We start from the raw sequence: 57671 nt of genomic DNA, 5'->3' as shown, positions 1-57671 counted from the left end.
CAAATTATGGTGATGGGGGATGTAGCATCTTCTACGTTAGATCAATTAAAAGAATTTAAAGTAAAACAAATAAAAGAAACAGATCCAGCTATATTTGCGAAAGACGTTGATAAAGAATATGCAGACATAACAGGGAAGTATCCGGAAAGTGTTATTATCGGTTCGTCTGAAGAAGAAGGACGTTTATATACAACACCTGCAGTAAACTGGATTGCGCATATGCCAGAATCACTATTATATGTAACAAAAGATAAAGTACCAGAAGCAACCATTGAATCATTAAAAGCAAGAAAAGGGAAAGCGAATATATATATATTAGGTCCAGAAAAAATTATTTCAAAAGAAGTAGAAAAACAGTTAAGTAAGCATGGTAAAGTAACGCGTATTAGTGGAGAAAGTCCGACAGAAAACTCTATCGCCTTTGCTAAGTTTAAAGATGAAAAAACGGAATTTGGTTGGGGATTCAAAAAACCAGGGCATGGCGTATCATTTGTTTCAACAGAAACGCCTGATTTAGCAATTGCTGGTGCTCCGTTTTCACATATGGGGAAACATGCACCAGTCCTTTTATTAGATAATGGTAAAGTAACGAAACCGGTATATGATTTACTAGCAACGATAAAGCCAAAGTTTAAAGATGATCCAACGCTTGGGCCATATAACCACGGTTTTCTATTAGGAAATACAGAGAACATCTCGTTTGAAACACAAGGAATATTAGACGAGAAGTTAGAGATTATTCAAGAAGATGGTGGGGAACATGGTGGACATTAAGTAAAAGAGACGCTGCATAAGCAAGCGTCTTTTTGTATTTGGGAAAGTTTTTTATAGCAGAAAATCTGGCATTCATTATATAATAGCTCTCGTGCAGTCGGACCGATTTTCTTATGGAGAAAATCATGGATAAGAAAAGTAGAGGAGTGTTATTTTGTTACAAACACTAAAAGATGAATGGTTTTCGAATGTGAAAGGCGATGTATTGTCAGGGATTGTCGTTGCGTTAGCATTAATTCCTGAAGCGATTGCCTTCTCCGTTATTGCAGGTGTAGATCCGATGGTTGGATTATACGCTGCGTTTTGTATTGCTGTAACAATTTCGTTTGTAGGCGGAAGACCGGGAATGATTTCTGCGGCAACAGGTGCGATGGCATTGTTAATGGTGACACTTGTGAAAGATCATGGATTGTCGTATTTATTTGCCGCAACCATTTTAACAGGTGTTGTACAAATTATTTTTGGAGTACTGAAATTAAGTTCGCTAATGAAATTTGTTCCACGTTCCGTAATGAGTGGTTTTGTAAATGCACTTGGAATTTTAATTTTTACAGCGCAATTGCCACATTTTCAAGGTGTAAATTGGAAAATGTATGCACTTGTAGCATTAGGACTTGCAATTATTTATCTATTTCCACGTATTACGACGGCTGTGCCGTCTACACTTGTTTCTATTATTATTGTGACAAGTATTGCGTTACTCAGCGGATTTGAATTACGAACTGTTGGTGATATGGGGGATTTACCAAAAGAATTGCCGTTCTTTAGTATTCCGGATGTACCATTTACATTAGAAACACTAGCTATTATTTTACCGTATTCTGTTATGTTAGCTGTCATTGGTTTACTGGAATCACTATTAACAGCGTCTCTTTTAGATGATATGACAGATACATCAAGTAATAAGCATAAAGAGGCACGTGGACAAGGTATCGCTAACATTGTTACTGGTTTCTTTGGGGGAATGGCAGGATGTGCAATGATTGGACAATCCGTTATTAACATTAAATCAGGTGGGCGTGGTCGATTATCAACATTCGTTGCTGGTGGATTTTTAATTGTTCTACTGTTTGTTCTTGGTGACTATGTTGTCCATATTCCGATGGCGGCGTTAGTTGCGGTTATGATTATGGTTTCTATTGGAACATTTGATTGGAATTCTGTGTTTACCCTTCATAAAGTTCCAAAAGGTGATGCGTTCGTTATGATTGTAACGGTTGCAATTGTTCTTGTAACACATAATTTAGGACTCGGTGTGATTATCGGTACGGTAATAAGTGCCGTACTATTTGCAGCGAATATGGCAAAGATTCACGTGAAACATTTTTATATTGGTGAGAAAAAGAGATACGCTGTTCACGGACAACTCTTCTTTGCATCTACTACAGCATTCATAAATGCGTTTCAATTTAAAGAAGATGTAAAAGAAGTAGAAATTGACTTTACACACGCCCATGTATGGGATGATTCAGCAGTAGCGGCAGTGGATAAAGTTGCGATGAAGTATGAGCAAAATGGCGTGAAAGTAAATATAACGGGATTAAACGAGCGTAGTTCGCAGCTTGTTACAAAATTGGCTACTTATAATAAAAATAGAGAACAAGCTGTTAGTTAAATAGGAAGAACCTTTTCGGGAGACCGAAAGGGTTCTTTTTGTATTATAATACGAGTATGATGATGAAAGGGGCTTCAGCATATGTACAAGCAAATTATACTAGCATGTGATGGTTCAGAACACGCAATGCGCGCAGCAAAACATGCCGCACACATCGCTATGTTGAGTAAGGAAATAAACGTTGAAGTTGTATACGTAGTAGATAATAGAACGGCAAAATCAGATATTATACAGGGACAAACAAATATAGAAACAATTTCAGCTAGTAGAAAAGATAGATTAAAAGAAATTGAAGCTTTATTACAGCGAGAAAGAATTTCTTATAAAATCACTATCTTACATGGCGATCCAGGAAATACGCTTGTACAGTATGTAAATACAGGAGACATTGATCTCGTAATAGTAGGGAGTAGGGGATTAAATGCATTGCAAGAAATGGTACTTGGTAGTGTAAGTCATAAAATAGCAAAACGAGTGAAATGTCCAGTGATGATTGTGAAGTAACAGACAGCAGAAATGTTGTCTGTTTTTTATGGGGATAAATCTTACAAAATTGTAAGACTGCTGTTAGCAAAATCGATGTTATAAAATTCCTTCCATTGATATGATGAAAGCATCAAAGAGAGTGAATGGAGGATGGAAGAAATGAAAGCATTTCAAAGTTTATCGTATAGTCAGGGAGTGAGTCTTATTTGTTTAGGGGGATTTACTACTTCGGTGGTGTTGGCTATTGTTGAGAAAATGTTTCAACAAATGTTCTTATAAAAGTAGCATTGTAAATAGAAGGGGAATGATTGTTATAGTTGGCAAGACAATATCATTAGACATAAATAAAAAATAGCTCTTAGCGTGTATCTTAATGCTAAGAGCTATTTTGTTTTTTTACTTCAGTTGTTTTTTTACTGAGTAAAGTTTCACTTTATGCTTGCTGCGATTTTGATGATCCTGTGTTTAAAGTAAGAGCAAGGAAGAAAATCGCAAGCACACAAGATGCTAGTAATAGAATGAAACCACCGTTCCATCCGAAAGCATCTACAATAAAGCCCATTGCCGCACTAGCAAATGCAGCACCGCCCAGGTAACCGAAGAAACCTGTTAAACCAGCAGCTGTTCCAGCAGCTTTTTTTGGTACTAAGTCAAGAGCATGTAACCCAATTAGCATAACTGGTCCATAAATTAAAAATCCAATTGAAACAAGTGCGATACTATCGATGATTGGGTGACCAGCTGGATTTAACCAATAAACAAGAACAGCAATGAATACACCAACCATAAATAAAATACCAGCAGGTGCACGGCGTCCTTTAAAGAGCTTATCACTCATCCACCCACAAAGAAGTGTCCCCGGAATCCCAGCCCATTCATATAGAGCGTAAGCTGTACGAGAGCTATTATGAGTAAAGCTTTTTTCCTCTACTAAATAAGTAGGTGCCCAGTCGACAACACCATAGCGTACGAAATATACGAATACGTTAGCGATAGCAATGTACCATAAAAACTTATTGTTCAGTACATATTTGAATAAAATTTCCTTTGCCGAAAGCTCACGCTCACGATCTTCTACTTTTTCACTAGTTGGATATTCTCCTGTATGCTCCTCAATTGATGGTAATCCGCAAGATTGAGGTGTATCACGCATTGTAATTAATACATAAATCCCAACTAAAATTGAAAAAATACCAGGGACGTAAAATACACTTTTCCAATCATCAGCGAATAAATACATTCCCAATGTAACAAGGGCTGGCATAATTGCTCCGCCGACGTTATGAGCAGTATTCCAAATGGACATTTTTGTACCACGCTCGCTAATAGAGAACCAGTGAACCATCGTACGACCACATGGAGGCCATCCCATACCTTGTACCCATCCGTTTAAGAATTGCAGAACAAACATGAGTAAAATACTTGTTGTAATAAAAGAAACCGAACCGAAAATAATATTAATGATACCGGATAAAAATAGTCCTGTTGCTAAGAAGTAGCGGGGGTTACAACGGTCAGATACAATCCCCATTACAAACTTGCTTAAGCCATATGCAATGGATACGGCAGAAAGGATAATACCAAGTTCGCCTTTACTAAATCCTTGTTCAACAAGATATGGCATTGCCAGTGAAAAGTTTTTGCGAACAAAGTAGTAACCTGCATAACCAATGAAAATGCCTAAAAATACTTGCAAGCGTAGCTTGCGGTATTCGCTATCTATGCGATCAGCAGGCAAGCGATCTGTATGCGGCGCAGGTTTAAATAAATTAGTTAGAAACATCGCTTAAAATCCTCCTCTATTATTGAAAATGTTTTATGACATAGAAAATAAAAAAGACCATGAAATATAGAAAGGGTCTCCTTTCTATGCTCCATAGCCTTATACTCTCATTCTCCATGACTGTCAATATTAACTTCGTCACAAAGTATACAACTTTGTGACAAATTTGTAAACGTTTTTATGAAATAAAATGATTGACGGCATTTATTTAGTAGTTTAATATTTAAATACGTTAAATATTTTATTGTTTAAATAAGAGGTGGATAACATGCAAAATGATATGACTCACATTGATAAAATTCAGGCTCTAGCATTTTCGATAGGAAAGAAAATGCAAACGGAGTTACTAGAACAAATGCAAGCATCAGGACTGACGCCACCGCAATTTTATATTTTAAAAATTTTAGATCATTACGGTGCAGCAAGAGCTACAGAGTTGGCGAAGAAAATGTACGTGAAACCAAGTGCGATTACAGTGATGATTGATCGTTTAATTGATCAAGAATTGGTGTTACGTTATCACGATAAAAATGATCGCCGTGTTGTTATCATTGAGCTAACGAAGAAGGGGAAAGATGTATTAGAAGAAGCAATGACTGCTCGAAACGAACATATTGCGAAATACTTCTCACAATTAGCATTACAAGAAAGAGAAGATTTACTACGCTTATTTGAAAAATTGGAGACAATTATTTGTGGAGCATCTGAGAAAAAAGAAACAAACTAAAGGAATTGAGGAGATTACATGGAGCAACAAGAAAATCAAAATCAAAATCGAAAGTTGTTGTTAATTGGTCTAGTTATTGCAATGTTATTTGCTGCGTTAGATGGAACAATTGTTGGTACAGCAATGCCGCGTATCGTTGGTGAACTAGGCGGATTAAGTTTAATGACATGGTTAACAACAGCATATATGTTAACGTCAACGACAGTTGTACCGATTGCAGGGAAGTTAGCCGATTTATTAGGACGTCGTAACGTATATATAACAGGGTTAATTATTTTTATGGTCGGTTCAGCCCTTTGCGGCATGGCGAACGGTATGACGGAGCTAATTATTTTCCGTGGTATTCAAGGTCTTGGCGGCGGTATTATGATGCCAATGGCGATGATTATTATTGGGGATATGTTTACAGGAAAAGAACGTGCGAAATGGCAAGGGATCTTCGGAGCATTATACGGTCTTGCATCTGTAATTGGACCGCAAGTAGGTGGTTGGATTGTTGATGCTGTCAACTGGAGATGGGTATTCTATATTAATTTACCAGTTGGTGTTTTAGCAACAATTTTCATTGCAATGGGGTTAAAATCACATAAACAAACAGGTCCGATTAAAATTGACATTGCTGGTATTTTCACAATGATTCTTGGTGTTGTAAGTTTATTACTTGCATTAACATTCGGCGGGAAAGACTATGCGTGGGATTCTTGGCAAATTATTGGGCTATTTGCACTTGCAATCATTGGTATCGTAAGCTTTGTAATTGTTGAACTAAAGGCAGAAGAGCCAATTTTACCGATGCATTTCTTTAAGAACCGTACATTTACACTACTAAATGCAATTGGTTTCTTTATGAGCATTGGAATGTTTGGGGCAATTATGTTTGTGCCATTCTTTATGCAAGGAATTGTTGGAGTAAGTGCGGCTGAATCTGGAACAATCATGACACCAATGATGATTACGATGATTGTGATGAGTATTATCGGGGGTCAGCTCGTATTAAAAGTTGGAGTGAAACCACAAATTATTACAGGAATGCTCATCATGGCCGGCGGATTTTGGCTGTTAACGACAATGGATATGCATACAAGTAAGCTTGTTGCAACTTCTTATATGAGCATTATCGGTTTAGGAATGGGTCTTGTAATGCCGACATTAACATTAGCATTGCAGGAAAGTTTCCCGAAAAAAGATCTTGGGGTTGTTACATCTTCTAGTCAATTCTTCCGTCAAATCGGGGGAACATTTGGGATTACAATTTTAGGTTCTATTATGAATAATACTTCAGGTACAACTTTAACAAATAAATTAGTGCCTGTCTTAAATACATTCCCAGCAGAAGCAGGGCAGATGGTAACCAAGTTTAAAGATATGATTCATACAGATCCACAAGGATTATATTCTATGTTATTTAGTCCGGAAGCATTAAAACAAATGCCAGAAGCATTTGCTAATAGTATCGTGCCTATTTTAAAAACATCTTTAGTAGATTCACTTCATAGTGTATTTCTAACAGGTTTAGTCTTTATCGTAGTTGGTGCTGTATTTACGATTTTCTTGCAGAAAATCAAGCTTTCTAATCGCAAAAAAGGTGCAGAAGAGTCTGCTGCGGTAGAAGAAAAAGAAACGAATGTATCTTACTTATAATGAGAAAAAAGCATCGCCTTAGGGTGATGCTTTTTTAGTTAGAAGTGATTGACGTATTTTTAGAAATGAGTTATATTATTTCGTGTAAACGGTTACATGTGATAAGGAGGGAAGAGAATGAGTACGATAAAAGATGTTGCAAAATTAGCGGGAGTATCTGTTGCGACCGTTTCCAGAGTGTTAAATAAGAACGGATATGTTCACGAAGATACGTTAAAAAAAGTAGAACGAGCAATTGAAATGCTGGATTATAAACCGAGCACAGTAGCACGTTCTCTGTATAATAAAAAGTCTCGTTTAATTGGTTTAGTCGTTCCGAACATTGTGAATCCATTCTTTCCAGAAGTTGCACGTGCCGTAGAGGATGTAGCGCATAAACAAGGTTACACAGTCGTACTTTGTAATTCCGATGAGAGTTTAGAAAAAGAGAAACAATATATTGATGTATTGAAACAAAATAACGTAGATGGATTTATTGTAGCGACAAATCCACAAAATAGTATGAATTACATAAATCTATCTGTACCAGTTGTGGCAATCGATCGCATGTTCAATGAACGGATTCCAACCGTATATGCAGATAACTATGCGGGGATTCAAGAAGCGACCAAGTTGCTATTAGAAAAAGGGTGTAAACACATCGCGCATATTCGTGGTCCCCGTGACGTAAGCACAGCAAATGAGCGTTTTGAAGGATTTGTGGATATGATTACACAATATAGGCTTTCTTATATGATTGCAGAAAGTACATTTGATCCAGCAGATAGTGAACGTGTGGCAACGGAGCTGTTAGAAGAGTACCCGCATATTGACGGTATTGTAGCTGGAAATGATTTAATTGCAATTGGTGCAGTAAAAGCAGCATTGCAAAAGGGAATCTCAATTCCAGACGATTTGCAAATTATAGGATTTGATGGTATTTCATTAACGGAAATGATGTACCCATCCATTACAACGGTTGCACAGCCTATTTATGAGATGGGGCGCATTGCAACTGAATTATTGTTAGAACAAATGGAAGGAAAACCATTAGAAACCGAACATTATCGTTTACCGATTAAAATTATAGAACGAAATACAACGAAGTAAGGAGATGAGATATATGCCAAACATTGCAGTAGTCGGCAGTATTTCAATGGATTTAGTCGCAGTTTCAAAAAAGCGACCGAAAGCAGGAGAGACGGTAATTGGTGAAGCGTTTCATACAGTGCCAGGAGGAAAAGGTGCCAACCAGGCAGTTGCTGCAGTTCGATTAGGTGCGAATGTAGCAATGATTGGAGCAGTAGGAGATGACGCTTATGGTAAAATTGTTAGAAATAACTTAGAGAATGAACATATTTTTATCGATTATGTGGTACCGGTTACAGGTGAAACGACAGGAATCGCTCATATCGTTTTGGCGGAAGAAGATAACAGTATTGTTGTTGTACAAGGTGCAAATCGGCTTGTGAATGAGCAAATTGTAGATTGTGCAAAAGATCTTCTCGTAAAAGCGGATATGGTTGTACTGCAGTTGGAAATACCACTGGAAACAGTGGAATATGTTCTTAATATTTGCGAAGAGCATAAAATTCCAGTGATGTTAAATCCAGCACCGGCACAATTTTTATCAGCAGATATTTTGGAAAAGGCAACATATATTACACCAAATGAGCATGAGTGCCGCATCGTATTAGATGATTTTACGTCACCAATTGAAGAGTTACTTGCGAAATACCCAAATAAGTTATTGATGACAGAAGGTAGTAAAGGCGTTCGTTTCCATAATGGTACAGAAGTTGTTCATGTTCCAAGCATTTCTGTAGAAGTAGTAGATACGACAGGAGCTGGCGATACTTTTAACGGTGCATTAGCGGTTGCACTTGCGGAAGGTGAGCTACTGGAAAAAGCAATTCGATTTGCAAATATTGCTGGTGGTCTTTCTGTAACAAAGCTAGGAGCACAAGGCGGTATGCCAACACGGGAGAGACTCCGAGAAGTGCAGGTGATTGTCGGATGAAAAAGCATGGAGTATTAAATAGTGAAATCGCTGCTGTGCTTGCTTCACTTGGGCATACAGATACAATTGTGATTGCGGATTGTGGCTTACCAATTCCTGACGGTGTGAAACGGATTGATTTAGCTGTTGAACTTGGAAAACCATCTTTTCTAGATGTATTACAAGTTGTAGCAGATGATATGGCAGTTGAAAAACTAACATTAGCAGAAGAAATTACTACGTATAATGCAGAGGTAAACCAAGAAGTTGAAGAACGCTTGAAAGAGGCTGCTTTTGAATATGTATCTCATGAACAGTTTAAAAAACGTACAAAACAGGCGAAGGCAATTATTCGTACAGGAGAAGCAACACCATATGCGAACGTTATTTTACACGCAGGCGTGATTTTTTAATAAAGGGATGTGATAAGAATGCGAATTGAGATGAAAAACATTTCAAAAGCGTTCAATGGCAATCCTGTTTTGAAAAATGCACAGTTTAGCATTGAAACAGGAGAAGTCCATGCACTGATGGGGGAAAATGGAGCAGGTAAATCAACGCTCATGAAAATTTTAACAGGTGTATATAAAAGAGATGGTGGTCAGGTCACGATTGATGGACAAGAACGAACTTTTAAAAACGCGAAAGAAGCAGAAGAGTACGGAATTGCTTTTATTCATCAAGAACTAAACATATTGCCGAATTTAACAGTAGCTGAAAATATGTTTCTTGGAAAAGAGCTTATGTACGGAAAAACAGGTATTCTGCGTACGCGTCAAATGAATGCTATTGCGCAAGAGCAATTAGCAAGTCTTGGGCTACATGTAAAAGGGGCTATGCTCGCTGGGGAATTATCTGTTGGGCAACAGCAAATTATTGAAATTGGTAAGGCATTAATGACAAATGCAAGCGTTATTATTATGGACGAGCCTACCGCGGCTTTAACAGATCGTGAAATTGAAACACTCTTTACGGTTATTAATAAATTACGCACAGAAGGTGTATCGTTTGTTTATATTTCACATCGCATGGAAGAAATTTTTTCAATCTGTGACGCTATTACTATTTTACGTGATGGAGAATATGTGGGAACACGGTTAATTCCTGAAACGTCATTTGATGAAGTGGTAAGCATGATGGTTGGCCGTAGTATTGGTGAACGTTATCCAGAGCGAAATGCTAAGATTGGCGAAGTTATTTTTGAAATGCGTAACGGCACGAAAACAGGAAAGTTTGAAAATATTTCGTTTCAAGTGAGAAAAGGAGAAATTCTCGGTGTCGCTGGATTAATGGGAGCTGGTCGCACAGATATTATGAAAGCGATTTTTGGCTATGAACCATTAGATTCAGGGCAAATATTAATCAATGGACGAGAGGTGAAAATTGACAGTCCAATTGATGCGATAAGGCAACGAATTGCTTTTATTACTGAAGATAGAAAATCCGAAGGGCTTGTATTAGACTTTTCTATTCGTGAAAATTTAGCATTACCTAATTTAGAAAGTCTTTCAAAAGGTAGTGTGATGGATAAAGGAACGGAAGAGCAGTTTACAAGGGATATGATGAAGCTTCTGAATGTAAAGGCGGCAAATGGGGAACAGCCTGTCAAATCACTTTCTGGTGGCAATCAACAAAAGGTCGTTATTGCAAAGTGGCTAGGAATACAGCCGCAGTTGTTAATTCTAGATGAACCAACGCGCGGCGTCGATGTTGGAGCGAAAAAAGAAATTTACTCAATTATGAATAAGATTACTCATCAAGGCGATGCCGTTATTATGGTTTCATCCGAACTACCTGAAGTATTAGGAATGAGCGATCGTGTTCTTGTTATTCATGAAGGAAAAGTAGGCGGCATTTTAGAGAAAGATAAAGCAACACAAGAGTCCATTATGGCATTAGCTACAGAGGGAGAATAAGTTATGGCTAAAAAGGGGAATGTTCTGCAACAACTCGGTTCTTTAATTGGATTAGCACTTATTATCGTAGTTATTACGGCATTAAATCCAGCATTTATTGAAATTCCAAACTTATTTAATATTTTAAGGCAAGTATCGATAAATGCACTCATCGCATTTGGAATGACCTTCGTTATTTTAACAGGGGGTATTGACTTATCGGTAGGTTCTATTTTAGCATTATCAAGTGCACTTGTTGCTGGAATGATGGCAAGTGGCATGGATCCGTTCCTGGCAATGGCAGTTGGACTATTGGCTGGTCTTGTAATGGGGATTGTAAACGGTATCATCATTGCGAAAGGAAAAGTGGCACCATTTATTGCGACTTTAGCAACAATGACCATTTTTCGTGGGCTCACACTTGTTTACATGGACGGACGTCCGATCACTGGCCTTGGCGATCATTTAATGTTCCAAATGTTTGGTCGTGGCTATTTCCTTGGTATTCCGGTGCCAGCTGTAACGATGATGATTGCTTTCGCAGTTCTGTACTTCATTTTAAAGAAAACGACATTTGGTCGCCGTACTTTTGCAATTGGTGGGAATGAAGAAGCAGCGGCATTATCAGGGATTAATGTAACGAGAATAAAAGTAATGATTTACGGTCTTTCCGGAATTTTGGCAGCGCTTGCGGGTATTGTCTTAACATCACGATTAGATTCTGCACAGCCAACTGCTGGTACTTCTTATGAATTAGACGCAATTGCTGCAGTTGTATTAGGAGGAACAAGTCTTTCGGGCGGAAGGGGTTGGATTGTCGGCACCTTCATTGGTGTACTGATTATCGGCGTATTAAATAACGGTCTAAATTTATTAGGCGTATCTTCCTTTTTCCAACAAGTTGTCAAAGGACTTGTTATCTTACTTGCTGTATTAATTGATCGTCGAAAAGAAGCGTAATGGAGGGACAATTTATGAAAAAATGGTTACTTGTACTCGTTGCACTTATCATGGTAATCACTGCTGGTTGTTCAATGGAACCGCCAGAATGGGCAAAGGATTCTAGCGATAAAGGTCGAAATAAAACTATTAAAGTTGGATTTTCTGTTTCCACTTTAAATAATCCATTTTTCGTTACGTTGAAAAAAGGTGCAGAAAAGAAAGCGAAAGATAGTGGCATTGAATTGATTGCTGTTGATGCGCAAAATGATGCAGCGAAGCAAACGAATGATGTCGAAGATTTAATTCAAAAAGGCGTTGATGTCGTTGTGATTAATCCAACTGATTCAGATGCGGTTGCTTCAGCTGTAAGTGCAGCGAATGCGGCAAACATCCCTGTTATTACAGTGGACCGCGTTGCAAACTCAGGAAAAGTTGTTTCACACATTGCATCAAATAATGTAGAAGGTGGCCAAATGGCTGGTGACTACATTCGTGAACTTGTTGGTGAAGGAGCAAATGTCGCTGAGTTAGAAGGGATTCCTGGATCTTCTGCTGCTCGTGAGCGTGGGAAAGGATTCCATAACGTAGCTGATAAAGGATTAAAAGTTGTTGCAAAACAAGCTGCCGATTTTGATCGTGCCAAAGGATTATCAGTTATGGAAAACATATTACAAGCAAATAATGATATTAAAGCAGTATTTGCTCATAATGATGAAATGGCATTAGGTGCGCTCGAGGCATTAAAATCTGCTGGGAAAACAGATGTCGTGGTTGTTGGATTTGATGCAACTGACGATGCTGTGAAGGCAGTTAATGATGGGCGTATGGCAGCAACTGTTGCGCAAAAACCAGGGTTAATCGGAGAGAAGGCGATGGAAACAGCAAAACAAGTGAGCCAAGGTAAAAAAGTGGAAAAATTCATTCCGATTGAATTAGAGCTTATTAAGAAAAAATAAAATATAAACTTACATTTAGGAAGGAAGAAATACAAATGAAATTTTTTATTGATACAGCAAACATTGATGAAATTAAAGAGGCAAATGATTTAGGCGTATTAGCAGGTGTAACAACAAATCCATCACTTGTAGCAAAAGAAGGCGTAGATTTCCATGAACGTATTCGTGAAATTTGTGGTGTTGTAGAAGGACCTGTAAGTGCAGAAGTAATTAGCTTAGAAGCAGATAAAATGATTGAAGAAGGAAAAGAATTAGCAAAAATTGCTCCAAACGTTGTTGTTAAAGTACCAATGACAAAAGAAGGCTTAAAAGCAGTAAAAGCATTCTCTGATCTAGGAATTCGTACAAACGTTACGTTAGTGTTCTCAGCAGTACAAGCATTGCTTGCAGCGCGCGCTGGTGCAACATACGTATCTCCATTCTTAGGACGCTTAGATGATATTGGTCATAACGGTATGGACTTAATTCGCCAAATTGCTGATATCTTTGTAATTCACGACATTAAAACAGAAATTATCGCAGCATCTGTGCGTCATAGCGTTCACGTAACTGATGCAGCATTAAACGGTGCACATATCGCAACAATTCCAGCGAATGTAATCGGAGCATTAGTAAAACACCCATTAACAGATCAAGGAATTGAGAAGTTCTTAGCTGATTGGGAGAAAACAAAAGGGAAATAAATATGAAAAAAATCACAACTCATTTGTTTGAGTTGTGATTTTTTGTTATATAGAAAAGCTTATGGAGGGATAAAGCGATTAAAGATGATTCATCTTTTCTCTCACTTTTTTTCGAAGTTTAAAACTTAAGCGATTACTATGTTCTTCATTTTCTACTAAAAGCTTATATGCTTCTAATATTGCTGCTATGCGAATGAAAATGTAGATACCAACAGCAATTAATGCCACACAAATCGGATAATAGGGAACTAAAACTCCTGAAGTTATATTTTTTCTCTCTAACAAAAATGGTATTCCACCTGCTGCTATTGAACAAATTCCAACCACTATTACTGGAGCATATCTCTTTTTAATATTTGTATATTTTGCTGCTAACTCTTTAAGAAAGTTTTGATCAAACATTAAAGCCTCTTTTTTAAGGATTTTATATTTATTATCTTCTATAGATATGGCTGTCACAATCGTTCCGATACCGAGGACAGCAATTATAATGATAAGAAATGTATAGATTGCTGGATCCTGTTTAAAAAGCAAATATGGTACGGTAGATAAAATAAGTAGGCTAAACCCTAAAGCAATATATTTAGAAATTTTTTGTTCATACAACAAATACCCCTCTGCCATTTCTCTACTTACATAATATCCTGGTTCATTTTCACTGCTTTGCTTGGCTGTATCTTTTAGTAAATAATCAACAGATACTTCGAAAATATTTCCAATCATTAAAAGTTTTTCAGTTTCAGGAAACCCTTGACCATTTTCCCACTTACTAATCGCTTGCCTTGAGGTGTTTAATTTTTCAGCTAAAGCCTCTTGAGAAAGGCCTTTTTCTTTTCTTAACTTAAAAAGTTTTTCACCAAAAGCCATATGTATAACCCCCTTTGTTTTGATAACTAAATTGTATATAAACATTGCTGTCTGTTCTATCCTATGAGAAATGCACTTTGTCAACTTACGGTTGCAATTATGTTATTATGATGCATTTTTTATATGATTTAACTGTATAACCAATATTTAGAATTTTCAAGCGTTGAAATCGCCGAATGTTATGTTATAACGATTTCAAAAACAAAGGCTTATCAAATACTGTAGGGAAAAGAAATATTTCCAAGGAAATTGTCGAGATATATACAAGAGCTATCCAATCTCTATTGGAAATGATGAAAGGGACATTGCGTATAGATATAAGGTCGGCTATATTTAAAATTAAACATACAGAAAACATTGACTTAAAAAGAGGAGATTGTTTCAAAAGGAGTGGGAGCAACGTGTATGAAAGGGAACCTGCAGGGTTTTGGAAGAGATTTTTAGCTTGTATTGTTGATGGGTTATTGATTGTTCCTATGTATATTATGTTTTTAAGTTTAGATGTATCCAAGTCTCATACGGAAATGATCGTAAATATTTTAAACTTTTTATATTTCCTGATTGTACCTGCAATATGGCTAGGGTTTACAATAGGGAAGAGAGTAATAGAAATCCAAATTATTCGTATAGATGGGGAAAAGATTACATTATGGACTACATGTAAGCGTTATTTGATAGCTATAATTGTATATACACTTACATTAGGAATTGGCTTTATTGTAAGTGCATTTATGGTAGGTTTGCGTGAGGATAAAAGAGCAATTCATGACCTTATTGCTGGGACACAAGTGATAGAAGTATTGGATGAATAGAAGATAAAGGCGACAAAAATTATTATATAAATGAGGATACTAGAATAACTCATTTGAAAAGGTAATTAACTATTATAGTTAGTTACCTTTTTATATTTTTTAGAGAGTATGGAAGAGATTTTTGATTTGAATATGAAAAAAGTTTAAGTTGTATTCCACAAATATATGAAGGGAATAGAGTGGTAGAAAGTATTTTGTGCAGAAAAATAAAAATCTTTATATAATCAAAATAAATATATATCAATGTAATGATTTTATATATGTATCAATTGAGAGATGGTGTTTCAGTTAAAAGAAATGCTAGATCTTATACTATCACACTAACAGATATCCGAGATGGACATGTTACAGCTTATGTTCTTGATACGAAATGTTTTCGATAATAAAAAGACAATGATGGGATTTAACCCATCATTGTCTTTTTCGCTTTTCCTCTTACATAAATCATAGAAGCAAATGTGAGTAAGAATGCGGTTCCAATTACAAAGCTTACGCTCGGTGATGCACCGATTGCCCCCACTGTACAAGATCCTGCGACAACGCCTAATGAGAAGAATGCATAAAATAATCCGAATGCCTTCCCGCGTTTATCTTCAGTTGTATTTTCAACGAGTAAAGCATTAATAGATGGGAAGAGGATGGCGAATCCAATTCCATAAATCATCATCACAACAAAGAGCATACCTTTTGTTGTAAAGATGCCAAGTAATGATAAGGCAAATGCCATGACTGCAATACCAATTAGCATCATTTTTGAACGGTCAAAGCGGTCAAAAATACGATTTGTCGGTAGCAAGAAGAAGAGAATAGCGGTAATCCCAAATACACTTAGCATCATGCCTGTTGTTGATGCTTTAAGCGCTAATGCTTCTACTTTTACGGGTAACATATATGTGACGATTCCTTGTGAAAACATCAATGTAAAAGCGCCAATATATGCTTGTAATAATGGTTCGGATTTTAGTAATCCTATTATATCTTCTTTGTTCATCATTTGAGTTCGTGAAGTATCTTTTCTAGTTACATTGTTTGGTAACAAGAAAAGGGAAACGATTGTACCGAGTACCATTAAAATCGAAATCGTAATAAAGACCCATTCAACGCCTGCAGTTGCTTTCATAATTCCACTGAAGGCAGGGCCGACGATAGCGGCTGTTCCGACAGCAGCACCGGATAGTGCCATTGCTTTCCCTTGTTTTGTAGATTTCGTTTGCTTAGATAGGAAAGTAAAAGCTGCAGGGATTAAGAAGCCATCACTAAATCCGTGTAAAAAGCGAACGATAAGTAATTGTTCACTGCTTTGAACAACCGTATACAATAGTACTATGAAACTCGTAATTCCCATACTTATATAGAGCACTTTCTTTGCTCCGAATTTATCAACGGATGCACCTGCGATAATATTGCCAATCATATTGGCAAACGAGTACATCCCGACAACAAGACCGATAATAAGAGGAGTTCCTCCGAGGCTTTGTGCGTAAGTACTCATAATAGGTAATTGTGAAAATGTATCTAAAAACGCTACGATAACAATAAAATAAATGAAATATTTCAAGTGATGTTCACCTCTCCTCTGCTATTATGGCACAATGCGAAATTCACCTGCAATGAAATTGAATTAACAGATGTGGGAAAAAAGTACAAAGTGACAAAAAAGTGAACTTTTTCTGTTAAAATTTAGTGAAATCAATATTAGTATTTTGAAATATATGGATAATAGTACTATAATAGATTTGTAAACTTCACCAGGTTAAGTATATACATAGAGAGGGATGCATAAAATGAAAGCATTACTTTGGCATAATCAACGTGATGTAAGAGTAGAAGAAGTTCCAGAACCAACTGTACGACCAGGAGCAGTAAAAATCAAGGTTAAATGGTGTGGTATTTGCGGAACAGATTTACATGAATATTTAGCAGGACCTATTTTTATTCCAACAGAAGAACACCTACTAACACATGTGAAAGCACCTGTCATTTTAGGTCATGAGTTTAGTGGTGAAGTTGTTGAAATCGGTGAAGGCGTTACAACTCATAAAGTAGGGGAACGCGTTGTTGTAGAACCTATTTATTCTTGTGGTAAATGTGAAGCTTGTAAACATGGTCATTATAACGTTTGCGAACAACTTGTTTTCCATGGCCTTGGTGGCGATGGCGGTGGCTTCTCTGAATATACTGTAGTACCGGCAGATATGGTTCACCATATCCCAGATGAAATGACTTATGAACAAGGCGCACTTGTAGAACCAGCAGCAGTTGCAGTTCATGCAGTACGTCAAAGTAAATTAAAAGAAGGTGAAGCGGTAGCTGTATTTGGCTGTGGCCCAATTGGACTACTTGTTATTCAAGCTGCTAAAGCAGCAGGTGCAACACCTGTTATTGCAGTTGAACTTTCTAAAGAACGTCAAGAATTAGCAAAATTAGCAGGCGCTGATTACGTATTAAATCCAGCAGAGCAAGATGTGCTAGCAGAGATCCGTAACTTAACAAACGGTTCAGGCGTAAATGTTAGCTTCGAAGTAACAGGCGTTGAAGTTGTACTTCGCCAAGCAATTGAAAGTACAAGCTTTGAAGGACAAACTGTAATCGTGAGCGTATGGGAAAAAGACGCAAAAATCACTCCAAACAACTTAGTATTAAAAGAAAAAGAATTGGTTGGTATTCTTGGATATCGTCACATCTTCCCATCTGTTATTAAATTAATTAGCTCTGGTCAAATTCAAGCAGAGAAATTAATTACGAAAAAAATTACAGTGGATCAAGTTGTCGAAGAAGGATTTGAAGCGCTTGTAAAAGATAAAAATCAAGTGAAAATTCTTGTTTCACCTAAATAACATATAATATAGAAGAAAGTAGTCTTTTTCTAGAAATAGAAGGAGGCTACTTTTTTTATGTATAGAAAGGTGATAGACTTTCCTGTGAAGAATTAGCTTGAGTATGAAGGGAGAGTCGTATGCTTTCATTTTTACTTACTTTGAAACGAATGTTAAAAGCTTGTTTAAGGGCTTGGAAAGATAAAGAATTTCAAGTGTTATTTGTGTTAACCATTATAACGTTAATATCAGGGACTATTTTTTACAGTACGGTAGAGGGATTGCGTACAATTGATGCATTGTATTTTAGCGTTGTAACGTTAACGACAGTTGGTTATGGTGATTTTAGCCCACAAACAGACTTTGGAAAGATTTTTACGATCTTCTATATTTTCATTGGAATTGGTTTAGTGTTTGGGTTTATTCATAAACTAGCAGTAAATGTTCAATTACCAAATATATTATCAGGTCGAAAAAAAGAGTAGAAGCAATCAGGTATATATCCTGATTGCTTTATTTTTTACAATATTTTAGCTGTTTCTTTGCAGAGGATTAATATTTGTCCACTACAATGAAATTTACAGGATAATGATATGAACATTTGCATCATTTATTTTCTCAATAAAAATTAATAGAAAGGTGAGATATTCTAATCATAGGTTAACCATATGATGTGAATTACACATTCAAAGTAAATGAATAATAAACGGAGGTTTTCATATGAAAAAGAAAGTATTAGCCCTAGCAGCAGCTATTACATTAGTAGCGCCATTGCAAAGTGTAGCATTTGCTCATGAAAATGAGAGCGGAAATAAGGTAAGGGTAATTCAATATTGGTCTGCTGAAGATAAGCATGCAGAAGGTGTAAATTCCCATTTATGGATTGTCAATCGCGCAATTGATATTATGTCCCGTAATACAACGATTGTACAACAAGATCAAGTGGTACTATTAAAGGAATGGCGTACAGAGTTAGAGAATGGTATTTATGCTGCTGATTATGAAAACCCTTACTATGATAATAGTACATTTGCTTCTCATTTCTATGATCCTGATATAGGGAAGACGTATATTCCTTTCGCTAAGCAAGCAAAAGAAACTGGGGCTAAATATTTTAAACTTGCTGGTGAATCGTATCAAAAACAAGATATGAAACAAGCATTCTTCTATTTAGGTTTATCGCTTCATTACTTAGGGGATGTCAATCAACCGATGCATGCAGCAAACTTTACGAATCTTTCTTATCCACAAGGTTTCCACTCCAAATATGAAAATTTTGTAGATACAATTAAAGATAATTATAAAGTGGCTGATGGAAATGGATATTGGAATTGGAAAGGAACAAATCCTGAAGATTGGATTCATGGAGCAGCTGTAGCTGCTAAGCAAGATTATGCAGGCATTGTAAATGATACTACAAAAGATTGGTTCGTGTGGGCAGCTGTATCGCAAGAATATGCTGATAAATGGCGTGCAGAAGTTACACCAACAACAGGAAAGCGTTTAGTAGAAGCGCAGCGTGTCACAGCGGGATATATCCAACTTTGGTTTGATACATATAGAAATCGCTAGAATGATTGATGACTTCTTAGCAAAAATGTTTTCTATTCATGAAAAAAGCTGACAATTATTTGTCAGCTTTTTTGAGTGTAATTGCATTTCTGGTATGGCTTATATGCTCATAAAATAATAATTTATCTCGACTAAATACATGTAATAATACATGTAGAATGAAGAGACCATTAATTGAGAACATAAACAGTAATATAATGAACATAATTAATGGATTAGTCTGATTCAATATGGAACTACTAGAGAGAATATAGTTCATTCCACCTAAAACAAAATAGAACAGACCGTAACGAATAAATAATTCTTTAATGGTAATTCGCTTATTTTTACCTTTTATGTGAATACGAAGCAACGCTTTCCCAGTTGTTTTTCCGTTCGTCAAATACGGAATGACGATGAAGTAAATGAAGACGGCGCATATGGTGAAAATAAGTTCATATAGATTCGTATAAGACTGGATACTAGAAATAAAAATAGAATTCCCTTTATTTTTTATAACTGGTACAACAATGGATAAGAAAATCCAATCAATTTGCAGTGCGATTAGGCGGCGAATAAATCCAACTGGTTTCGTAGCTAAGTCGATATGTGCATCTAATTCATTTGATTTAGGAAGGAAGTACGTGAATATTGGTGCAATGAAATAACCAACTGCTCCTCCTAGTGTATTTAAAAATAGATCGTCAATATCGAATAAACGATACGCACAATTATATATACCGTACAATCCAGTTACTTGTGTCACTTCAAAAAATAGTGAGAGACAAAGTGAAAAGAAGATTGTTCGTAAAAAACCAAGGCGGAAATAGTAACGTAAATATATGCCGAATGGAATCGTTAACAGTGCATTGAATGCAACTTGTAAAAAGGCAGATTCTTTTAATAAGTAGAAATAGGTAGCAGGCTTTGCTAATATGGCTGCTGTATGGTTGCTAATTTCTTGGATGAAATAAAACGGTACAAGCTGAACGTGTTGTGTATTAGCTGGCTGCAGGCTGCATGTATCGTAAGTTTGCGGCAGCGGTAAGATAACAAGAAAATAAGCGTTTAGCAAGTAAAGCAGCAAAGAATATAAAATAAATGAACGCCATTTATTTAAATAGCCATATTTTCTGTAATTAAATATTAAAAATGGAATCAATAGAATCATTGCTAAAATGGGGAATAGAATAAATGCCGTTTTAATTGGAAATAAATAAGTTGTCAAAATGTGGCTCCTTTCAAAAAAAATCGGAATCTATTATACCTTTAATAAAATGTAAAATCAAATTTTATTTTTTAGATGCCGAATTGTTTCAATAGGAAAGAGGGATGAAGAAGAGCCTTACTGCAATTTTGCAGAAGGCTTTTTTAGTGCGGATATTTAACATGCGTAGCATTGGATTTTGATGAGAGAATATAGCTTTGGAATTGTTCCTTCCATGGCATAGGTGTAGTTTCTTGTTTTTGAGAAATCCACTCATGATAATCTGATTGTGTTTTCCATAATATACGAATCATATATTCGTTGCCATGTTCAGTGCGCTTCATACGAGAGAATTCTAGATTAATAAACCCGTATGTACCAGAGTTTGGATAGTATTCTTGTAAAGAACGAATAATTTTTTCTTCATAACCGAATTTAATATGAATGAGTTTAGTAACAATAAACATGATTGCACCCCTTTTGTATTAGTAATGAGAAATTAGAGTGAATATCCTGTTTCAGTCATAACATGTGCAATCCCTCCTGTTATTCTTACGAGGCTAGGGTATGTTGTAATATCGATTCATCCCGTTCGTAATTAATTGTATAAGGTGTGATGCAATTAATATTATACTATTCTGAAAATTTAAAGTAAATAAAAGGAAGACGACAAATTTTTTATAAAAAGAGCTGTCCTACTGCTAGGACAGCTCTTGCATTCTTATAGAAAAATGATAGTGAGTACGCCTACAATGACACAATAGAAAGAGAAACGAAGAGCTGTTTCTTGTTTCTTCCTTGTTATAGTTCTCTAAAAAACAACTTGTCCATTATAACAAAGAATACTTTCAAATTGACGAGAAATTGAAAAAGACAAAAATTTGCCATCAAATGTAAGGGGAAATGAGAGGTTAGTCACTTGAAATTATTTTAATATATAAGTCACGGTGATGAAGGACAAAAAGTAATCTGCAATAGTTTTTTGTTGTGCAATAGAAAAAGCGGCTTCTATGGCTGGATGCTTTCTCCCGTCTAAAAGGAAAGGGATTATGTCAGTTTTTAATTTTGATTAATATAAGCTGTAGCAGGTTGTCGTACGCTGTCAAAAGACTAATTTTGTATTAGTAAGGTTCCAACAGGATTTGACAATGTTTTTAATGTCGTGTAATCTGTTGTTTCTAATATGCGAATCTATTTTTTTGTAAGATTTGTATGAAAAACAGTTGTTAAAAGTTAAGAGTTTATTACATTTTATGGTTTATTTTTATTTTTTTGTCATTAAAAATAAAGTGTATTTAATGAGTTTGTAAACAAACTGTAAAATAAATCATGTATAACTGTATGAGAAGGGAGTCGGATTATGAACTATTTTAAGCGAATCAGTAGTCTAGTATTAGCAGGAATTATTGGTCTTTCTAGTACAGTCGCTGTAAAAGCTGAGTCAAACGACGAGAAACTGAACAACATGCAACAGCAATTGCAGCAGAATGACAATGATATTCAGCAAAAAGAACAAGAAAAGCAAGCTGTTAATAAAGAAATACAAGGTATTGAAAGCGAACTACATAATTTAAATAATACAATTACAAAAAACAAAGAGGAACAAGCTGCTATTCAGAGTAAAATCGATGAAACACATAAGCAAATTGAACAGAAAAAGGGAGAAATTATCGTTTTAGAAGATAAAGTACTTGCCCGTAAAGATATTATGAAAAAACGTATGGTTTCTGTTCAAAATAGCTCAAATACGAGTTTAGTAGTCGAAGTTGTAGTAGAATCAAAGAATTTTGCTGATTTCTTACAACGTATGAATGCAGTCTCTACAATCTTAGATGCAGATAAAGAGATTTTACGTCTTCAAGAGCAAGATCTTCGTCAAATTGAAGAAGATAAAAAAGCAATTGACGAAAAAGAGGCATCTTTAGAATCAGATAAACAAAAATTAGCAAAAGCACAAGCGAATTTACAAGAAAACTTGAAAAAACGTCAAGAAAACTTACAAGCTGTGCAAACAAAATATAATCAAATCGCAAGTCAAATTAATTTAGCTGAACAAGAAAAAACAAAAATTGAAGCGAACATGAAAGAAGTGCAAGAAACAATTGCTCGTGAGCAAGAAGCTGCAAGATTAGCAGCAGAAGCTCAAGCAAAAGCAGAAGCAGAAGCGAAAGCACAAGCAGAGGCTTTAGCGAAGGCGAAAGAAGAGGAAAAGGCAAGACAAGCAGAAGCGGCTAAGCAAACGACTTCAGCACCTGCATCTCAGCCAGAACCAGCACCTGCTAAAGGCGGTCGTGAAATCTATGTAGAAGCAACTGCTTATACAGCTGATCCGGCAGAGAATGGATATAAACCGGGTGAAATTGTGAAATCGAAAATGGGTCATAACTTAACTGCAAACCCAAATATGAAATTAATTGCTGTAGATGATGCGGTTATTCCGTTAGGATCTCGTGTATACGTTGAAGGATACGGAGAAGCGATTGCTGGAGATACAGGGGGAGCGATTAAAGGGCATAGAATTGATGTATTAATGCCAGATAAAGCTTCATCTAGTGCTTGGGGCCGTAAAAAGGTTAAAGTTACAATTTTAAGTTAAAATCAAATCCAACTTTACATTAGGTAAAGTTGGATTTTTTTGTGATTTTAATGTTAAGTTGAGTTTACATTTTGTAAAGTCTAGCATACAATAATGGTAAGAGGTGGTGAATTTGTCCATTTGTAATAGAGTAAAGGAGCTAAGAGCTCGTTTTAACTTCACCCAAAGTGTATTAGCTGAAAAAGTTGGTGTGACACGGCAAACGATTGCTGCAATTGAAAAGGGTGATTACGTTCCATCGTTGTTATTAGCACTGACGATTTGTGATGTATTTGATTTAAAGATGGAGGATGTGTTTGTTTTAAATAAGGAGGGAGAAAAAGTTGAATAGAATTATGCTGTCATATGTAGTGAATGTGTTATTTATCGGGTTGGCTAGTTGGGCGTTTGTTAAATTTTATTATGCTGTTATAGAGTTGGAAAATATTATTCAAAGTGAGAAAGTACCATTCGAGGTAACAATAAATATCATACCGTTTTTATTGCTATTGATTATGGCTGTTGTATCAACTATTTTTTATAAAGTGCAAAAGAAAAAATATAAGAAATTATCCTTTTGGATGTTTCCTCTTTTATTTCCACAAGATGATGAGCGTGAGGAAGTCATTACCGCAAAAGCATGTCGTACAACTTTTATGGCACTTTGGTTTGTGATACCGACTGGAGCTACACTACTTGTTATGCATCCGATTGTTAGTCCGTATGTTCCAGCATATCCACTATATGTTGTATTATTAATCTTTTTTATACAAATGACGATATTCCATATTTCGCTGTATCGAAATAAAATTGCTTAAAGGCGTGCCACGTGCGCGTTTTTTTATTCTATTTTTTACAAAGAATTAACCTATGTAAAGGGAAAGGTTTACAAATATTTTTTATGATAGAAATGGAATTTCATCATCGGCTGGCGCAGCGCCGGAAGGTATTCATAAAATAAACGGTCGAGATCTATTTGTGAGTGCAGATGAGGCTGATGGAGTGTTGAGTTTTTAGCATATTAGTAAATAAATTTCTTTTCCTTTTGGTCTCATACTTGTACATATAGCTATCTTACTTTATCATCTTATATAGAAGTAAGTTTTTGTAAAGGGAAGGAATTATGTATGAATAAGCGGAGAATATATAGTATACTATCAATTCTTTTATTTGTTGTAGGTGGTATTTTAATTGGTAAGCCATTTTATGGTGGGTATATGGCAGAGAAGAAGCAAAAAGAAAATGTACAAGCTGTTCAGAAGATGGAATATCAAAAACAGGATACACAATTTGTAGATGCATCTAAAATTAACCAACCTGATTTATCAGAGGTAGCAAATGCATCATTAGATAAAACACAAGTAATTGGTCGTATTGAGATTCCAAGTATTTCATTGAAACTACCAATTTTAAATGCTTCTACTGAGAAAAACTTATTATCAGGAGCAGCAACTGTAAAAGAGAAGCAAGAGATGGGAAAAGAAAATTATGCATTAGCAGGACATAATATGTCGAAAAAGGGTGTTTTGTTTAGTGATGTATCCTCGTTAAAAAAGGACGATAAAATTTACCTGTATGATAATGAAAATGAATATGAGTACACTGTGACGAATGTGACAGAAGTAACACCTGATAAATGGGAAGTTGTAGAAGATCACGGGAAAACAGAAGTTACACTTATTACATGTGTGTCTGTATCAGATAACTCCAAGCGTTTTGTTGTTACAGGGGATTTTGTTCAGACTAAGAAAATAAAAAGCTGAGGGAGCAATCCCTCAGCTTTTTTAGTCCATCCATTTTACTAGTTTTTTAGATAGTAATAATAAAACACATCCTAAAACAATAGCGACAGCACCTATAACTGTGAATACTTCTGCATATCCAAGTGAAGTTGTAAAACTAGCGAGCTGCCCACCTAAGATGTTGGCAATACCTGAACTAGCTAACCAAACGCCCATTAGTAATGAAGCAAGTTTTACTGGTGCTAGGGAACTAACCATTGATAGTCCAACAGGTGATAAGAACAATTCACCTAATGTATGGAAAAGATAAGTGAAAACAATAAATAATAGGTTTGCTTTCTCTGTAATGTTGTGTTCATCACTACCTGTTTTTAATGTAGCGATAACAAGAACTATATAACCGATTCCAAGTAAAATCATACCGAGTCCCATTTTCGTTGGGATTTTTAAGTCTCCACGTTTGGTTGTAGCAAGCTTAGCCCATAGTGCTGAAATAGCAGGGGCAAGTAAGATGATAAAGAGTGGATTGACTGATTGGAACCAAGATGTTGGGATTTCCCATCCGAATACAGAACGATCAACAAACTTGTTTGTATATAGTGTTAACGAGCTACCGGCTTGTTCAAAACCAGCCCAGAAGAAGACAACGAAGCAAGTTAAAATAACGATAACTGCTGTATGTTGTTTTTCTTTTTTTGTGAGTGGTGTATTACCAGCTGTTTCTTTACCTGATGCTGTTTGTAGATCTCTTGTTGGTTTTTTACCGATATCGCCAAGGAATCGGTTGGATAACGTTGTAAATAATATTTGACCGATAATCATACCGATTGAAGCGGCTAAGAATCCGTAACGGAAACCGTAATGAACAACACCATCTACTGTTGTTTTGAATAAATTTTCTGATAAAAACCCGCAAACGAGTGGAGCTAAAAATGAACCGACGTTAATACCCATATAGAAAATGGTAAATGCACTATCACGTTTTGGATCATTTTCTTCATAAAGTTCGCCAACAAGTGTAGAGATATTTGGTTTGAAGAAACCATTACCAATAATAATAAGCGCTAGCCCAATGTATAGTCCGATTTGATTTTGCAAAGCGAATAACGTAAGGTTACCGATTGCCATTGTAACGCCGCCTATTGTGATTGCTAAGCGTCTTCCAAGAAAACGGTCTGTTAAGTATCCACCAATCATTGGAGTAAAATAACAAGCTCCAGTATAAAATCCGTAAATTGAAAGTGCCCAAGCTGGACTAAACCCAAGGCCACCGCTTACTAAAGCTGTTGTTAAATATAGTGTTAATAATCCTCGTAATCCATAGTAACTAAATCGTTCCCACATTTCTGTGAAGAAGAGTAGATATAAACCTGGAGGATGTTTCTTGTTTCTTTGTTGTTTTTTCTCAAGTTGTATCGGTGATTCCATGTAAGTTTCCTCCTGACACAAACGAAAACAAAGTTAATAGTTTTGTATATTTAATATTTTACTTTATTAACTATTAAAAGTCAATAAAGGTCGATTTTTCATAAGAAATTGGAAACCTTCAAAGATATAGAATGGGGATTTCTTTTGTGATAGACTATGGACTATGTTTGTTTTAGTGGGGAAATAAAAAACATCTAAAACCTTTCTTTTTTAGATGGAAGAGAGGATCCGGCGATGGCTAGAAGCGGTCAGTGCCTTTTTAGCCCCATGCGATGGAAAACAAAAGTAGAAAACGAGTGGAGGTCTTCTTTTGTTTACATAGCCGCAATTTATATGTTGAAAAACAAAAATAGATGTATATAGGATGAGAAGGATTCTATCTTATTTAAAAGTAAAGAAGGAGAAAGAAATGAAATCATTACAGAAAAAAGAAATTTTGCTTATGAGCCTTATGCTATTCTCGATGTTTTTCGGGGCTGGGAATTTAATTTTTCCGCCTTTCCTTGGATATGAAGCAGGGGAACAGGTGTGGGTTGCATTGCTTGGCTTTATCATATCAGCAACAGGACTTCCGATATTAGGTGTAATTGCGATTGCGAAAGCAGGGAGTTTTCAAACTTTAGCAAATCGTGTACATTCTTCTTTTGCAATTATTTTTCCTTGTTTAATTTATTTGTTTATCGGTCCGGGGCTAGGGATACCACGCGCTGGGAGTTTAGCTTTTGAAATGGGACCAGGTCAGTTCTTTCCGGGAGCGGATAGTGTATTACTACTTATTTATACAGTCATCTTTTTTAGTATTGTATATTGGCTAAGTTTATCACCATCGAAATTGATGGGGCTGTTTGGAAAGCTATTAACACCTTTATTATTATGTATGATTGCTCTTATTTTTATAAAAAGTATGATTACACCAGTTGGAGAAGTTCAAGCACCAATAGGGAACTATAAACAATCTGCGGTATTTCAAGGGTTTTTAGATGGGTATTTAACGATGGACGCTTTAGCAGCATTAATCTTTGGAATTGTTGTGGCAAATGCTTTGCGCGCCAAAGGAGTACAAGATGAAAAAGGCTTAGCTAAGTATATGAGCATGGCAGGTATCGGCGCTGGTCTCTTATTATCTCTTATTTACGTTATTCTCGGATATATTGGATCGATAAGTGGCTCGCTTGGAAAGTTTGATAATGGTGCACAAGTGTTAGCTCACGTTATGACTGCATTATTTGGACAAAGTGGTACCGTATTATTAGGAATTATTTTTACTGTTGCTTGTTTATGTGTGTCAATTGGACTCGTTACATCATGTAGCCAATTTTTTGCGGAAGTATTTCCTAAAATTTCTTATAAAGTGTGGGCTTTTATTTTAAGTGCTACTAGTATGATCCTTGCGAACTTAGGGTTAACACAAATTTTACAAGTATCAGTTCCAATTCTTGGATTCATTTATCCAATTGCTTTAACACTAATTATTTTAGGACTATGCCATAAGTATATCGATAAGTATACGTATATATATCCAGTGACCATTGGACTAGTAGCGATTTTTAGTGGAATAGATATTTTAAATCGTAATGTGTTCCTTTCAAAATGGACACCTATGTTAAAAAATATTCCTTTATATACAGAAGGCGTTGGATGGGTTATTCCAGCGATTGTAGGCGGTTGTTTAGGAATGTTTGTAAGTGTTTGTATGAATAAAAAGGATTAGGAGGAGAAGGTGTTTTCTATACTAGAAAACGCCTTTTTTGTTTACTCTAATTCGCCTATAAACCACATTTCTTTATCGTTGTAATGAGGATCAGTGAAAATTTCTGTGTACCCTTTTACTTGTAATTCTTTAGGTATATGTAAACCGAACTCTTTTTCAATATTGCGTTCTTGTGATAAAGAAATCCACTGTGGCTCGTCTATAGGGCTACCTAAAAAAACTTCAAAAAATCGTTCTATGTCTTGTTTACTATATACTATTAAGATATTAGAAGTTTGTAAGCTAGGAAATGAGACACAAAAATAAATACGATACTCTTTTTCAGCTGTAGTTTTTAAATGGATGAAAAATTCTACTCGGTTAATGATTGTTTGTAAATAAAATTGTTTCACTGATTTTGATTTCATATGAGAAAGAGGAAACGGAAGATGAATAGACCAACAGCCTAGAGAAGATAGCTCAGTTGTGCTTGGTAAAGAACGTGTATGCGCGGTGGTATATTTTAAAAAATTTCGGCATACTCTCCTTAAACCACGAATTTTCCTTTTTGGACGACAATTCCAAACTGACTTTTTCATAGAAACACCTCATTTTACGAAAAAAGATTTCCATTTACTACTATAATAGCGAAAATAGGAGGTTATTAGGAGAAAATATCTTAAAAAATAGATAGTTAAAGAGTATGATATAAATAACTGGTAATTTATCCAATTGTTATGATGTATTTTCCTATTTCATCAGCATGATTAGAGGGGGGAGAAAATGAAAAAGGATTTGAGTAAAAGAATAGAAGCGCTAGAAACAACGATTGATACGTTGCAGGAGACGCTTTATGAGTTAAAAGCGCAGCAAAGAGTAATGGAAGAAGAAAAAGTTCACCAAGTCAGGGAACCGATTAAAGAGGAAATAGAAATTGGTATTCTGAAACCAAATATAAAAAAAGAAGAAGTTTTTGCTGATCAAGAAAGTGTGAAGGAACCAGAAATAAAGCAGGTAGATATATCTGCGTTTAAGCCAGAGCCATTTGATATTATAAAATTTTGTCAAACATGGCTGCCAAGAATTTTCGTTGCAATTATGTTGCTTGGAGTCATTTGGCTATTTAAGGCAGGAGTAGATGCAGGATTACTTACGCCAGTCATTCGGATTGTATTTGGGGTAGCGTTATCAGTTGGATTGTATTATATAGGGGATATGCAAATCAAACAGGAACGTCAAGCGCTTGGTCTCGTGCTAGCTGGAGGTAGTGTGACAAGTATTGTTTTAACAACATTTGCTGCACATTATTTGTATAACTTTTTTCCGGCCAGCGTTGCATTCATCTTAAATATTATTTGGATTATACTCGGTATTTATCTCGCTAAGCGATATCAATCAGAGTATCTTGCTATATTTGTATCGGTAGGAGCATTTTTTGTACCATTTTTATTAAATAGTGCAGCTCCTAATTCCTACATTTTCTTTGGATATGAAACGTTATTAACAATGAGTTTATTATGGTATGCATATAAAAATCGTTATCAATATTTATATATGGTGTCTTACGCTGTTTCTGTACTTGTAACGTTTATCTTCTTTGTAGTTATGACAGTATTGTTAGGAAATCTACACGTACAATTAACAGTTGTTTATGGATTGATTCATCTTACACTATTTTGGCATATGTTCATTGATCGAACTTTTATTTATCAACCGAGAATGGCAGCATTTAGCGCCAATGCAATCTTCTTTATAATGTCAATTGCGAAGATTCCTGAATTTACAACATGGGGATTATTGATAAGTGCGATTGTACACGCTGTAATGTTTGGAACTGAATATAGGAAAAATAAAAAATCGTTATTTACGGATCTTTTATTCGGTTTTGCGATGGGATCGTTTAGTTTAGCGATTTTATATGAATTTAGCTTAGTGAATGGATCTATTGTATTGATGTTACAAGGATTTTTAGGCGTTATTACTTCTACAAAGATGAAACAAGAAGTGAAATTGTATATAAGTGCTACTATCTATGCAATTGGTATGCTTCAGACGCTTGTTAGTCCGTTTGAGGCATTTATGTCAGCTGCTTTTGTAGCTCATCTCATTTTAGTTGGAACATTCTATTATGGCATGATGAAAGTGAAACCTATGTTACAACATTTTGGAAAGTATATATATTCTATTACGATGTATGGATTTATGGTACTGGTATTTATTACGATTACTAGAATAGGAGAAGTGCTTTCAACAGATGGCAGCATTATAAGTGTATATGTGTCACTTTTATGGATGATATATGCTTTAGTATCAGTTTGGTTTGGTCGTAATAGAAGAATGGATGAAATATTATATGCTGGACTTGTTGTATTAGTTGTAACAGTTGGTAAGCTATTTTTCTTAGATTTACCAGAAGTATCGATGATGATTCGCGCAGTGTTATTCTTACTTGTTGGTGGGCTAGGAATTGTTATTTCAAGAATGTTCTTCTCGAAAGAAAAATAATATATAAATCCAGATTGAAAAATTGATATAAACCAACTCCTTTTAGACGGAAGAGAGGATCCGCTCATGGCTAGAAGCGGTCAGTGCCTATTTTAACCCTATGCAATGTGAAAACTGAAGGAAAAGATGAGTGGAAGCCTTCTTGTACTTTTATAACAGCTACTTATATGTTGAAAAGTGAAACTAGATATATAGAGTTAAAAAGAAATACGACCTTTTCATTTGAAAAGGTCGTATTTTTTAACCAACTTTTGAAGAAGATGTAGGTGTATCTGTTTTATGAAAGCCTTTCATATAATACACGATGACAAGTGCAATTAACCAAATCGGGCCAACAATTAATGCGATTCGTGTATCCTTTGAATAAGCCATAATTCCTAATACTAATGCAAGGAAACCAAGCGAGAAATAAGAGCTTAAAGGATGTAATGGCATCTTGTACGTTAGTTTTTGTACAGATTGTGCTGGTAATCCTTTGCGGAAACGGATTTGTGCGACTAATATAATACCCCATGTCCAAATCGCGCCGAACGTTGAAATGCTAGTAAGCCATGTAAATACTTTTGCAGGAACAAGGTAATTTAAAATAACACCAACGAGTAAGACGAAGGAAGTTGCTATAATTCCGTTACTTGGAATGCCATTTTTATTTAAACGGCCGAATTTTCCAGGTGCTTTTTTTTGCTCGGCTAATGTAAATAACATACGTCCCGTACTAAATAAACCACCGTTACAGGATGAAAGAGCAGCTGTTAAGACAACAAAGTTAATAATACCCGCTGCTTTTGCTATACCAATTTGTTGGAATGTTAATACGAACGGGCTTCCTTTATCGCCAAGTTCATTCCATGGATAAATTGCCATCATAACAAATAAAGCACCAACATAGAACAGTAAAATGCGCCAAAATACGTTATCAATTGCTTTCGCGAGTGTTTTCTTCGGGTTTTGTGCTTCACCAGCTGTAACGCCGATAAGTTCGACTCCTAAATAAGCAAATAGAACCATTTGTAAGGAAAGAAGTAACCCAGAAAAACCATTTGGGAACCAGCCGCCATGTGACCAAAGATTTGAAATTCCAGTCGCGATACCATCATTTCCAAATCCAAATAGAATAATGCCTGTCCCAATTACAATCATACAGATAATTGTGACAATTTTAATTAAAGCAAACCAAAATTCAAGTTCCCCGAATACTTTTACAGATAAAAAGTTGAATGCACTCATTAATACGAGAGCCATTAATGCCCAAATCCAGCGCGGGATATCTGGGAACCAAAACTCCATATAGATACCAGCGGCAGTAATTTCCGCCATGCAAGTAATAACCCATAAAAACCAATAGTTCCAACCGGTGATATAGCCTGCTAACGGCCCTAAATAATCATATGCATATTTACTAAAAGAGCCAGCAACTGGTTGTTCAATTGCCATCTCTCCAAGAGCACGCATAATGAAGAAGATAACGAGTCCAGCAATCAAGTAGGCTAATAGAATAGAAGGTCCAGCTAATTTTATAGCGGAAGCAGATCCTAAAAATAGTCCTACGCCAATAGCGGATCCGAGAGACATCAATGTGATGTGTCGTTGTTTTAGACCGCGGTTTAAAGTTCCTGATTTGTTTGTTTGCTGCATAAAAAGTCCTCCTTATAGGATGAAAAAATTGAATACGCTTACTTGAAGTGAAACTATTTTAAATTATAAAACATTTCTGTCTGTTATGCTACAAAAATAATTTTTGTGTTCTGTACTATATAAAACTATTTGGATTTTGTAATATATAATTGAGGATAACTTGTCTTTGTGTTTCTCTTTGTTTAAAACGTGGCCATGGGGCTAAAATGGGTCCTGACCGCTTCTATACATGGCGGATCCTCTTTCCTAGCTAAAAAGGGAAGTGTGAAAATGCATTTAGATTTTCTAACATATAAATCACGGCTATGTAAACAAAAGGAGACCTCCACTCGTTTTCTCCTTTTGTTTAAAACGTGGCATGGAGCTAAAATAGGACCTGACCGCTTCTATGCATGGCCGGACGCTCTTTCCCAGCTATAAGAAGGGTTTTTCAATTTGTCAGACCTAAACTTAAAATTCGAACTATTAGTGAATATATTGACTCTTCTTTTTATGGATTGGTAAGATTAAGTATTACATTTTCTCGCATAATAATAAGAAAAGAATGTGTGATAATAATTCATTGTGTAGGAAGGGTACCTAAGTATGTTTCAATTACAAAAGTATAACACTTCTGTGAAGCAAGAGATTTTAGCTGGCATCACAACATTTTTTACATTTGCGTACATTCTTGTCATCAATCCGAAAATATTAGCTGATGCAGGTATACCATTCGATCAAGCATTTACGGCAACCATTATTGCAACAGTTGTCGGAACATTATGTATGGCGTTTTTAGCAAACTATCCAATTGTTATTGCTCCAGCGATGGGGATGAATGCGTATTTTGCTTATTCTGTTGTATAACAGGCAGAAGGGATTACATATGTCATTGCATTTACGGCAGTATTTGTTACAGGTATTATTTTTCTTTTATTGTCTTTCACATCATTTCGTCAAAAGCTTATTGTGGCGATTCCAGACAGTTTAAAACAGGCTATTGCAGGTGGGATTGGATTATTTATTGCTTTTATTGGTCTTCGTCTATCTGGGATTATTGTTGATCATCCATCTAATTTAGTTACAATCGGGAATTTTCATTCACCAGCTGTTATATTAACTTTATTTGGATTAGCGTTGGCAGCTGTATTAATGGCTTTACGTGTGAGTGGATCATTATTTATTAGCATGATTGTAACCGGGATTGTTGCCTTTTTTACAGGACAACTGAAGTTTGAGAATGAAATTGTAGCGATTCCGCATTTGCCGGAAGGGATTATCGTTTCAAATCCAATCAATGCTTTTTCTGATGTAATTGAATATGGATTATATGGTGTTGTTTTTTCTTTTTTACTCGTTCTTTTATTTGATACAACGGGTGCGTTACTTGGTTTAATTAAACAAGCTGGTTTAAATACAGATAATGCCGAAAAACGTTTCGGTAAAGCATTTATTGCGGATGCAATCGGTGGTACAACGGGAGCTGTGTTTGGGACAAGCCCAACAGCAGCAACGATTGAATCATCAGCGGGAATTGCAGCAGGTGGTAAAACAGGGTTAACAGGTATTGTGGTCATTTGCTTAACAATTATTACTGCATTTTTCAGTCCGGTAATTGCTTCTTTATCGAGTGTAGCAGCAATTACTGCGCCATCATTAATTATTGTAGGGAGTTTAATGGCCCAAAGTATTCGTGATATTAACTGGAGTGAATTTGAAGATGCATTACCGGCATTTTTAATTTTCGTAGGGATTCCATTAACATCTAGTATTGCGAACGGAATTGCACTTGGATTTTTAATCTATCCAATTTTAAAAATTGTAAAGGGGAAAGGGAGGGAAGTTCATCCGCTTCTGTATTTCTTTGCAATTTTATTTGGGTGTCATTTATTCTTATAATCATATAGGAAAGGGTACTTCTCGTAGGAAGTACCCTTTTTTCGTGTATAATAAAGTGAAAGTTTAATTTGTAGGAACCTAATATAAGACATGAAAAAGAAGTTTAATTATTATGTAATTTATAAATTGATAAATGTAATATATATGTTACAATAAAATGGTGAGGGAGGGGCATGAATTGGCTGTAAGTAAAATAAAAGTCGCTCGTGTTCAGTTAGATTTAACACAACAACAATTAGCAGAAAAAGTAGGAGTTACAAGGCAAACGATTAGTTTAATTGAAAAGGGGAAGTATAACCCTTCTTTAGAGTTATGTTTAAATATTTGTTATGCACTAAATAAAACGTTAAACGATTTATTTTGGGAAGAGAGGGAGTGAAGGGTAGCCATGAGGATCGTGAAAGATGAACGGTTAATGGTTCAAGGATTAAAACATATTAGAATGGCATTTATGCTACAGAACTGTATAATATTAAGTATGATTTTTTATCGTTATGTTATAAAGGGAACTGGATATGAAGGGGTTTCTGACTTGCTAATGTTATTTATGGTTGGGATCATATCCGTCAATTTTTTAAATCTAAAGCAATCAGTTGAGGTATATGAAAGCGGAGAGCCGGAAAAACATAGATATTTTTTCAAATTGTTACTTATTCCGATTATACTTACGGGTGCTATCACGGGAATTCAAATGATTGTAACACCTGATGCTTCTATACTAGATGCAGGGATAATTGGTATTGTTGTATTTCTTTGTTCTTTAGTTCCTTTTTTATATGTCTATTATTATAGAAAATCAATAAGAGATGAAGATGATGAATTATAATATAGCCCTCTCCATATGGACAGGGCTATATTAGTTAAAGAAGAATGATTTATAACGCTTTATACATCAATTTATGAAGTCCGATCGGATGGATATCAAACATTTCGCCGTGTTCATAGAATTCTAATCGTTTGTAGTAATCGGTAACCGTAATTCGGGCATTGCACCACAGCAACTCTGCTTGGCGTTCCTTTAAGATTATTTCGGCATGATTAATTAATGAGCGACCAGCATGTTGCTTTCGAGAAGCGGGAACTGTAGCCATGCCTCGTAAACGATAGTGGTTATTACCTTGTAAGGAAGGCTCTGCTTCAGATGAGAAAGAAGCGATACTAATGAGTTCATCATGTAAGAAGGCACCGAGATGAAAGGAATTTGTTTCGTAATCAGATGAGTATTTGCAATCATCTAACTGTTGATTTGGTCGCAAGATACTTTGCCGTAGTTTATATGTTTCAGAGGCATCAATATGTTTGATTGTAATCATATTATTGTCCTTTCTTATGAGGATTTCTCAATAAGTTGCAGAAAAAAATAGGCCGGCGCAACACAAAGACCTAATATGCTAACAGTGCCAATGAGAAGGGAAAGAAAGAGACAAAAGTATTTCGTGCCATTGGATTTCTTCCATCCATAGCTGCAAATTTCAATGCTAATGCCAATAAGAATAATGGCAACGAGTACTTCTGCTAATAACAAAAGAGCTAAAGTTGAAATAGACATAGTGTGATTCATCCCCATAATGTATGATAGTAATATTTTACCATTAAAAAACGAGAATCTTAAGAAAAATTTTGCGAATGTTATGTACTAAAAAAATCCCCTCTCAATTTTGAAAGGGGACTTGCTGCTATTCTAATATGCTTTTCAGTGTATCGATGTGCTCTTTTGAGCCTGTTACAAGGAGCGTATCGCCATGTTGTAATTTTGTATCACCGTGTGGTACGAGTGCTTGATTACCACGGTAAATTTGAATGATGAGCACGTCACCTAGGAACGGCAGACGACGAAGCGGTAAACCGTTATATTTATTACTACGTAATTCGACTTCACGAACTGTTTCATTTGCTGTCGTAATTAAACGAACGAGACTCGGTCTATCGATGAGTGCGCGTAATAAAATTCGTGTAGAGTTGATGGTGGAGAATACGGCAATATGTTCTTGTGTTGCTTTTTCCTGTAGAAGTGGATCTTCTACACTTGCAATAACATGTTCAACGTCTAATTCTTTCGCATGTTCTGCTAATAATAAGTTTTGTTCATCATCGCTTGTTGCAACTACAACGCGATCTGCATCGAATGCTTTGTGTTCTTCTAATAGTGCTATCGTAATTGTATCTAGTTTTACAATCGGGAAGTCATGGGACTTTGCTTCCTCTGCATTTACTTTATTTTGACGCATCATGTATAGTGTCACATCATAATCTTCACGTTTTAAATCAAGTGATAGTGGAAGAGTGATTCGACTTGCGCCAATAATAGAAACTCTTGGTTTTGGTGTTTCCATTTTTGGAAACATCTTTTTAAAGAATATAGGTGCAAAAATACATGTAATAACTGCACTCAAAATAAGTGAAGCAGATAGACTCGGACTAATGATATTTAGCTTTTCACCAATTTGTGCTGCGGCAATAACTAATGAAAGTGTCGATGTTAATAAAATCGCACTTCCTAATACAATATTACGTGGGTACCATTTTCTTAGTACAAGTGATGGCAGTAGTTTTGAAATAAAGAGTCCCACAATTAAAATCGGAATCATTAGCATACTAGAAGGCTCTTTAAAAATAGACCATACTTCTAAATTAACACCAACCATAACGAAGAAAATTGGGATGAAGAAGCCATATCCGATGGAATCAAGCTTTTCGACCATATCTTCATTTGGTGATAATAAGGATACGAGCACACCTGCTAAAAAGGCCCCTAAAATATTTTCTGCACCAACAGATTCAGATAATCCGACTAAGATTAAAATGAGTGCAAATACGGCACGTGTGTCAATTTGGACACTACCAGCCTTTAAATTTTCTAGGTATGGAATATTTTTAAAGCGTCTTGCCACAAAGTAAATTACAATACCTGCGCCAAATAGAACGAGAAGAAGCCACATGCTTTGACCGCTTTCCGAGTTCAATCCGACGAATACAGCGAGTAGGATCATCGTAACTAAATCGGCAATAACAGCAACTAATAAAATGATTTGGCCAATCGCTGTTTTCCTTAAGTTATTTTCTTTTAATGTTGGAACAACAACACCTAAAGAAATTGTTGAAATAATTAATGTCATAAATAAGGCACTATCTACAAATTCAAGCCATACGAATATAAGTGATATAGCGTAGGATAAGATGAAAATGAATAAAAAGATAATGCTTGCTACTTGGAACGTGTTTGGTTCGTTCGTCGTATTCTTTTTCCCTTTTTGTTTAAAGATAGAAAAATCGATTTCTAAACCGCTTAAGAACATTAAGAAGATAAATCCTAGTGTTGATAAGACTTGAAGCCACATGTCTGGCTCGATGACATTAAATCCACTTTTTCCTACAAAAATTCCTGCGATAATTTCTGCAACTACGACAGGAAGTGCTTTTAATTTAAAGCGTTGTAACAAAAGGGGAATGAAAAACGCGATTGCGACAACAATCATAAGTGATAGGACTGAGGAATGATGTTCCACTGCGTTCTCTCCCTTCAAATAATATAGTACTTATTTTAGCCATATTATAGGAAGAAAAGCAATGCATGTGAACTCGATTTCATAAAGAAAGAGTTTTCTTAACATTTGTCATAATAAGTATGGTTTACATGATAATGTTGTAATTTCCGTAATATGGATAGAAGAGGAGGGGAATAAAGTGAAACTTTAATCAGTGGGGGTTTTCTTCATCTCCCACTGATTATTAGTTGAACCAATCGGGCTTTTACGGGCAGTTTATCTCCCACCTAACTTCTTTGCTCCCGCCGAATTTTGAGGTGGGGGTATTACTGCCCGTTAATGCGGGATAAATAAAAAGACTGCTGAGATAACCTCAGCAGTCCATTTTCTATTCATTACATAGAGAAGAAAATCCATACAGTAAGACCGATTGTTGCGATTGCAACGAAGAAACTGTATATCATTGTAAGAATTTGAATTGTACCTTCTCCTTCTCTTAAGTGCATGAACATAATTAATTGTAATAAAGCTTGCGCAAGTGCCATTACGATAATAGTTGTTAATATCGTTGAAAGTGGCAAGTCTGTGTAAAGCGCAACGTATAAAGCAAGAAACGTTAGTGCAAGCGATAAAATGAACCCGAAAACGTGTGACCATGGAAACCCGCTATGCGAATGTCCATTTGCTTGAGTATTGTTTTGTCCCATTATTACGCCACCATCCCGTTCAAGTAAACTAGTGTGTAAATGAAGATCCAAACAAGGTCAAGGAAATGCCAGTATAAGCTGATAATGAATACTTTACGAGCTGTAACTGGTGTTAAGCCTCTTTTTAAAATTTGGATGATTACACAAGTTGCCCAGATGATACCACCCGTTACGTGGGCACCGTGCGTTCCAAGAAGAACGAAGAATCCAGATAAGAACGCGCTTGTTTGAAGCGTAGCGCCTTCCCCAACATACAGGATGAACTCTTCAATTTCAAAGAATAGGAAGCCTGCACCTAAAAGTAATGTGAGAATGAACCATCCTAACATAGCTTTTTGGTTATGCTTACGCATTTCATGAATTACGATACCGCATGTAAAACTACTTGTTAAAAGTAGGAGTGTTTGAATTAAAAGTGTTTTAACTTCAAACAATTGCGCTGGTGTTGGGCCATCTGCCGTACGACCAGCAAGGACTAGATAAGAGGCGAAAAGTGTTGCGAACAGCATAATTTCAGCCCCTAGGAAAATCCAGAACCCTAGAATATTCAATCTGCTTTGTTCAGATTGATATTCTAAAGGTAAGCTTTTATCTAAAGCCGCCATTTCGTTTCACCTCTCATGCTACATGTTCTGTTTTTTTAATTTCATCAACGCTTACGTAGTAACCATCGTCATAATCAAATGAACGATAGATCATACAAGCTAGCATACCGATACCGCCAATAATTGCTAACCAGAACCAGCTAAATACTAACGCAAAACCAGCAAGACCGATAAAGCTAGACATAATAATTGGCACACCAGAGTTACTTGGCATGTGAATTGGTTTTAATTCATCTGCTTTTGGTGTAATTGTTTCTCCGCGTTGCTTCATGAACCAGAAAGCATCAGCTTCTTTAATTTCAGGAAGTTTAGCGAAGTTGTAATGTTGTACAGGAGATTGAGTTGCCCATTCAAGTGTACGGCCATTCCATGGATCTCCAGTAGTGTCACGCTCACCGTGACGTGCACTCCAAACTACGTTGTAGCAAAGGATTAGGAAGCCGATACCCATCATTACCGCACCGACAGATGCGATTTGGTTTAGCCAACCCCATCCTAAATCAGCGGAGTAAGTGTACATCCGACGAGTCATACCATCTAAGCCTAAGAAGTACATTGGGAAGAAACAGATGTTAAATCCACTCATAAAGATCCAGAATGTCCATTTACCTAGGCGTTCGTTTAACATATGACCAGTCATTTTTGGATACCAGAACGTAAATCCAGCAAGCATTGCGAATACTGTACCTGCGATTAATACGTAGTGGAAGTGGGCGATTAGGAAGTAGCTGTTATGGTATTGATAGTCAGCTGCTGCCATTCCAAGCATAACCCCTGTAACCCCACCGATTACGAAGTTTGGAATAAATGCCAATGACCAAAGCATTGGAACTGTAAAACGAATACGTCCTTTATACAGTGTAAACAACCAGTTAAAGATCTTAACCCCGGTTGGAATCGAAATCGCCATTGTCGAAATCGAGAAGAATGAGTTAACGGCTGGACCAGATCCCATTGTAAAGAAGTGGTGAAGCCATACAACGAAACTTAGTAAAGAAATTGCAATCATTGAGTACACCATTGCGCTGTATCCGAATAGACGTTTACGTGCGAATGTACTAATGATTTCAGAGAAAATACCGAATGCCGGTAAGATAACAATATATACTTCAGGGTGACCCCATACCCAGAACAGGTTGGCCCAAAGCATTGGCATACCGCCGCTCGCCATCGTAAAGAAGTGAGCATCAAATAGACGGTCAAATGTCATTAATGCAAGAGCAACTGTTAATACTGGGAAAGCGAAAATAATGATAATTGTTGTGATTAAAATTGACCAAGTAAACATTGGCATTTTCATTAATGTCATACCAGGTGTACGCATTTTTAAAATCGTAACAAGGAAGTTAATACCTGTCATTAGTGTACCAAGACCTGAAATCTGTAATGCAATTGCGTAGTAGTTATTTCCTACGCCAGGAGTAAATTCGGTACCAGCCATTGGGAAGTATGATGTCCACCCAGCGTCTGGAGAACCTCCGATAACGAAAGCGATGTTAAATAACATTGCTCCGATAAAGAATAACCAAAAACTTAATGCGTTTAAGAATGGATATGCAACGTCACGAGCACCAATTTGTAATGGTACAACAACGTTCATTAATCCCATAACGAATGGCATGGCCATGAAAAGAATCATAACTGTACCATGCGTTGTGAAAATTCCGTTATAGTGTGTAGCGTCTAAATATGTTGTGTCTGGGAAAGTTAATTGAGCACGGATCATTAGACCGTCCATCCCACCACGGAATAACATTAATACTGCCGATATAATATACATTATACCGATTTTTTTATGGTCAACAGTTGTTAACCATTCATCCCAAAGCCATTTCCATTTTTTATACTTTGTCAGTACGAAAATGATTGCTAATGTCACAAGAACAATAGATGCGTCAGCTCCGTAAATAATCGGATCGCCTGTGACAAAAAATTCATCAAGCTTCACTGTGTTCACTCCAATCTGTTGGAATAATATCTGTTACTTTTTGTTTTTGTAGTAGTTGTAATCACAGTATTCAAGTGATTTTGGATCTACATACTTTAAGTGGTGACTAGAGAATGTCATACGCCCTACTACACCAGGTTTAATGATTTCGTTATATTTTTCTTCTGTCAGTGGTTTAGCAGTTTCTTTTACTTCTTTTACCCACTTGTCATAATCTTCTTTTGTTTTTGCTTCAAGCTCAAATTCCATGTGAGTAAATCCTTCACCGGAGAAGTTTGAGCTACGACCAAGGTAAGAACCTGGCTTATCAGCTTGTAGGAATAAATCCATAATCATGCCGTCCATTGTGTATTTCATACCACCAAGTTCTGGAACCCAGAAGGCATTCATTGGACCAACAGATGTTAATTTAAATTGAATTGGTGTACCAGCTGGTACGTTTAAATAGTTAACGGTTTCAATATTTTCCTCTGGATAACTGAATAACCATTTCCAGTTAGCTGATGTAACATAAATTTCAACTGGTTTAATATGTTTAGACTCTTTTGGAACCTCTTCTGATGCATAAGTTGCTTTTACCGTTGGAATTGATAATGCAATAACGATAATAACTGGGAAGAGTGTCCAAATAATTTCTAATAATGTGTTACCGTGTTGATCAGGTGGCTCATAGTCCATGTTTTCTGGTTTTTCACGATAACGAATCAAGATGACTGTAAACAAAATGAATACAATTGCAATAATCAACAACATAAGTACGAATGACCAAACGATCAAATCATACTGTGCTTTTGCAACAGGCCCCTGTGGATTTAATACTGCAAGTTTTTTCTCACAGCCACCGAGGAACAAGAGTAGTGATAAAGGAAGAAGTGAAGCCAACTTCCAAAACGATTTCTTTAGTTGCACGATTGAAAATCTCCTTTCTCCTTGGATTGAAACTATGCCAATAAAACAATATAAACCTATTAATTTATAGAAGGCAATAGTTTTTGTTAGATTGTTAAAAAATAGACACAAATGCACACTTTTTAAGGTGAATATCATTTGTAACTTGATTACATTGTAAACCATTTTTCGGACGAAACTATGATTATGAGAATTTTAAGATAATTAAAGTTATACCAGCATATCCAAGAAATAGAAAAAAACTATCTTATCATAAGGTAAGATAGTTGAATATTTCATATATTTAGTTTATTTCCTGTGTAATACTTCGTTGCTGTTCAAATGTGACAACTTTTTTATATTTAACTTGATACAAGATATAGCAAATAATCATAAATGGAATCCCGCAGTAAAGTGCAATGCGTTGATCTGGAATGAAAGCTAAACTAACGAATGTAATAAAATTTAAAGAGAAAGCTAAAATTGGAACGATTGGATAAAGTGGTGTGCGATATTTTAAATCGTTTATATTTCCGCCATTTTTTATAAATTCTCTTCGGAAGAAAAATTGTGAAGCTGCAATTGACATCCAGACAACAACTGCTGCCATTGCGGCAATGGATGTTAATACTAAAAAGACGGTATCTGCTGCAAATACGCTTGTTAATAGCGAAAGGCTCGCAAAGATAAGGCTGAAAACTAATGCGTTCAGTGGCACACCTTTTTTCGTTAGTTTTGTAAATATAGGGCTTGCCATGCCTTGTTTTGACATTGCCCAAAGCATACGTGAATTCGCATATAGTCCTGAATTAGCTACAGATAATACAGCAGTAATAATAACAAAATTCATAATATCTGCTGCGTATGGAATTCCCACTGTGTCAAAGACGAGTACGAATGGACTTTCTACAAGATTGGCCTCTTGCCATGGAAGTAAGCCAACAACAACTGTAATTGCTAGTACGAAAAAGAATAAAGTTCGCCAAATTGTATTTTTAATTGCTTTTGGAATTGTTTTTTCAGGGTTTTCACTTTCACCTGAAGCGATACCAATTAATTCCGTTCCCTGGAAAGAGAAATTTACTGTAATCATTGTAAATAGAACAGCTAAAACACCGTTAGGGAATAGTCCGCCATTTTCTGTGAAATTATGTAGCATTGGTGCTGGTTTTTCATTGAAATCTAGGAATCCAAACATAACGGCGCCTCCAAGTACGATGAAGACGATGATTGTTGCAACCTTAACGCTAGCAAACCAAAATTCTGCTTCTGCATATGCTTTTGCTGATAAAGCGTTTACAACGAAAAGTAATGCTGCAAATATAACGCACCAAATCCATGAAGAAACATCCGGAAACCAGCGCTTCATTAAAATACTAACAGTCGTTAGTTCTACACCAACTGTAACGGCCCAGTTTAACCAATACATCCAGCCAACAACAAATCCAAAACCAGGTGAAATAAATCGGCTTGCATAACTTTGAAATGAGCCTGCTTCTGGCATTGCAACAGATAGTTCACCAAGACAAAGCATTGTTAAATACATAACGAAGCCACCAACTAAAAATGCAAGGATGGCTCCACCAGGTCCGGCGTTATGAACGATTTGTCCTGATCCCATGAATAATCCTGTACCGATAACACCTCCGAGTGCAATCATAAAAAGGTGTCTGCTTTTCATTGTCCGTTGTAAACTTGTTTGTTCTGTATTAGTTTGATTCATATTCCCTTCACCCCGTGTTCTTTTCCTTGTTTGTTTTGCTCGATGAATATCGAGCGTGCTTCATTTCACTAATCATTAGTGGGGGATGAAAAACATACTGATAGTAGTTTTCTGTATATCACTATAGAAATTGATTATGTATATTTCCTGGGTGTAAGAGTGGTGATAAAAACAACTATGATTAGTCTCTCATTTCATGTTTTGTGAATAAAAGAAGGTTCTTTCTAAAACACATAACGTTTTTGATTATAGCGGAATATTCTGAAAAAGTACATATATTTTTCTTTTAATTACAAATAATTAGAATTTTAAAACAGTTAAATTGAATAATAATTCATATAATCTTTCTGGCAAACTAGGCGGAAGAAAGGTACAATAAAAGATGAAAATAATGATGTAATGGAGTTTTGAACATGTCAAAGAGAGTCAAATATATATGTATTATAGGGATTATACTTGTTGCTATTATTTTTATAGGGAAAAATAAAATTCTTCAAAAAGTCCAAGAGTTACGAGTGGATTTTTTGTTTGATATGAAAGAAACAGCTATGATTGAAAGTGTTCCATTCATAAAACAACTTCCAGAACTGCAGCGAGGTTGTGAGGTTACGAGTCTAGCAATGTTATTGCAGTATAAAGGTGTACAAGTAGATAAGATGCAACTTGCAAGTGAAATAAATAAAGTTCCATTTAAAGAAAATAATCTTCGAGGAAACCCTTATGAAGGATTCGTTGGAAATATTTATACGAAGGCTGAGCCTGGATATGGTGTGTATCATGAGCCTATTTTTAAACTTGCCGAAAAGTATATGCCTGAAAAAACCATTGATTTAACAGGAAAAGATATTCAGGATATTTATAAAGTCATTAGTTCAGGTTCACCAGTATGGGTAATTGCGAATACAACGTTTCAACCGCTAGCTGAAGGTAGTTTTGAAACATGGAATACAAATAACGGTGATATAAAAATTACATATTACGAGCATAGCGTAGTAGTTGTTGGATATGATCAAAACTACGTATATATGAACGATCCGTTAGCTAACAATCCGAATAAAAAAGTATCACGTTCTGAATTTGAAAGAGCATGGGAGCAAATGGGAAAACAAGCAATTACTATTTTATAAAAATGAAAGCTATCTAATATTAGGTAGCTTTCATTTTTTTGAAGTAATAAAAACAGAATATTCTTTATTTTTAATCTAATTCAAGCTATAATAACATTTAACTTAGTGAAGAAAGGAAGAGGATTGATGGATGAAGTAAAAGATATTGTTCTTTCTAAAGAACAATTAATAGAATGGAGAAGGCATTTTCACAGGTACCCGGAGTTATCTTTTCAAGAAGAAAAAACATCGCAGTATATATATGACATACTTCAAACAATTCCTCATCTAGAACTCTCACGACCGACAAAGTATAGCATCATGGCAAGATTAATTGGTAAACACCCTGGGAAAGTGATTGCAATTCGTGCAGATATGGATGCGCTTCCCATCCAAGAAGAAAATCAGTTTGAATTTGTTTCTACATATCCGGGAGTGATGCATGCATGTGGGCATGATGGTCACATTGCGATGCTTCTTGGTGCTGTATATACACTGGTGGAGCAAAGAGAAAAAATTAAAGGAGAAATTCGTTTTCTATTTCAACATGCTGAAGAAAACTTTCCAGGTGGTGCACAGGAAATGGTTGCAGCAGGCGTGATGGAAAATGTGGACTATATTATTGGAGCGCACCTTTGGGCTTCTTTAGAAGTGGGGAAAGTTGGTGTCATTTATGGTCCAGCGATGGCAGCGCCTGATGTGTTTAGAATTACAATAGAAGGAAAGGGTGGACATGCTGGTATTCCGCATGAAACAGTTGATAGCATTGCCATTGGTACACAAATCGTATCACAGCTTCAACAAATCGTATCGCGTCTTACGAATCCGTTAGATTCTCTCGTTTTATCTGTAACGCAGTTTCATGCCGGAACAACACATAATGTAATTCCAGAGCAAGCGAAGATTGAAGGTACGGTAAGAAGTCTAAAGCATGAGTTACGAGAACAAACATCGCGGCGGATTGAAAATATCGTGAAGCATATTACAGAAGCGTACGGTGCTACATATCAATTTTCTTATGAATATGGTTATCGTCCTGTTGTGAATGATGAATGGGTTACGCAACTTTTAGAAAATACAGCACTAGAACTTTATGGAAGAGAGCGAGTACATAGGTTGCAACCTACGATGGCAGGGGAAGATTTTTCAGCCTTTTTACAAAAGGCACCGGGCACATTCTTCTTTATTGGTGCTGGGAATAAAGAAAAGGGGATTGTGTACCCGCATCATCATCCTCGTTTTACAATTGACGAAGGTGCATTGCCAATTGGGGTTGAAGTTTTTGTTTCATCTGTTTTGAATTTTATGAGAAAAGGAGAATGAGATGAAAAAAATACACGTACTAGCACTTATTCCAGTTCTTTGTTTAGTTGTTGGACCAGTGTTTACAAATTCAGTTACTCCTTATGTATTCGGGATGCCATTTTTATTGTTTTGGATTTTACTCTCTGTATTTATTACATCTTTTTGTATGGGATTTCTATATTGGTTAGACCCTGCTAATAAGGGGGAAGTGGAATGATAGCACTTATTATTATTACTTTGTTTTTATGCGTGTCTTTATTTTTAGGAATTCGGGCACAGCGCGGGAAAGATATGAATTTAGAACAGTGGTCTGTTGGAGGAAGGGGGTTCGGAACGATTTTCGTCTTTCTTCTTATGGCAGGAGAGATTTACACGACGTTTACATTTTTAGGAGGTAGTGGCTGGGCGTATAGCAAAGGTGCTCCTACCTTTTATATTTTAGGATATGGGGCACTAGCTTATGTTTTGTCTTATTTTTTATTACCGCCGGTTTGGAAATATGCAAAACAGCATAGACTTATTTCACAACCGGATTTCTTTACAAAAAAATATAATAGCCAGGCCCTTGGGATTATCGTATCGATTATCGGTGTTGTTTCTATTATTCCGTATCTTGTATTGCAGCTAAAGGGACTCGGAATTATTGTTTCTGAAGCTTCGTATGGAAAAGTATCACCAGTTTTTGCGGTGTGGATTGGCGCGATTACAATTACAATATATGTAATGATTTCTGGTATACATGGCTCTGCTTGGACAGCTGCATTAAAGGACATTATGATTTTATTTATCGTTATGTTTTTAGGAATATACTTACCATATCATTATTACGGAGGATTTCAGCCGATGTTTGAAGCGGTAGAAGCCGCAAAACCAGGATTTTTAGCTTTACCTGAGGAAGGGATGAGTATTTCTTGGTTTGTTTCTACTATTATATTAACAGCACTAGGTTTTTATATGTGGCCACATACATTTGCTTCAGCTTTTTCGGCCAAAAGTGAAAAAGTCTTTCGGAAAAATGCGGCGATTATGCCATTGTACTCTTTAGTATTACTCTTTGTATTTTTTGCTGGCTTCGCTGCTATTTTACAAGTGCCAGGATTACAAGGAGCGGATGCAGATCTATCGTTATTCCGCCTTGCTATTCAAACTTTTGATCCGTGGTTTATTGGTATTATCGGTAGCGCAGGATTATTAACTGCACTTGTACCAGGATCTATGCTTGTTATGGCAGCTTCGACGCTACTTGCGAAAAATATTTATCAGGTTCTAACGCCATCTGTATCAGATCAGCAGGTAGCAAGGGCTGCAAAGCTATTTGTTCCTGTTGTAACACTTGTTGCTGTGTTCTTTACATTTAAAGGCGGGGAAACAATCGGTGCACTTCTTCTTATGGGATATAGCATTGTTACACAGCTTTTCCCTGCACTAGTTTGTAGTTTGTTTCATCGTCAATTTGTAACAAAGCAAGGTGCAATTGCTGGAATGGGAGTTGGGTTATTAGTAGTTGCTTATATTACATTGTCTGGCTCGACTATATCTAGTATGTTTCCATCCTTTCCGCAATATATTAAGGATTTAAATGTAGGGATTGTCGCATTAATGGTAAATATTTTCGTTATGTTCGTAGTTAGCATTGTGACTAGAAATATTGAAGTGAAGCAAGACTCTACTGTACTAGAGAGATAAGAATCGTATGCAATGAAAAAAGCTACCTTACTTTAGAGAGGTAGCTTTTTTCATTACATATATTTTCCCGATGTGGAGAAATATAACGGTAACGTTTTGAGAGGAAAGTTAGGTGAGAGAGATGACGAATTTAGAGGCGAACTTATCTGCGATTACAAAATCTATTCGAGAAACACTGCAGTCACCTAATGATTTAACGGTACGAGAGTTTGCGCTTTCTGGTTCATCTACTCGATGTGCTGTTGTTTTTTTATGTGGGCTTACTGATAAAGACTTAATTTATCGATTTGTTATTCGTCCGCTGCAACAAGAAGAGATTCCGAATAAATCCCCAATCATACAAACCTTATTAGACAAATTTATTTCTATAGGAGAAGTAAATACAGTGAAGATGCTCCCGGATGTTATTAATTCTGTTCTATTGGGAGATACGGTTGTTTTAATTGATGGAATCCCTCATGCATTAGTAATTAATAGTCGAGCGTGGGAAATGCGAAGTTTAGAGCCACCGATTACAGAAAATATCATTCGGGGTCCTAAATTAGGGTTCACTGAGGATATTGCAACGAATAAAATGTTAATCAGACGTAATTTACGTGATCCGAAGCTTCGATTTCAATCTTACATTATGGGAAAACGATCTCAAAAAGAAGTTACGTTAATTTATATTGAAGACATCATTAATCCATATATTGTAGCCGAATTAAATCGACGATTGCAGTCAATCGAAACAGATACGATATTAGATTCTGGAAAGATTGAGCACCTGCTTGAGGATAATAACTTGTCTCCCTTTCCACAATTTTTAAATACAGAAAGGCCAGATAGAGCGATAGCTGCTGTAGCGAAAGGAAAAGCGGTCATATTAGTAGATGGATCACCGTTTGCGGTTATTGCACCTATGGTTATTGTTGATATTTTTCAATCGCCAGAAGATCATTTTGAAAGATGGATTATTGGTACATTACTAAGGGGGCTTCGTATGATAGCTGGGCTTATGGCAATCTTGCTTCCAGCAGTATATGTTGCGCTTGTTTCCTATCATCAAGGTCTCATTCCATCCAATCTTGCGTATTCGATTGCTGGAGCAAGAGAAGGTGTGCCATTTCCTGCCTATATTGAAACCATCATTATGACATTAACAATGGAATTAATTAGAGAGGCGGGGCTTCGTTTACCCAAGCAAATCGGACAAACTGTTGGGATTGTAGGAGGACTTGTTATTGGAGAAGCTGCGGTAAGCGCTGGGATTGTCAATCCTTTTATGGTTATTGTAATCGCCGTTACGGCTATTGCTACCTTTTCTTTGCCTGTGTATAGTATAACGATTACATTTCGTTTCTTGTTATTTGCGTTTATTTTAGCAGCTACTATGTTTGGACTATATGGGATTATTTTAGCGCTAATTGCATTAGCAATACATATGATGAATCTAAAAAGTGTTGGAATTCCGTATTTTACGCCAATAGCTCCTGCTTTTTATAGAGATTGGAAAGAAGAAGTAGCATTGTTACCGGAGGCAACGTTAAAGACAAGACCTGAATATTTACAGACCAAAGATGAAACATTACGTTCAAAGGAGAGAAAGTGAATTGAAACCGTTTGAATACGGAGATGAAGAGATTGGATCTCGTGAGTTAATGTTTGCAGTGTCTTCAGTCATTATTGGTACAGGAGCGCTTTCAATGCCTCGTGTAATTGCAGAAAAGACGCTTTTTTTAGACGGATGGATCATACTACTTCTTGGTGGAGCGATTTGTGCGTTTTTTGCTTGGGTTATTACAAAAATAGCGAATTTATTTCCAAAACAAACGTTTTTTCAATATACAAGTACATACTTATCAAAACCCGTAGCCTTCATTGTTACAAGTATTATGGTGTTAACGTTCGTTGGCGTTACCGCGTATCAAGCGCGAGCAATTTCAATTATTTCACAAACATACTTATTTGGTAAAACGCCTATTGAACTTTTATCATTTTTTTACTTACTTGTTGTTATCTATGGAGTAAGTGGTTCTAGAGCGGCATTGCTCCGCCTTAATTTGTTATTTTTGCCAATTGTAGCGAGCGCCATTTTGGCTTTATCTCTATTAAATATAAATTTAATGGATACTCATAATTTGCTCCCACTTTTCCAAACAAAATGGAGCCAATATGCTCTTGGGATGAAGGAATCGATATTTACATTTATTGGGTTTGAGATTGTTTTATTTTATTCTGCAATTGTAAAGCAAAGAGATAAAGCTCCTTTAGCTGCTGCAAAGGGAGTAATGATTACGAACTTATTATATATCCTTATTTATCTCACTTGTGTTACTGTCTTCTCTTATTCTACAACGAGAAGTTTAACGTATCCTGTTATTGAGTTAGGAAAAGAGATTGAAATTGGTGGAGGTTTCTTAGAACGTTTTGATGCTATTTTTTTTACGACTTGGATTATTACCATTTTTAATACAACCGCTATGTATTATGACATTGCCATAATGGGCTTCTGTTCAATGTTTCCTTCTATTAAAAAAAAAGCATTTATTTTTGTAAGTGCACCAATCATTTATTTGTTCAATATGCTGCCTGAAAATGTTACGAAGTTAACTCAGTATGGTACTTACTTAGCTTGGGTAGATATGGCGTGCGTTATCATTGTCCCTATTCTTGTTTTTATTGTTTATAAAATAAAGGGGGGCAAAAGTAGTGAAAGGTCTTCATAAATATATTTGTTGTATTGTTTTGGTTATATGTATGACTGGCTGCTCAGAACGGAAAGAGATTGAAGAGAGAGGTTTTGTTGCAGGAGCAGCTTTTGATGTTGCAAAAGAAGAGGAAGAAAGTGAATCAAAGACACCACCTCGTATGAAAGGAACGTATCAACTTGTCTTACCGAGTGCGTTAGCGCAACAGGGAGGAAAAGGTGGAGGCGGGGGTGGAGCTGAGGATAATTATATCAATATTAGTGCAACCGCTGATAGTATTTTTGCGCAAGTTCGCGAGATATCCAAAAAAATTAGTCGATCTTTATTTTTTCCGCATATCCAAGTTATAGTTTTTTCAAAAGATTTATTAAAGCAACAAAACCTGTTAGAACAAACTTCAGATATCTTTTTTCGTGATCATGAAATGAGGAGGAATATTAGAATTTTCGTCTCTAAAGATCGAGCTGAAAAGATTTTACAGCAAAGATCGAAACCAGAAAATTTACCAGCAAAATATATTGATTTATTAGCAGATCATGCAGATGTTAATGCGTTTATGTTAGAGGCAGTTCGTCTTGGTGATTTACAAGAAATGATGATTGCTAAGAGAAGCTTTGTGCTTCCGGTTTTACAATTAACAAAACAAGGTGTGAAAATGGAAGGGGCTGCCGTATTTAAAGGGCATAATAATAAATTGATGGGCTTGTTAACAGGAAAAGATACGCAAGGATTAAACTATATAATTGGAAAGAAAGTGGGCGGGTTTCTGACCATTCGAAAAAAGGAGAAAGAGATTACGTATGAGATTCATAAAATAAGACGCAAAATACACGCTTCCTTTACAGAACCTCGGCGTCCAAAGTTTACAATTGATATTTATCCTGAAGGTGTGCTAGCGGAAGTATATTTAGGAGGAACTGGAAAGGTGTGGAGTGAAAAAAAAATGAACACTTACATTTCCAAAGAGATGGAAAGTGTAGCGATGAGAACAGTAAAAAAAATGCAAAAAGAGTTCAAAACAGATGCTCTTGAGTTAGGGGACTATTATAAAAGGCATAATTATAAAGAATGGAAGAAGGTAGAAAAAAATTGGGATAGAGGGAAGAACTATTTTGCTAAGAGTTATATCGTTGTTCGGGTTCATCCATTGGTAGAACATTCAGGTTCTTTGGTACCAAAAGGTGGTCAGTAATGTGAATAAAGGTAGTTCTTATTAATATGCTTAATACTCTTTACTACTAAGAGGAGGAATGATATGAAAACGCCTTCTACTCTTACAATTATAAATACGATTTTGATGGGGATTATCCCATATGCTGTTTATTTTTTGAATAAGAAAATAAAAAAATATGGTGCACAGCCGTGGGAGAATCCAAATGAAGATGAAAAAGGAAACCAATAGAGAGGTTTCCTTTTTATTCATCTCGCTATTTTCGGGTAGTAAAAGTTTTATTGATGGAAGTTTCACTTTATACAAGCCCTAACCAATGTACCAATTGCGCTGTGAGGAATGTAACAACAATGGCGATAACGGTAGGGATTGCAAATGCTAGAAATGTCCATTTCGGACTTTTTGTTTCTTTATATATGTTAACTAGTGTGGTTCCGCATGGGAAATGAAGAAGGGAGAACAACATTGTGTTTAATGCAGTTAACCAAGTCCAGCCATGCTCTAAGAACAAGTTTTTAATTTGGTTTAAATCATCTATTTCTGTTAAAGCGCCAGTTGATAAATAAGACATTAATAAAATTGGAACGACAATTTCATTGGCTGGTAACCCAAGAATAAATGCAGCTAGAATAAATCCGTCAAGACCGAGCATTTTAGCAAATGGGTCTAAGAAATTTACAAAATACATAAGTATGCTTGTATCACCAATATAAATATTCGCTAATACCCAAGTCAATACAGCCGCAGGAGCAGCGACGATAACTGCACGTTTTAAAACATATAATGATTTATCAAGTGTGGAACGTACAATTGTGTTCCAAATCTTTGGCTTTCTGTATGGTGGTAATTCTAACGTATAGTGAGTTGGGACACCTTTTAAAGCGGTTTTTGATAATACCCAAGATACCGTTAGTGTTACAATAACTCCAATTACAACCATTCCAACTACAACACCAGCCGTAACAAGTGTTTGCATACTACCAGTATAGCCAGCTGCCATAAATAATGATGCCATTAATATTAATGTAGGCCAACGTCCATTACATGGAACGAAGTTATTTGTTAAAATCGCTAACATACGCTCGCGCGGTGATTCAATAATACGTGTTGACATGATGGCAGCGGCATTACAACCAAATCCCATTGCCATTGTTAACGATTGCTTCCCGTGTGCACCGCTCCGTTTGAATAAGCGGTCCATGTTAAATGCAACACGTGGTAAATACCCGTAGTTTTCTAATAAAGCAAACATAGGGAAGAAAATAGCCATAGGTGGTAACATTACACTAATAACAGCTCCAGTACCACGGAATAGGCCAAGAATTAAGATGCCGTGTAACCATTCTGGTGCATTCATTGCTTGGAACCAAGCAGTTAAATGACCTTCTGCCCACCCGAAAAATTCAGCAATCATATCAGAAGGGACATTAGCTCCAGCAATTGTAAGATAAAAAATAATAGATAAAATTCCGAGCATGATTGGGAATCCGAATATAGGAGAAGTGAAAATTTTATCTAGCTTCTCTGAACGGTATAACTTATCAGTATTTGTGTATTGAACAGCTTCCTTACATATACTTGCGGAGGTTCGATAAATATCACCTACAATATCATCGCGGATATCTTCTTTTGTAAGTGTTTGTGCATGCTGAACAATATAATCTAATGGAAGAGCTTTATTGGCTGAGTGAGATTCCATTTATGACGACCTCCCTTACAAGCGGTTCCTTATGATGTTTTTGGAGTGCTGCTAGAAAATTTTTATCTCCATCTAATATGCGGAGTGCCACCCAGCGTGCCGGATAAGTATCTCCGAACACTTTATAGATCTCTGGTTCTAATTCTTGAATCATATTTTCAATTTGTTCATTATAAGTAATTTGAACTGGTGTAGGAATTAGTTTTTTATTTGCTACTTTAGCAATTACACTTAGCAATTGGCCGATTCCAACACGGTTTCGAGCTGAGATTTTCACTACAGGAACTCCAAGTGATTTTGCTAATTTTTTCTCATCGATGACAATACCCTTTTTCTCTGCTTCATCTATTAGGTTAACGCAAACAACAACATCTTTCGTCATTTCCATAACTTGCAAAGCTAAATTTAAATTTCTTTCCATTGCGGTTGCATCCACCACAACAACAGTTACTTCAGGTTTTTCAAAAATAATATAATCACGTGCCACTTCTTCATCTGTAGAGTTTGAATACAAGGAGTATGTTCCAGGTAAATCGATTACTGTATATATACTTCCGTTATGTTCATATTCGCCTTCTGCTTTTAATACTGTTTTTCCAGTCCAGTTTCCAGTATGTTGTTTTAACCCTGTTAATGTATTAAATAATGTACTTTTCCCGGTATTAGGGTTTCCTGCTAGTGCAATACGATGTTTTATCATTTTGAATCATCTCCTAGTATTCTCCCGAAAATAAGGGAACTTTCTTCACTACGCAGTGCAATGGTTGTATTGCTCACTTGATAAGCAATTGGATCTCCGAGCGGGCTTTTTTGCAATACTTTAATAGTAGCTCCGGGAATAAAGCCTAGATCTAATAATCGACGTTTCATAGTTCCTTCTAATTGTATCTTCTCGATTTGTACAAACTGCCCTGTTTGAAAACTTGAAAGGGGTTTGATATTAGCCGATACCATAAAAGTTACCTCTTCTCTATATTTTTAGTTTTGATTTAAAAAGTTTGCCGAGGGAAACTTTTTGCTACTAATATAGTAGGTTACATTGGATGATGTTGTCAATTGGTACTTTAAAAATATTCAATTATTTTTAGAATTGTTCCAATTTATTTTGTTGTATAGAAAAATATTACTAAAATTATGTGGGATGAATAGAAGATAACATCTCTAAAGTTCAAAAAATGAGGGGATTTGTAAAGGTAGTTTTAACATCGGTAGTGAAAAATAAGGTTTTATTTACGTTAAATTTACATTATTAAAAGTAAATTTACAATATGGGATAATTTGTGTGGATTCTTTTGGTTTTTTAAATGCAAAGAGGTGATATATATAGGTTTTGAGGCATGTTACCTCTATTTACTTAAAATTAAAAATTGCTTAACACTAACATAATATTATTGTCCTACAATGAATTTGTGTTCGAAAGAAGTCAATGAATGTGAAAAAGTGATAATCCAAATGGGGGTACAAGACATGGTTATGAAAAAAGGTTTGAAGTTTTCGTTAGCGGCATTGGTGGTTGCTGGTGCTTTAGTTGGATGTGGTAAATCAGAAAGTGCAAATAGCGAAGGAAAAGCACAAGGAAACAATGATGCAAAACAAGAATTGTCAGGTACAATTGCAGCAGCTGGTTCTACAGCTCTTCAACCTCTTGCTGAAGAAGCAGGTAAAAAATTCATGGAAAAGAATCCAAACGTTTCTATTCAAGTTCAAGGTGGCGGTAGTGGAACAGGGATTAACCAAGTAGCTTCCGGTGCAGTTCAAATCGGTAACTCTGATGTTCCAGCTGCAGATAAAATAAAAGATCCAGAAAAAGCGAAAGAATTAGTAGATAACAAAGTGGCAGGTATTGCATTTGCGCTTGTTGTAAATAAAGATGTGAAGGTCGACAACTTAACTGTGAAACAAGTACAAGATATCTTCAGTGGAAAAGTTACAAACTGGAAAGAGCTAGGCGGTAAAGACGAGAAAATTAACGTAATCAACCGTCCGGCATCTTCTGGTACACGTGCTACATTTGAAAAAACAATTATGAAAGATGCGAAGATTAACGATGGAACAGGTACAACACAAGATTCTAACGGTGCAGTAGAACAAGCGATTAACTCTACTCCTGGCTCTATTAGTTATCTTGCAATGTCTTATATGGTAGGCGATAAAAAAGGTGCATTACAAACTGTTAAGATTGATGGTGCAGAGCCGAAAGTTGAAAATATTTCTTCTGGCAAGTATCCATTCTGGTCTTATGAGTATATGGTAACAAAAGGGGAAGCGAAAGAAGCTACAAAAGCTTATATCGATTATGTAAAAGGTAAGGACTTCGAAAAACAAGTTGAAGATATGGGTTATATCCCAATGTCTAAATTGAATAAGTAAACATTCAATGGGGCTGGCTGCGAGGCCAGTCTTGTTCATTTCAATCTATAAAGTGGGGTCATGTCCTGTGATGAAGGGGAAAAAACAAATTAATTATGTAAAAAGTGAATATATCGGAAGAACACTTGTTACGTTTTGCGGTATATTTATTGTTCTTGTTACATTAGCAATTATTGCATTTATTTGTGGGAAAGGAATTCAATCTTTTACGCAAAGTGGTATTTCATTTTCTGAAGTATTGACGTCAACGAAATGGAATCCGAATGCTGATCAAGGTTCATTTGGTGCTGTTATCTTTATTGTGGGATCAACACTCGTTTCATTAGGTGCAGTCGTTATTAGTGCACCAATTGCGCTAGCTCTTGCGATATTTATGAATTTAATTTCACCAAAGTTTGGGAATAAAGTATTAAAGCCTGTTTTGGAGTTATTAGTTGGAATTCCTTCGGTAGTATATGGTTTATTAGGGGTTACGATTTTAGTTCCGCTTTTACGTGATTCATTCGGTGGCGTTGGTTTTAGTTTAATTGCAGGTATTATTGTGCTAAGTATTATGATTTTACCTACTATTGCTAGCATTGCTTCCGATGCAATACGCTCAGTTCCATTTGATTACTTGGAGGCCTCTTATGGTTTAGGTTCGACGAAATGGCAAGCGATTAGCCGTGTTATTGTGCCGGCTGCAAAAAAAGGTATTTTAACAGGGGTTGTTCTCGGGTTAGCTCGTGCGTTCGGTGAAGCGCTAGCGGTTCAAATGGTAATCGGAAATACGATTAAATTGCCAGAAGGAATATATAGTCCGACGGCGACATTAACGGGTATTTTAACAATGGATATGACGAATACGCTAAATGGAACTGCCTGGAATAACGCTTTATGGACATTGGCAATGATATTACTTGTTATTTCATTCCTATTCATTTTAGTAATTCGAGCAATTGGCCAAAGAGGTGAACGATAACGATGAACGCACGAAAAGTAAATAATATTTGGACGGGAATTTTATATGCTGTTGCAGCATTCGTAGTAGCTTTACTTGTTTTTCTAGTATATGAAATTCTGCAAAAGGGCTGGGGATTTTGGGATCCAAGTTTCTTATTCGGAGAACCAAGCAATACAAGAGCTGGAGGTGGAATTGGTCCGCAATTATTCAACTCTTTCTATATGCTTGTTATTACACTAGTTATTTCAATTCCACTTGGATTAGGAGCAGGGATTTATCTTGCAGAGTATGCAAAGCAAGGGCGTTTTTTAGGGTTTGTTCGTTTATGTATTGAAACGATGGCATCATTACCTTCTATCGTTGTTGGTCTATTCGGTTTATTAGTATTTGTTACGATGACAGGTTGGGGCTATACGGTAATGGGTGGTGCGCTCGCTTTAACGATTTTGAATTTACCGGGTTTAACACGTGTTTGTGAAAGTGCAATTACAGAAGTTCCGTCTAATGTAAAAGAAGCAAGTCTTGGGCTTGGTGCGACAAAGTGGCAAACGATTGTGCGAATTATTCTCCCGACATCATTGCCGCAAATTATTACGGGGGTTATTTTAGCGGCGGGTCGTATATTTGGTGAGGCAGCGGCATTAATTTATACAGCGGGATTAACATCACCGATTTTAAATTCTGCAGCGGACTTCTCAAGTCCTGCGCATCCATTGAATCCATTTCGACCAGCTGAAACATTAGCAGTTCATATTTGGAAATTAAACTCTGAAGGAATTATTCCGGATGCGAAGTTAATTGCAACAAAATCAGCAGCAGTATTAATTATTATGGTATTACTGTTTAATATCATTGCTCGTTTTACTGCATCTGTACTTCATAAACGTTTTACGGGAGCTAAGAAATCTCGTAAAACAACGAAAGCAAAAGCAGCTTAAATGCTTGTACCCTTAATAGATGAGAAGCCCCCTGTTTGTAAAAAACAGGGGGCTTTTTGTAGTTTTAATATGCGAGATGAATCAAGTAGTTTCATCTATAGGAGGAGTATAAGGAGAAGGGGTTGTATATGTAATGACATAAATAAATATTGGAATGTGAATAGGGAAGGTGTTTTTATGTTTTTTCTTCAAATGTCAGGTTTTCCGGGTTCAGGAAAATC

The 57671-nt window shown here is 36.1% G+C and carries 55 protein-coding genes and 1 pseudogene (1 of these 56 running past the window's edge); 37 read left to right on the top strand and 19 right to left on the bottom strand.

The window, feature by feature from the left end:
• The 4 genes from LOK41_RS20610 to LOK41_RS20595 all read left to right on the top strand — a co-directional run.
• Positions 1-774: the 3' portion of a cell wall-binding repeat-containing protein gene (locus LOK41_RS20610; RefSeq protein WP_481748830.1), read on the top strand. It extends 459 nt beyond the left edge of the window; 774 of the gene's 1233 nt are visible here — the last part of the coding sequence; its start codon lies beyond the left edge, outside the window; it ends in the stop codon at positions 772-774.
• 154 nt (positions 775-928) lie between these two features.
• Complete coding sequence (locus LOK41_RS20605; protein WP_241818088.1) at positions 929-2389, top strand: SulP family inorganic anion transporter; 1461 nt, start codon at positions 929-931, stop codon at positions 2387-2389.
• Between the two features lie 81 nt (positions 2390-2470).
• Positions 2471-2893, top strand: coding sequence for a universal stress protein (locus LOK41_RS20600; protein ID WP_241818087.1), 423 nt, complete (start codon positions 2471-2473; stop codon positions 2891-2893).
• Between the two features lie 132 nt (positions 2894-3025).
• Positions 3026-3154 carry a DUF4027 family protein gene (locus LOK41_RS20595; protein ID WP_174100284.1) on the top strand — a complete coding sequence of 43 codons (129 nt, stop codon included), beginning with the start codon at positions 3026-3028 and terminating at the stop codon, positions 3152-3154.
• 154 nt (positions 3155-3308) lie between these two features.
• On the opposite strand, the gene glpT is transcribed toward LOK41_RS20595, so the two are convergent.
• On the bottom strand, positions 3309-4658 hold the full coding sequence (gene glpT, locus LOK41_RS20590) for a glycerol-3-phosphate transporter (protein WP_241818086.1): 1350 nt from the start codon (positions 4656-4658) through the stop codon (positions 3309-3311).
• A gap of 268 nt (positions 4659-4926) precedes the next feature.
• Between glpT and LOK41_RS20585 the strand changes: the two genes are divergently transcribed.
• The 9 genes from LOK41_RS20585 to fsa all read left to right on the top strand — a co-directional run bounded on the left by LOK41_RS20585 (position 4927) and on the right by fsa (position 13480).
• A complete protein-coding gene (locus tag LOK41_RS20585; RefSeq protein ID WP_241818085.1) occupies positions 4927-5385 on the top strand; it encodes a MarR family winged helix-turn-helix transcriptional regulator in 459 nt (152 codons plus the stop codon).
• Between the two features lie 18 nt (positions 5386-5403).
• Complete coding sequence (locus LOK41_RS20580) at positions 5404-7026, top strand: MDR family MFS transporter (protein ID WP_241818084.1); 1623 nt, start codon at positions 5404-5406, stop codon at positions 7024-7026.
• 117 nt (positions 7027-7143) lie between these two features.
• A complete protein-coding gene (locus LOK41_RS20575; RefSeq protein WP_241818083.1) occupies positions 7144-8115 on the top strand; it encodes a LacI family DNA-binding transcriptional regulator in 972 nt (323 codons plus the stop codon).
• A gap of 13 nt (positions 8116-8128) precedes the next feature.
• Entirely contained in the window at positions 8129-9025 is an 897-nt protein-coding gene (rbsK, locus tag LOK41_RS20570; RefSeq protein WP_241818082.1) for a ribokinase, read from the top strand.
• Positions 9022-9417, top strand: coding sequence for a D-ribose pyranase (gene rbsD, locus LOK41_RS20565; RefSeq protein WP_241818081.1), 396 nt, complete (start codon positions 9022-9024; stop codon positions 9415-9417). The genes rbsK and rbsD overlap by 4 nt, the downstream gene beginning before the upstream one ends.
• An 18-nt stretch (positions 9418-9435) precedes the next feature.
• Positions 9436-10920: a sugar ABC transporter ATP-binding protein gene (locus tag LOK41_RS20560; protein WP_241818080.1), complete on the top strand. Its 1485-nt coding sequence runs from the start codon at positions 9436-9438 to the stop codon at positions 10918-10920.
• 3 nt (positions 10921-10923) lie between these two features.
• The gene (locus LOK41_RS20555; RefSeq protein ID WP_001074633.1) at positions 10924-11859 is read left to right on the top strand and encodes an ABC transporter permease subunit; all 936 of its coding nucleotides are present in this window, start codon (positions 10924-10926) and stop codon (positions 11857-11859) included.
• A 14-nt stretch (positions 11860-11873) separates the two neighbouring features.
• Positions 11874-12797 carry a ribose ABC transporter substrate-binding protein RbsB gene (rbsB, locus tag LOK41_RS20550; protein ID WP_241818079.1) on the top strand — a complete coding sequence of 308 codons (924 nt, stop codon included), beginning with the start codon at positions 11874-11876 and terminating at the stop codon, positions 12795-12797.
• Between the two features lie 35 nt (positions 12798-12832).
• Positions 12833-13480: a fructose-6-phosphate aldolase gene (gene fsa, locus LOK41_RS20545; RefSeq protein WP_241818078.1), complete on the top strand. Its 648-nt coding sequence runs from the start codon at positions 12833-12835 to the stop codon at positions 13478-13480.
• 78 nt (positions 13481-13558) lie between these two features.
• Here the strand turns inward: fsa and LOK41_RS20540 are convergent, their stop codons facing one another.
• Positions 13559-14347 (bottom strand): helix-turn-helix domain-containing protein, encoded by a 789-nt coding sequence (locus LOK41_RS20540; RefSeq protein ID WP_347269345.1) that lies wholly within the window; start codon positions 14345-14347, stop codon positions 13559-13561.
• Between the two features lie 401 nt (positions 14348-14748).
• Between LOK41_RS20540 and LOK41_RS20535 the strand changes: the two genes are divergently transcribed.
• The gene (locus LOK41_RS20535; RefSeq protein WP_241818076.1) at positions 14749-15159 is read left to right on the top strand and encodes an RDD family protein; all 411 of its coding nucleotides are present in this window, start codon (positions 14749-14751) and stop codon (positions 15157-15159) included.
• Between the two features lie 403 nt (positions 15160-15562).
• Here the strand turns inward: LOK41_RS20535 and LOK41_RS20530 are convergent, their stop codons facing one another.
• On the bottom strand, positions 15563-16717 hold the full coding sequence (locus tag LOK41_RS20530) for an MFS transporter (protein WP_241818075.1): 1155 nt from the start codon (positions 16715-16717) through the stop codon (positions 15563-15565).
• A 226-nt stretch (positions 16718-16943) separates the two neighbouring features.
• Here LOK41_RS20530 and bdhA point away from each other — a divergent pair, with 226 nt between their 5' ends.
• The 3 genes from bdhA to cerA all read left to right on the top strand — a co-directional run bounded on the left by bdhA (position 16944) and on the right by cerA (position 19547).
• Complete coding sequence (gene bdhA, locus LOK41_RS20525; RefSeq protein WP_241818074.1) at positions 16944-17996, top strand: (R,R)-butanediol dehydrogenase; 1053 nt, start codon at positions 16944-16946, stop codon at positions 17994-17996.
• A gap of 119 nt (positions 17997-18115) precedes the next feature.
• The gene (locus LOK41_RS20520; protein WP_241818073.1) at positions 18116-18460 is read left to right on the top strand and encodes a potassium channel family protein; all 345 of its coding nucleotides are present in this window, start codon (positions 18116-18118) and stop codon (positions 18458-18460) included.
• 235 nt (positions 18461-18695) lie between these two features.
• Positions 18696-19547: a phospholipase CerA gene (gene cerA, locus LOK41_RS20515; protein ID WP_241818072.1), complete on the top strand. Its 852-nt coding sequence runs from the start codon at positions 18696-18698 to the stop codon at positions 19545-19547.
• 55 nt (positions 19548-19602) lie between these two features.
• Here the strand turns inward: cerA and LOK41_RS20510 are convergent, their stop codons facing one another.
• Both LOK41_RS20510 and LOK41_RS20505 read right to left on the bottom strand, forming a co-directional pair.
• Positions 19603-20754, bottom strand: a complete 1152-nt coding sequence (locus tag LOK41_RS20510) for a VanZ family protein (RefSeq protein WP_241818071.1) — start codon at positions 20752-20754, stop codon at positions 19603-19605.
• A 143-nt stretch (positions 20755-20897) separates the two neighbouring features.
• Positions 20898-21200 (bottom strand): antibiotic biosynthesis monooxygenase family protein, encoded by a 303-nt coding sequence (locus tag LOK41_RS20505; protein ID WP_241818070.1) that lies wholly within the window; start codon positions 21198-21200, stop codon positions 20898-20900.
• Between the two features lie 893 nt (positions 21201-22093).
• Between LOK41_RS20505 and LOK41_RS20500 the strand changes: the two genes are divergently transcribed.
• The 4 genes from LOK41_RS20500 (at position 22094) to LOK41_RS20485 (ending at position 25071) form a co-directional block, all read left to right on the top strand.
• Complete coding sequence (locus tag LOK41_RS20500; RefSeq protein WP_241818069.1) at positions 22094-23329, top strand: 3D domain-containing protein; 1236 nt, start codon at positions 22094-22096, stop codon at positions 23327-23329.
• A gap of 103 nt (positions 23330-23432) precedes the next feature.
• Positions 23433-23660, top strand: a complete 228-nt coding sequence (locus tag LOK41_RS20495) for a helix-turn-helix transcriptional regulator (protein WP_174100264.1) — start codon at positions 23433-23435, stop codon at positions 23658-23660.
• Positions 23653-24126, top strand: a complete 474-nt coding sequence (locus LOK41_RS20490; RefSeq protein WP_241818068.1) for a DUF2178 domain-containing protein — start codon at positions 23653-23655, stop codon at positions 24124-24126. Before LOK41_RS20495 ends, LOK41_RS20490 begins: the two co-directional genes overlap by 8 nt.
• 309 nt (positions 24127-24435) lie before the next feature.
• Positions 24436-25071, top strand: coding sequence for a class A sortase (locus tag LOK41_RS20485; RefSeq protein ID WP_241818067.1), 636 nt, complete (start codon positions 24436-24438; stop codon positions 25069-25071).
• A gap of 21 nt (positions 25072-25092) precedes the next feature.
• On the opposite strand, the gene LOK41_RS20480 is transcribed toward LOK41_RS20485, so the two are convergent.
• Positions 25093-26478 (bottom strand): peptide MFS transporter, encoded by a 1386-nt coding sequence (locus tag LOK41_RS20480; RefSeq protein WP_241818066.1) that lies wholly within the window; start codon positions 26476-26478, stop codon positions 25093-25095.
• A 409-nt stretch (positions 26479-26887) separates the two neighbouring features.
• On the opposite strand from LOK41_RS20480, the gene brnQ1 reads away from it, so the two are divergent.
• Positions 26888-28189, top strand: a complete 1302-nt coding sequence (brnQ1, locus tag LOK41_RS20475; RefSeq protein ID WP_241818065.1) for a branched-chain amino acid transport system II carrier protein BrnQ1 — start codon at positions 26888-26890, stop codon at positions 28187-28189.
• 41 nt (positions 28190-28230) lie between these two features.
• Here the strand turns inward: brnQ1 and LOK41_RS20470 are convergent, their stop codons facing one another.
• The gene (locus LOK41_RS20470; protein ID WP_241818064.1) at positions 28231-28767 is read right to left on the bottom strand and encodes a DUF3916 domain-containing protein; all 537 of its coding nucleotides are present in this window, start codon (positions 28765-28767) and stop codon (positions 28231-28233) included.
• 184 nt (positions 28768-28951) lie between these two features.
• Between LOK41_RS20470 and LOK41_RS20465 the strand changes: the two genes are divergently transcribed.
• The gene (locus LOK41_RS20465) at positions 28952-30673 is read left to right on the top strand and encodes a DUF2339 domain-containing protein (protein ID WP_241818063.1); all 1722 of its coding nucleotides are present in this window, start codon (positions 28952-28954) and stop codon (positions 30671-30673) included.
• 240 nt (positions 30674-30913) lie between these two features.
• Here LOK41_RS20465 and LOK41_RS20460 read toward each other — a convergent pair whose 3' ends face one another.
• Positions 30914-32308: an amino acid permease gene (locus LOK41_RS20460; RefSeq protein WP_241818062.1), complete on the bottom strand. Its 1395-nt coding sequence runs from the start codon at positions 32306-32308 to the stop codon at positions 30914-30916.
• Between the two features lie 585 nt (positions 32309-32893).
• On the opposite strand from LOK41_RS20460, the pseudogene LOK41_RS20455 reads away from it, so the two are divergent.
• From LOK41_RS20455 to LOK41_RS20445, 3 genes and pseudogenes are all read left to right on the top strand, one after another.
• Positions 32894-34186: pseudogene (locus LOK41_RS20455) on the top strand (NCS2 family permease).
• A gap of 178 nt (positions 34187-34364) precedes the next feature.
• Positions 34365-34565: a helix-turn-helix transcriptional regulator gene (locus LOK41_RS20450; protein ID WP_174100255.1), complete on the top strand. Its 201-nt coding sequence runs from the start codon at positions 34365-34367 to the stop codon at positions 34563-34565.
• A 9-nt stretch (positions 34566-34574) separates the two neighbouring features.
• Positions 34575-35012 (top strand): hypothetical protein, encoded by a 438-nt coding sequence (locus LOK41_RS20445; protein ID WP_241818061.1) that lies wholly within the window; start codon positions 34575-34577, stop codon positions 35010-35012.
• 49 nt (positions 35013-35061) lie between these two features.
• Here the strand turns inward: LOK41_RS20445 and LOK41_RS20440 are convergent, their stop codons facing one another.
• The 8 genes from LOK41_RS20440 to LOK41_RS20405 form a co-directional block, all read right to left on the bottom strand.
• Positions 35062-35499: a GNAT family N-acetyltransferase gene (locus tag LOK41_RS20440; RefSeq protein ID WP_241818060.1), complete on the bottom strand. Its 438-nt coding sequence runs from the start codon at positions 35497-35499 to the stop codon at positions 35062-35064.
• Between the two features lie 14 nt (positions 35500-35513).
• Positions 35514-35747 (bottom strand): DUF4022 family protein, encoded by a 234-nt coding sequence (locus LOK41_RS20435; RefSeq protein ID WP_241818095.1) that lies wholly within the window; start codon positions 35745-35747, stop codon positions 35514-35516.
• Between the two features lie 115 nt (positions 35748-35862).
• On the bottom strand, positions 35863-37692 hold the full coding sequence (locus tag LOK41_RS20430) for a monovalent cation:proton antiporter family protein (protein WP_241818059.1): 1830 nt from the start codon (positions 37690-37692) through the stop codon (positions 35863-35865).
• 374 nt (positions 37693-38066) lie between these two features.
• The gene (gene qoxD, locus LOK41_RS20425; RefSeq protein WP_174100250.1) at positions 38067-38378 is read right to left on the bottom strand and encodes a cytochrome aa3 quinol oxidase subunit IV; all 312 of its coding nucleotides are present in this window, start codon (positions 38376-38378) and stop codon (positions 38067-38069) included.
• A 2-nt stretch (positions 38379-38380) separates the two neighbouring features.
• The gene (qoxC, locus tag LOK41_RS20420; RefSeq protein WP_174100249.1) at positions 38381-38983 is read right to left on the bottom strand and encodes a cytochrome aa3 quinol oxidase subunit III; all 603 of its coding nucleotides are present in this window, start codon (positions 38981-38983) and stop codon (positions 38381-38383) included.
• A gap of 13 nt (positions 38984-38996) precedes the next feature.
• Positions 38997-40931 carry a cytochrome aa3 quinol oxidase subunit I gene (gene qoxB / locus LOK41_RS20415; protein ID WP_174100248.1) on the bottom strand — a complete coding sequence of 645 codons (1935 nt, stop codon included), beginning with the start codon at positions 40929-40931 and terminating at the stop codon, positions 38997-38999.
• A 33-nt stretch (positions 40932-40964) separates the two neighbouring features.
• On the bottom strand, positions 40965-41840 hold the full coding sequence (gene qoxA / locus LOK41_RS20410) for a cytochrome aa3 quinol oxidase subunit II (RefSeq protein WP_174100247.1): 876 nt from the start codon (positions 41838-41840) through the stop codon (positions 40965-40967).
• A gap of 283 nt (positions 41841-42123) precedes the next feature.
• Positions 42124-43542, bottom strand: a complete 1419-nt coding sequence (locus LOK41_RS20405) for an amino acid permease (RefSeq protein WP_241818058.1) — start codon at positions 43540-43542, stop codon at positions 42124-42126.
• 413 nt (positions 43543-43955) lie between these two features.
• Here LOK41_RS20405 and LOK41_RS20400 point away from each other — a divergent pair, with 413 nt between their 5' ends.
• From LOK41_RS20400 to LOK41_RS20365, 8 genes are all read left to right on the top strand, one after another.
• Positions 43956-44669 carry a C39 family peptidase gene (locus LOK41_RS20400; protein ID WP_241818057.1) on the top strand — a complete coding sequence of 238 codons (714 nt, stop codon included), beginning with the start codon at positions 43956-43958 and terminating at the stop codon, positions 44667-44669.
• Positions 44670-44795: 126 nt separating this feature from the next.
• Complete coding sequence (locus LOK41_RS20395) at positions 44796-45971, top strand: M20 family metallopeptidase (protein ID WP_241818094.1); 1176 nt, start codon at positions 44796-44798, stop codon at positions 45969-45971.
• Position 45972: 1 nt separating this feature from the next.
• On the top strand, positions 45973-46170 hold the full coding sequence (locus LOK41_RS20390) for a DUF3311 domain-containing protein (RefSeq protein ID WP_241818056.1): 198 nt from the start codon (positions 45973-45975) through the stop codon (positions 46168-46170).
• Positions 46167-47639 carry a sodium:solute symporter family protein gene (locus LOK41_RS20385; protein ID WP_241818055.1) on the top strand — a complete coding sequence of 491 codons (1473 nt, stop codon included), beginning with the start codon at positions 46167-46169 and terminating at the stop codon, positions 47637-47639. The genes LOK41_RS20390 and LOK41_RS20385 overlap by 4 nt, the downstream gene beginning before the upstream one ends.
• 121 nt (positions 47640-47760) lie before the next feature.
• Entirely contained in the window at positions 47761-49230 is a 1470-nt protein-coding gene (locus LOK41_RS20380; RefSeq protein WP_241818054.1) for a spore germination protein, read from the top strand.
• A 1-nt stretch (position 49231) separates the two neighbouring features.
• A complete protein-coding gene (locus LOK41_RS20375; protein ID WP_241818053.1) occupies positions 49232-50347 on the top strand; it encodes a GerAB/ArcD/ProY family transporter in 1116 nt (371 codons plus the stop codon).
• A complete protein-coding gene (locus LOK41_RS20370) occupies positions 50331-51521 on the top strand; it encodes a Ger(x)C family spore germination protein (RefSeq protein ID WP_347269343.1) in 1191 nt (396 codons plus the stop codon). The genes LOK41_RS20375 and LOK41_RS20370 overlap by 17 nt, the downstream gene beginning before the upstream one ends.
• A 63-nt stretch (positions 51522-51584) precedes the next feature.
• On the top strand, positions 51585-51731 hold the full coding sequence (locus tag LOK41_RS20365) for a hypothetical protein (RefSeq protein ID WP_241818052.1): 147 nt from the start codon (positions 51585-51587) through the stop codon (positions 51729-51731).
• Positions 51732-51798: 67 nt separating this feature from the next.
• On the opposite strand, the gene LOK41_RS20360 is transcribed toward LOK41_RS20365, so the two are convergent.
• The 3 genes from LOK41_RS20360 to LOK41_RS20350 are packed head-to-tail and all read right to left on the bottom strand — an operon-like array spanning position 51799 to position 54153.
• Complete coding sequence (locus tag LOK41_RS20360; RefSeq protein WP_241818051.1) at positions 51799-53199, bottom strand: nucleoside recognition domain-containing protein; 1401 nt, start codon at positions 53197-53199, stop codon at positions 51799-51801.
• A complete protein-coding gene (locus tag LOK41_RS20355) occupies positions 53177-53899 on the bottom strand; it encodes a FeoB small GTPase domain-containing protein (protein ID WP_174100238.1) in 723 nt (240 codons plus the stop codon). The genes LOK41_RS20360 and LOK41_RS20355 overlap by 23 nt, the downstream gene beginning before the upstream one ends.
• Entirely contained in the window at positions 53896-54153 is a 258-nt protein-coding gene (locus tag LOK41_RS20350) for a FeoA family protein (RefSeq protein ID WP_174100237.1), read from the bottom strand. The genes LOK41_RS20355 and LOK41_RS20350 overlap by 4 nt, the downstream gene beginning before the upstream one ends.
• A gap of 513 nt (positions 54154-54666) precedes the next feature.
• On the opposite strand from LOK41_RS20350, the gene LOK41_RS20345 reads away from it, so the two are divergent.
• From LOK41_RS20345 to pstA, 3 genes are all read left to right on the top strand, one after another.
• Positions 54667-55569 carry a phosphate ABC transporter substrate-binding protein PstS family protein gene (locus LOK41_RS20345; RefSeq protein ID WP_241818050.1) on the top strand — a complete coding sequence of 301 codons (903 nt, stop codon included), beginning with the start codon at positions 54667-54669 and terminating at the stop codon, positions 55567-55569.
• A 70-nt stretch (positions 55570-55639) separates the two neighbouring features.
• Positions 55640-56530, top strand: a complete 891-nt coding sequence (gene pstC, locus LOK41_RS20340) for a phosphate ABC transporter permease subunit PstC (RefSeq protein WP_174100369.1) — start codon at positions 55640-55642, stop codon at positions 56528-56530.
• Between the two features lie 2 nt (positions 56531-56532).
• Positions 56533-57450: a phosphate ABC transporter permease PstA gene (gene pstA / locus LOK41_RS20335; protein ID WP_241818049.1), complete on the top strand. Its 918-nt coding sequence runs from the start codon at positions 56533-56535 to the stop codon at positions 57448-57450.
• Positions 57451-57671 lie beyond the last annotated feature (221 nt).

Source organism: Bacillus sp. TL12 (assembly GCF_022625245.1).
Taxonomy (GTDB): Bacteria; Bacillota; Bacilli; order Bacillales; family Bacillaceae_G; genus Bacillus_A.
Note: the sequence above shows the minus strand (reverse complement) of the source record. Positions and strands in the feature narration are given on the sequence as shown.

What these genes read in the sequence shown, in the direction of transcription:
- LOK41_RS20600 (WP_241818087.1), top strand. Translation starts at nt 2,471, where the DNA reads ATGTACAAGCAAATTATACTAGCATGTGATGGTTCAGAACACGCAATG.
- LOK41_RS20595 (WP_174100284.1), top strand. Translation starts at nt 3,026, where the DNA reads ATGGAAGAAATGAAAGCATTTCAAAGTTTATCGTATAGTCAGGGAGTG.
- glpT (WP_241818086.1), bottom strand. Translation starts at nt 4,658, where the DNA reads ATGTTTCTAACTAATTTATTTAAACCTGCGCCGCATACAGATCGCTTG.
- LOK41_RS20585 (WP_241818085.1), top strand. Translation starts at nt 4,927, where the DNA reads ATGCAAAATGATATGACTCACATTGATAAAATTCAGGCTCTAGCATTT.
- LOK41_RS20580 (WP_241818084.1), top strand. Translation starts at nt 5,404, where the DNA reads ATGGAGCAACAAGAAAATCAAAATCAAAATCGAAAGTTGTTGTTAATT.
- LOK41_RS20575 (WP_241818083.1), top strand. Translation starts at nt 7,144, where the DNA reads ATGAGTACGATAAAAGATGTTGCAAAATTAGCGGGAGTATCTGTTGCG.
- rbsK (WP_241818082.1), top strand. Translation starts at nt 8,129, where the DNA reads ATGCCAAACATTGCAGTAGTCGGCAGTATTTCAATGGATTTAGTCGCA.
- rbsD (WP_241818081.1), top strand. Translation starts at nt 9,022, where the DNA reads ATGAAAAAGCATGGAGTATTAAATAGTGAAATCGCTGCTGTGCTTGCT.
- LOK41_RS20560 (WP_241818080.1), top strand. Translation starts at nt 9,436, where the DNA reads ATGCGAATTGAGATGAAAAACATTTCAAAAGCGTTCAATGGCAATCCT.
- LOK41_RS20555 (WP_001074633.1), top strand. Translation starts at nt 10,924, where the DNA reads ATGGCTAAAAAGGGGAATGTTCTGCAACAACTCGGTTCTTTAATTGGA.
- rbsB (WP_241818079.1), top strand. Translation starts at nt 11,874, where the DNA reads ATGAAAAAATGGTTACTTGTACTCGTTGCACTTATCATGGTAATCACT.
- fsa (WP_241818078.1), top strand. Translation starts at nt 12,833, where the DNA reads ATGAAATTTTTTATTGATACAGCAAACATTGATGAAATTAAAGAGGCA.
- LOK41_RS20540 (WP_347269345.1), bottom strand. Translation starts at nt 14,347, where the DNA reads ATGGCTTTTGGTGAAAAACTTTTTAAGTTAAGAAAAGAAAAAGGCCTT.
- bdhA (WP_241818074.1), top strand. Translation starts at nt 16,944, where the DNA reads ATGAAAGCATTACTTTGGCATAATCAACGTGATGTAAGAGTAGAAGAA.
- LOK41_RS20520 (WP_241818073.1), top strand. Translation starts at nt 18,116, where the DNA reads ATGCTTTCATTTTTACTTACTTTGAAACGAATGTTAAAAGCTTGTTTA.
- cerA (WP_241818072.1), top strand. Translation starts at nt 18,696, where the DNA reads ATGAAAAAGAAAGTATTAGCCCTAGCAGCAGCTATTACATTAGTAGCG.
- LOK41_RS20505 (WP_241818070.1), bottom strand. Translation starts at nt 21,200, where the DNA reads ATGTTTATTGTTACTAAACTCATTCATATTAAATTCGGTTATGAAGAA.
- LOK41_RS20500 (WP_241818069.1), top strand. Translation starts at nt 22,094, where the DNA reads ATGAACTATTTTAAGCGAATCAGTAGTCTAGTATTAGCAGGAATTATT.
- LOK41_RS20485 (WP_241818067.1), top strand. Translation starts at nt 24,436, where the DNA reads ATGAATAAGCGGAGAATATATAGTATACTATCAATTCTTTTATTTGTT.
- LOK41_RS20480 (WP_241818066.1), bottom strand. Translation starts at nt 26,478, where the DNA reads ATGGAATCACCGATACAACTTGAGAAAAAACAACAAAGAAACAAGAAA.
- brnQ1 (WP_241818065.1), top strand. Translation starts at nt 26,888, where the DNA reads ATGAAATCATTACAGAAAAAAGAAATTTTGCTTATGAGCCTTATGCTA.
- LOK41_RS20470 (WP_241818064.1), bottom strand. Translation starts at nt 28,767, where the DNA reads ATGAAAAAGTCAGTTTGGAATTGTCGTCCAAAAAGGAAAATTCGTGGT.
- LOK41_RS20465 (WP_241818063.1), top strand. Translation starts at nt 28,952, where the DNA reads ATGAAAAAGGATTTGAGTAAAAGAATAGAAGCGCTAGAAACAACGATT.
- LOK41_RS20460 (WP_241818062.1), bottom strand. Translation starts at nt 32,308, where the DNA reads ATGCAGCAAACAAACAAATCAGGAACTTTAAACCGCGGTCTAAAACAA.
- LOK41_RS20445 (WP_241818061.1), top strand. Translation starts at nt 34,575, where the DNA reads ATGAGGATCGTGAAAGATGAACGGTTAATGGTTCAAGGATTAAAACAT.
- LOK41_RS20440 (WP_241818060.1), bottom strand. Translation starts at nt 35,499, where the DNA reads ATGATTACAATCAAACATATTGATGCCTCTGAAACATATAAACTACGG.
- LOK41_RS20435 (WP_241818095.1), bottom strand. Translation starts at nt 35,747, where the DNA reads ATGAATCACACTATGTCTATTTCAACTTTAGCTCTTTTGTTATTAGCA.
- qoxD (WP_174100250.1), bottom strand. Translation starts at nt 38,378, where the DNA reads ATGGGACAAAACAATACTCAAGCAAATGGACATTCGCATAGCGGGTTT.
- qoxC (WP_174100249.1), bottom strand. Translation starts at nt 38,983, where the DNA reads ATGGCGGCTTTAGATAAAAGCTTACCTTTAGAATATCAATCTGAACAA.
- LOK41_RS20405 (WP_241818058.1), bottom strand. Translation starts at nt 43,542, where the DNA reads ATGAATCAAACTAATACAGAACAAACAAGTTTACAACGGACAATGAAA.
- LOK41_RS20400 (WP_241818057.1), top strand. Translation starts at nt 43,956, where the DNA reads ATGTCAAAGAGAGTCAAATATATATGTATTATAGGGATTATACTTGTT.
- LOK41_RS20395 (WP_241818094.1), top strand. Translation starts at nt 44,796, where the DNA reads ATGGATGAAGTAAAAGATATTGTTCTTTCTAAAGAACAATTAATAGAA.
- LOK41_RS20390 (WP_241818056.1), top strand. Translation starts at nt 45,973, where the DNA reads ATGAAAAAAATACACGTACTAGCACTTATTCCAGTTCTTTGTTTAGTT.
- LOK41_RS20385 (WP_241818055.1), top strand. Translation starts at nt 46,167, where the DNA reads ATGATAGCACTTATTATTATTACTTTGTTTTTATGCGTGTCTTTATTT.
- LOK41_RS20380 (WP_241818054.1), top strand. Translation starts at nt 47,761, where the DNA reads ATGACGAATTTAGAGGCGAACTTATCTGCGATTACAAAATCTATTCGA.
- LOK41_RS20365 (WP_241818052.1), top strand. Translation starts at nt 51,585, where the DNA reads ATGAAAACGCCTTCTACTCTTACAATTATAAATACGATTTTGATGGGG.
- LOK41_RS20360 (WP_241818051.1), bottom strand. Translation starts at nt 53,199, where the DNA reads ATGGAATCTCACTCAGCCAATAAAGCTCTTCCATTAGATTATATTGTT.
- LOK41_RS20355 (WP_174100238.1), bottom strand. Translation starts at nt 53,899, where the DNA reads ATGATAAAACATCGTATTGCACTAGCAGGAAACCCTAATACCGGGAAA.
- LOK41_RS20350 (WP_174100237.1), bottom strand. Translation starts at nt 54,153, where the DNA reads ATGGTATCGGCTAATATCAAACCCCTTTCAAGTTTTCAAACAGGGCAG.
- LOK41_RS20345 (WP_241818050.1), top strand. Translation starts at nt 54,667, where the DNA reads ATGGTTATGAAAAAAGGTTTGAAGTTTTCGTTAGCGGCATTGGTGGTT.
- pstC (WP_174100369.1), top strand. Translation starts at nt 55,640, where the DNA reads ATGAAGGGGAAAAAACAAATTAATTATGTAAAAAGTGAATATATCGGA.
- pstA (WP_241818049.1), top strand. Translation starts at nt 56,533, where the DNA reads ATGAACGCACGAAAAGTAAATAATATTTGGACGGGAATTTTATATGCT.